The organism is Chryseobacterium sp. WLY505 (assembly GCF_030846215.1).
GTDB lineage: Bacteria > Bacteroidota > Bacteroidia > Flavobacteriales > Weeksellaceae > Chryseobacterium.
On the sequence record NZ_JAVCWI010000006.1, the window covers coordinates 1 to 56,761 of the forward strand.

Consider the following 56,761-nt stretch of genomic DNA (forward strand, 5'->3'; position numbering starts at 1 on the left):
AAGGAAACTGTCTGGATAATGCAGTAATAGAAAACTTCTTTGGAACTTTAAAATCTGAAATGTTCTATACTAAGAAATTTAAATCCATTGATGAGCTCAAAAAAGAAATAAAGAAGTATATCAATTATTACAATAACGACAGGATAAGACTTAATCTAAAAGGAAAGAGTCCGGTACAGTACCGAACTCTTTCATATAATAATATTGTTTAATTTTGTCTAAACTTTTGGGTGCAGTCTACATTGCTGAAAGGGATTTGTTATGTATAAAAACTGAGATTACATATAAGCTTCAATCGGCTCACAAGTACATACTAAGTTTCTGTCTCCGTACGCTTCATCTACTCTTGATACAGAAGCGAAGAATTTGTGGTCTCTTACCCATTCTAATGGATAAGCTGCCTTTTCTCTGCTGTATGGTTTATCCCATGAATCAGAGATTACCAATTGTTCTGTGTGAGGAGCATTTTTCAATACGTTGTTGGCAGCATCTGCTTCACCGTTGGCAATTTCATCTATTTCTTTTTTGATAGAGATCAATGCTTCAGCAAAACGATCAATTTCAGACTTGCTTTCAGATTCTGTAGGCTCAATCATTAGTGTACCTGCAACCGGGAAAGAAACGGTAGGAGCATGGAAACCATAATCCATTAATCTCTTTGCCACATCAGCCACTTCAATTCCTAAAGATTTGAACTGACGGAAATCTACGATACATTCGTGCGCTACTCTTCCGTTTTCGTTGGAATATAAAATCGGGAAATGCTCTGCTAAAATTTCTTTCAGGTAGTTAGCATTCATGATAGCATGTCCTGTAGCCTTTTTAAGACCTTCTGTTCCTAACATTTTGATGTAAGAATAAGAAATGTTAAGGATCAATCCTGAACCGTAAGGTGCAGCAGAAATACCTTCGATAGCTTCTTTAGAACCGATTCTGATGTTCGCGTTAGAAGGAAGGAAAGGTACCAGGTGTTTAGCAACACAGATCGGACCAACTCCAGGACCTCCACCTCCGTGAGGAATTGCGAAAGTTTTGTGAAGGTTAAGGTGGCAAACGTCAGCTCCGATGTTTCCAGGACTTGTAAATCCTACCTGAGCGTTCATGTTTGCACCATCCATATATACTTGTCCTCCGTGCTCGTGGATAAGGTTGGTAATTTCTTTAATGTTGGCATCAAAGAAACCGTAAGTAGAAGGGTAAGTGATCATTACAGCTGATAAGTTTGCTGAATGAAGTTCTGTTTTAGCTTTAAGATCTTCGAAGTCGATTTCCCCGTTTTCAAGGTTTTTCACCACTACGATTTTCATTCCTGCCATTGCAGCAGAAGCCGGGTTGGTTCCGTGTGCAGACTGAGGGATCAATACTACATTTCTGTGGTGGTCTCCTCTTGAAATGTGATATTCTCTGATCACCATTAATCCTGCATATTCTCCCTGAGCTCCTGAGTTTGGCTGAAGAGAAGTTCCTGCAAAACCTGTAATTTCTGCTAAGTCTTTCTCCAGTTCACGGATCATTTCCTGATATCCTTCCGCCTGGTTCACAGGTACGAATGGATGAACTGCTCCCCAGTTTTCCCATGAAAGTGGTAACATTTGAGTCGCTGCGTTCAGTTTCATGGTACAAGATCCTAAAGAAATCATTGAGTGAGTCAATGATAAGTCTTTTCTCTCAAGACGCTTGATGTAACGCATCAATTCTGTTTCCGTATGGTATTTGTTGAATACTGATTCTGTAAGAATTTCGTCTTTTCTTAAATTCTCTTCCGGAATGCTGTATCCTTCTTTGATTTCTAATTTGAAAGTCTGCTTGTCTTTAAACTGAGCGAAAGAAGCCATCAGGTAGTTTAATTTCTCTAATGTTGTGCTTTCGTTGATCGCAATGCTTACTACTCCTTCTGTGAAATAGTTTAAGTTTAATCTGTGATCAAGCATCAGTCTTACCAATCTTGCTTTCTCATCTTCAGCCATAGTAATTTTCACCGTATCGAAGATTGGCTCTTCTACTACCTGATATCCTAATGCCTTAAGACCGTTTTTCAAAGCATTTGCTTTAAAGTGAATCTGATCAGCGATATAGTTTAATCCTTTTGGTCCGTGGTAAACAGCATACATACCCGCCATTACTGCCAAAAGAACCTGAGCGGTACAGATGTTTGAAGTAGCTTTCTCTCTTTTGATGTGCTGCTCTCTTGTCTGTAATGCCATTCTTAAAGCACGTCTTCCGTACATATCCTGAGAAACCCCAATGATTCTTCCCGGAATATCTCTTTTATAATCTTCTCTACAAGCAAAGAAAGCTGCGTGAGGACCTCCATATCCTAATGGAATACCGAATCTCTGTGTAGTTCCTACCGCACAGTCAGCACCCATTTCTGCAGGAGACTTTAGCTTAACCAAAGCCATCGGGTCACAAGCAACCGCTACCTGAAGGTCAAGTTTTTTATATTCTACGATATCTTCTGTATAGTCTAAAACGATTCCGTTTTTACCAGGATACTGTAATAAAATACCGTAATAAGAAGCATCAAACTGGTGCGTTTTATGATCTCCTACTACGATTTCAATTTCTAATCCTTCAGCTTTTGTTTTTAATACAGAAACTGTTTGAGGAAGTACAAGGTCAGAAATGAAGAACTTATTAGCTCCTGCTTTTTTCTGGTCTTTAGATCTGTTGTTGAAGAACATGTGCATTGCTTCAGCAGCAGCAGTAGATTCATCCAATAAAGATGCGTTGGCTAATGCAAAACCAGTAAGATCACATACGACAGTCTGGAAATTAAGAAGAGCTTCAAGTCTTCCCTGTGCAATTTCTGCCTGATATGGAGTATATGCCGTATACCAGCTAGGGTTTTCAAAAATATTTCTCTGGATTGCTGAAGGTAAAAGTGTATTGTGGTATCCAAATCCGATATAACTTGTATAATCAGTATTTTTAGATGCCAATTCTTTTGAGTGGTTCAACATTTCGTATTCAGAAAGTGGTTCCGAGATCTCAAGATCTTTCTCTAAACGGATAGAAGAAGGGATGGTTTGAGAAATTAACTCTTCAATACTAGAAACGCCAAGTTTCTCCAACATCGCCTGTTTATCGGCTTCATTAAGGGAAATGTGACGGCTCACAAACTGTTCTGTATTCATTTTTATTTATTAGATTTTGTTTGTAAAAAGATGGGTAAAATTACAATTTTTTGGACGATTGTACAAGAGGGGATCCCATGCGATAATTCACAAAAATATTTGTGACTTTTCTCACAATTTGTTTTTCACAACCATCATATAAAGTTCAGATTAGTTTCAACAATAATATTCATTATTCTATACATAATACACAATAAAAACATCAATTATCTCACAATTAAACACTCTCTATTTTATCAAAGTGAAATAAATTATTCAACAACATCTGTTCTAGTGATTAAACTTATCTTGTAAAAAGTCTGTAAATTTTAATTTTATTCAAAAAACAAACTTTAGCTGCATTGATGGTGAATATAAGAAGTGATGAGAGCGCCAATCCAGCTCTTTTATTTCTTTATGTAAAGGACTTTTCCCGTTATACATCAGGTTTTAAGAATTTTATGAAATTTTATTAATTATATTTATTCTAAATTAATATATTTGCAGCATGAATATGATTGTCCCATTTAAAGTTCCGCCATTGGCTCCTTACTCATTCAATAACGAAGAGATGTTCTGTGAAAAGAAATCTTGTTGTAAAAAATTCAAAAAAGGGAAAAGATGTAAAAAATGCCCGGGAAGAAAGAAAATGGCATAAACTAGCTGAAATTTTTGATCAGTACATAAATAGCAATCGCTAAAATAATAACTCCCCAGATAAGCATCATAATTTTAGGCTGACCGGATTTGTTAATTCTTGTACTGGGCTGTGGCTTAAACATTTCTTCCACCGAGTTTTTGAACTTTTCAGAATCGTTCTCAAAAACTTCTGTAATGGTAATTCCCTGAACAACCGTTTTGTGCAAAAGAGAATTCGTCGCATGAAGCAAAAGCTGGAATTTCCCGTCTTTAAATTCTGTGATCTTAAAGATCCTTTCTCCATACGGCTTTTCCAATCCGAAAGGCAATACCTTTACTACATCAGCATTGCTCGTCTGCCAGTTGATGATAATCTCCTCTCCTTTTTTCGCATGAATTTTATTCGCTGTAAAAGTTTTGATGGCTGGCGGAATATTATATCTGAAACTTTTCTGATGATTTTCCAGATTCTGATCATAAGTACGTCTGAGTGCACGATCACTCAAGGTTTCATAAGCCTCCTGAATCTCACGGAAACGGTCTGCAAAAAAATCGTCATTGTCATTTTTATCGGGATGATATTTTAAAGACAGTTTTCGATAGGCTTTTTTGACGTCTTCTTCCGAAGCATCCTGTGATATACCGAGAAAATAGTAGTAATCTTTCATTGAGCAATACAAAAATAAGGATTTATTTTTCTTTGTGTTGGATGTTTACAGTAATTTTTTGTTGAAAGTATGGATCAGAAAGTCATTGCGAGCCGAAGGTGAAGCAATCTCAATACGCTTATTCTCTGATGATTGGAAAACGCAAAGACGCTAAGTCTTTTTACAGCAAGCTGTATATTTTTAAGACGCAAAGATTTTATCTCCGATAAAATTGCACTTCTCAACAAATACTGCGAATTGAATGAGTTCAGCAGTCCTTTTGTCATTCCGGACATAGCAAAGAATCTCTACTTCATATTAACAGTATTTCCCGCAGATCTCGCAGATTACGCAGATCATTGAGTAGTAACTTCAATCATAAGAACTAAACGGTAATAGCCCAACCAGTATTTATTTACGGGAAATCCAATCCTTAGTGGGAGCAATCCAATCGTTGAGGGCTTTAAACAGAAAACCGTGATGTAAACCTGTATTAAGTTCAATTTCCTTAAAATCTTTAATATCAGATCTGATCAACCTTTGTTCCTTCGATAACGGCACATGTCCGTCATCCGATTTCTCCGTAATGGAAAGTATTCTTCCATACAATCTGAAGTTTTTATCCTTTTCCAAAGAATCATCTTTGAAGCTGGCTCCAATGAAGACAAACTTCAATTGCGGTTTTTTTTCATAATAAGATACATATTGTGCAATATAACCTCCCTGAGAAGTTCCTACCACTGTTATTCTTCCAGCTGGAATTCCTTTTTTCAGGAGACTATCAATCTGCTTCTTTACCTTCTCAGCATACACCGATGGATCTGTACCCGCTTTTCTTTTCTCAGAAATAACAACTGTATTTTGACCTCTGAGTTTGTTGAGTATTGTTTCATATTCTGCAACACCATATTTCGGATGTTTTTCCTCAAAAGAATGGTCTTCCAAAAATTTATTATGTAAAAAGATAATATATTGTTTTTGTTGTGACTTTTGGCCAAACAATATGATCGAAAAAAATGAAAGTATGACAATAAAAACATTTCTAAACCTCATCATAACCTGAAATAGCTTTTAATTAGAACGAAACAAATATAGTATTAAAAACCCTTTACTGGGACTATTTTATATAAAAATTCCGGCGCGGGAAGCTTTGCTTCCCGCGCCGGAATGTAACAATTTCAATTTAGTCCTGTATGGATTATGCTTCACACATATTATCCTTTTTGCAGCATCTTGAATGGAATTCTTTTTTGAATTTCCCTTTCAGTTCCTGATAGTCTTCCTCATTCATTTCTCTGATCTTATCTGCAAGTCCGAAAGGTGACTTTTCTTTAATTCCATACTCATCAAAAATACCTTTGATAAATCTTTTTCTTTGTATTGCTTTTTTAGCGATTAAGGCTACACCTACAACGGCTAATGCTCCCAGAGCTCCTTTTAATGCTGAATTTTTCATTTTTCAAAATTTTAAATTTTACTACTTCTTGTTTTTTATAGAGACGAATGAATTTTAATTTTACTTTACTACTTCTTTAAAAATTTCAAATTATTCGTTGTTTCTGTTGAAGAATCCACCGGAGCATTTGTTTCTCCAGACTTCTTTAAATTTCTCTCTTTCCTCAGGAGATAAACCTGCCATTTTCTCTCTCATCTTTCTTTCCTTGAAATCTCTCATTCCTTTACCGAAATGGAAACCTCCGAAAAGAATTTTGCTTAGGATCAATATTCCCATGGCCTGCCAGAAAGTAATGGTTTTAGCTCCTAAAATCTCCGGAAGAAGACAGTTCCAAAGCATCATGACAATCCATGTAACGGCAGCTAAAATTAATGGCGGGCATAGCAATAAAAAAATCCAACCCTTTTTGTGTTTATGATTCATAATTTCTTTTTCTAACTTTTTAAATCTTCGTATAACTTTCTCAATCTGTTTCTCAAGTGCTTCACAGCATAGTTTTTTCTACTGATGATGGTTTTGATGTTTTCTCCCTGCTCATCGGCGATCTCCTGGAGGGTTTTGTCGTTCAGTTCATTTTCTACGTAGACCAGCCTTTGTTTTTCGGGAAGTTCATCAAGCGCTTCAAACAGTTTTTTCCAGATCTCATCCTGAAACATCTTCACTTCAGGACCGGCACTTTCATCCATCAAAAGAATATCCTTGATAGAAAAACTGCCGTCTTCATCTTCATATACGAAATCTTCAAGATTTTCTGTTTTCTTTTTCCGGTAACGGTCTGTAATTTTATTTGCCGTCACCCTGTACAGCCAGCCTCCAACGTTTACGATCTCAGAAAGATTCGTAAGGCTACTGAACTGATACCACACTTCCTGCAGAATATCTTCCGCATCCTCCGTGTTTTTCACTTTCGGACGAATATAGGACATCAGCTTCCCTCCGTAGTTGGAAACGGTCTGTGAGATGATGCTTTCTTTCTCCTTCTGTGGCATTGTTATTTTTTCGACAACCTCCATATGGTTATGACGGCTGAACTTTTGGTTTTACTTTAATAAATTTAAAATATTTTTCTTAGAATTCAGTTTTTCTTTTATCCATCGTGTTTTTATTTCATAAATTTTAAACAACTTAGGCATACATTATTTTTCAGAAGCTTTTTCCCGCTATCCGCTCATACTCCTCACGCCCCACTATCCCAAGCTATTTCCCTCCGGCTCTCCCATTCATGTTCCGGGGTAACCGCTGCTATCGGGGCTAGGGGTATCAATGATGAATGATGAATGATGAATGATGAATGATAAAATAATGTTCTTTTTTTGTTGGAAAGCGCAAAGGCTCAAGAATATTTCGGCTTCGTTCAATATATGATTTTCAGTAAGCGACCGATTACTATTTTTCTCGCAGATCATACAGATTACGCAGATTTTTTTCATAACCATCTGCTTCATTTGCAAAATCAGCGAGAGAATTTAAAATATACACTGACCAATTTTATCATAGATAAAATCCCTGCGCCTTAAAATGTACAGCTTGTTGTAAAAAACTTAGTGCCTTTGCGTTTTTCCAACCATCAAAGTATAAGCATATTGAGATTGCTTCGCTTTGCTCGCAATGACATTAGCCATAAAAAAACGGAAGACCTAAGCCCTCCGTTCAAATGCTATTTGATTAATAGTTTATTTATTAAAATTTTCTGCAAAGAATCCTAACATTGATTTATAAAGCTCAATTCTGTTCGGTTCTTTACCAAATCCATGTCCTTCATCATATTTTACCAGATAAGGTACTTCAAATCCTTTGGCACGCATCGCTTTTACAATCTGATCAGATTCATTGATGTTAACCCTTGGGTCGTTAGCTCCCTGTACTACAAATAATGGTTTTTTAATCTTATCAATCTGGAATACCGGGGAAACTTCTTTAGCAATTTTGGCTTCTTCAGGATTATCAAGATCATACCAGATTTGTTTTACCATTTCTTTGTAGGGCTTCCAGTATTCCGGGAAAGAATCAAAGAAAGTAAAGATGTTGGATACTCCTACATAGTCTACTCCACAAGCATATAAATCAGGAGTTTTGATCAGCCCCATCAATGTTGCATATCCACCATGACTTCCTCCGTAGATCGCAACTTTATCCTTGTCTACCCATCCTTGCTCAATGGCATATTTTACACCATCTTCCACATCATCCATTGCTTTTCTTCCGATCTGCTTGTAACCCGCTTTCTGGAATGATTTTCCATATCCACCGGAAATTCTGAAGTTCACCTGAAGCGTAGCATATCCACGGCTTGCAAACAGCTGTGTTTCCGGATTGAATCCCCAACTGTCTCGGATTCCCTGAGGTCCGCCGTGAGGGTTGACAATCAAAGGAACTTTTTTACCTTCCAATGCTGCTTTAGGCAGGGTAATATACCCATGGATTGTCAGCCCGTCTCTGCTTTTGAATTCAATAGGTCTCATTTCAGCCATATCTTCTTCCTTCAGCTGAGGCATCAGGTTGTAAAGAAGTTTGGTTTGTTTGGTTTTGGTATCGTATTCATAATAGGTTCCGTAGAGCTTATCGCTTCCTACCACAATCAGAAGTTTATCATTATTATCATCAGAAGAAGCAATTCCAAATTCCTTATCTCCAAACTGAGATTTTAATTGGTCATGTATTTCTTTATAAAATTTGCTTACCGGAACAGTTTCTCCTTTAGTTCCTTCATAACTGATATAGTCAAGCTCATAGTTTCTGTTTTTACCGGCAGTGCTTATTGAGCTTACATCATATACCGGATTGGAATAAATTTCTTTAATCACCGCATTCTTCTTCAGATCATACAGTACAATTCTCGCTTTATCACTATCCAGATTGGTTACTACATAGGCTTCGTCTTTATTTTTAGAATTTTCATTAAATTCTATAATACTGAAGGTATCAGACCAGTCTGCAGATTTGATAAGATTGAATTTTCCGGTCTGCAGATCTTTATAATAGGTTTTTGTGGTTAATCCGTTTTCAAGGACGCTATAACCTCTCAGATTTCCGTCTTTATCAAAAAGATAATCGTCGATAGGGCTGTTGACATCTTTATTTTCATACAGCTGGGTCATTTCCCCGGTAACGAAATTGATTTTAAAAGGTTCAAAGATCTGCTTGTTGTTTTTATTCATGGTAACCACAACGAAATCAGTATCTTTTATAGGTATAATTGCCTGTACTTTTACTCCGTCAAATGGGGTCAAATCCTTCTGATTTCCTCCATCAATGTCTGTCGCATACAAATGAATATTTTCATTTCCTCCTCTATCCTGAGTATAGAAAAGACGTTTTTTGTTCAGCCATCCATATGCTCTTACCAAATCATCTTTTTCTACAATAGCTCTGGTAATTTTTCCTGTACCAAGATCTTTTACATAGACATGATTTTTTTTCTCCTGGTCTTTCTCTTTATAAGAAAGATATTTTCCGTCAGGGGAGATTTTAAAGGTTGAGGCTTTTGGTCTTGCAAAATAATCTTCAACTTTGTATTTAAAGTTTCCTTTATCGTAAGAAATCAGCTTTTCAAGGTTAGCTTTGGAAGATGGTAAAGTAGGATCTCCCGGCAGTTTGGCAGTAGAGTTCTGTGCGTTGGTCATAATGGTGGATAGTACAATAAGCGCTGTACCGAAAATGTTGTGATTTAGGTTCATAACTTCTGTTTTAAAGGTTAAAGTTATAGAAAGCACTCATTTTTAAACAATAAAAAACAAATGCATTTTATACAATAAGACACAATACACCTGCAAAATGTTACAATTTCATATCATTTAATTAAAAAAATCTCAATTACATAAAAAAGACAGCCCTTACAGACTGTCTTTTTAGTGTAAATAAATTCCGAAATACCAGGTCCAGACGATCAGAATCATCTGCATGGGAATCCTTTGGGTGTAAAGGTATTTCATTCCCGGCCCTGTGTAATCGGCTTTAAAAATATTAATCTTTTTCCTGGAAGAATTGACATTGGCTATAAAAACCACTATATAGAAAATGATCAGTAAAATCGCTGTCATTTCACGAATTGAAGGAATCATCAATCCAATTCCTGCTGCAATTTCCAGAACTCCCGTAAAATATACCCAAAACATTCTGGCAGGGATAAAATCAGGAATCATCATCGCCATTCCCTTTTGAAATTTAAAATGGGAGAAACCTGTAAATATGATGAAAACAGCCATCCCTAAATTCCCTGAAAATATAAAATCCGGCTTTCCCTGAAACAAAAAAGTTCCCAGCAAAGCCAGAATAAAAGTTGCGAAAAGTATTACAAGTAATTTCATTTTTTAGATAGTAGATTTTAGGTGGCAGGTAGCAGGTATTAGTATTCAGGATAAAATAACAACTTTAAACTTTAAACCTTGAACCTTGAACTTTAAACGTTGAATTTCTTTACACTGAACCGAGGCTCACTCCTTCGGCAAGACTTTTCACAACCATCAGTCCTTTTGTAAAGCCTGTATTCATGTGATCCTGCCATTGTTTTTCTACCTGAACTTCGGCATGAAGTTTTGTTTTTCCTTCAAAGTCTATCAGAAAGTATTTCTCAAAACTCCCGTTCCATTCCATGACCTCTTTGCTCTGAGTGTCTTCATTTCCCTCTTTATCCACCATTCCCAGATGTTTAAATACAATCTGATTGGGCTCGTCCATACTGTCTATGGTTGAGACCATTCCTTCTCCCTGAGCATTCAGGAAATAGGTTTTCCCTCCTACTTTCCAGTCGGACTTCATAACAGATCCTGCACCGAAATACTTCGTCCATTCGCTGTACGTTGCAGGATTCCAAAGGATGTCCCATACTTTCTGCATCGGCGCATCAATTACTGTTTCGTATGATAAGGTTTCCATTTTTTATTTTTTTAGGGTGGTCATTGCGGGCAAAGCGAAGCCATCTCAGAGCTCGCAGATTTTTTTTAATTCTAACTCAATTATTTACAGCTGATTTTCGGAAAGATGCTTGACGAGTGACATCGCTTTTGGAAATTTCTCTTCAAAAAATTCTTTAAATTCTGCCGGAGTCTGAACTTCTGTTTTCAGTAAAGTTCCTTCTTCGTTCTCCTCAAGAAAGTAAGCCTCCGTAGCTTCTCCCCAATCCTGAGGGACTTCGATACCTTCATAGATTTCTCCAAGGTGCAAAAATTTTATTTCCTCATTGGGAATCACTTTTTCTACCCTGCTGTACATCCCGTTGTTTTTGGGATCAAGAAATTTAACGATATTATTTTCTTCAAGCGTTCCTTCATAAAAAGAACCTTCTGTAAATGCTGTTGTCCATTGCCTGTAGGTAATGTCTCCCCAAAGGACACTCCATACTTTTTCAGGTTCAGCATTGATCTCTATTTCGTATGATAATTTTTCCATATATTTTTTAAGGTATTAGGTGGTGGATAATAGGTTACAGGTGACTGTGTTGGTGAGTGAGTTTGAGAGTCAGAGAGTAAGAGTGTTATTTTGTGACAGCTTCTAGCTTCTAGCTTCTAGCTTCTAGCCTCTGGCTTCTAGCTTCTCATTCTATCCTCCGACAAAATCACCTCCGTTTATGTGAATGATTTCTCCGGTGATATAACTTGAATCTTTTGAAGCGAGAAAAACATAGGCAGGTGCTACTTCTGATGGCTGTCCCGCCCTTTTCAGCGGAGTATCTTTTCCAAATGTGGAGAGATCATCAAAAGCTTCTTTCACCAGTGGAGTCCATATAGGCCCCGGAGCAATTCCATTCACCAGAATTTTTTTTTCTGCGAGATTATCCGCCAAAGAACGGATAAAAGACAAAACAGCTCCTTTTGTCGCCGCATAATCTATTAAGTGATCGCTTCCACGGTATGCTGTGACGGAGGTTGTACAGATAATCCGGCCACCTTTGGGTATCATCGGAAGAAAATTTCTGGTGAATGAAATCATGGAAATGATATTGGTATCAAACGTTTCCTGAATCTGTTCATCAGAGATTTTTTCCAGATTATTTTTTGAGGTATGAATTCCAGCATTGTTAACCAGAATATCAAGGTTCTTCCACTCTGTTTTAATCTTGTCTGCACACTTGGTTCTGAATGCTTTCCGGGTAAGATCTCCTTTGATGAGAAGACACTTCTGCCCTTCTTTTTCCACCAGTTTTTTGGTTTCTTTAGCATCATCGTCACTTTCTTTATAAATAATGGCGACATCTGCTCCTTCTCTGGCAAAATGAACAGCTACAGCCTGTCCTATGCCGCTGTCTCCTCCGGAAATAACCGCTTTTTTACCCTGCAGTTTTCGACTTCCCTGATAATCGTTCCGGATAATTTCCGGAAACAGCCCTTCTTTAGGGACTTTTGACTTAGATTTTGATTTGTTCTGCGTTTTCATAAGCAAATCTTTTCTCTAAAGTACATCAAACAATACGCCGAAAAGTTTAAGAGTTGTATGCATCTTCCAGATCCCGGATGATAATTTTCTGCATTTTCATCATCGCCTGTACCACCTGATAAGCTTTCTCCTGATTAGAATCATTCATTAACTGGATAAGTCTTTTAGGAACAATCTGCCAGCTCAATCCGTATTTATCTTTCAGCCAGCCGCACATGCTTTCTCTGCCGCCATCAGCAGTGAGTGTATTCCAGTATTTGTCGGTTTGTCCCTGGTCGTCTGTCATTACCACCAATGATATTCCTTCATTGAAGTCAAACTGGTGGTCATAGGAATTATCCATACAGAATAAGCTGTAATTATCGATTGTAAAATGACCATGCTGAACATTTTCTGCCGGTTCCGGGTGGTCATGCCCTTCGCTCCCTGCTCCGTAGGTTAATATATTTCCTATGCTTGAATTGGGAAAAGTTTTCGTGTAAAGTTCCATTGCTTCTTTGGCTTTGCCGTTGTTCGCATGGATAAACATCAAAGTAGGAATTATTTTCTGATCAGTTGCTTTTTCTCCCAGAAACAATTGCCATGTTACACCATATTTATCCTGAACCCATCCGTATTTCGGACTCCATGAGTAAGATCCCAGTTCCATCAAAGCGATTCCTCCATCCAGTAACTGATCCCAGTATTTTTGAACTTCATCTTCTGTTTCACAGATGACCATGAAAGAGATAGAAGCATTTTTTTTGAATTGAGGGCCTCCATTCAGAAGCATGATTCTTTGTCCAAACAAATCAATATTCATTACAACAGGAGTATCTGCTGTGATTTCGCCTCCAAAAACTTTACAATAAAATTCTGCAGACTGCTTGGCGTCTCCATCATACCAGAGACATGGGAAAATATCGTTATTCATAATTTTAAATTTTAACAGGGGTACTATATTTTTTATTCTCTGTACAACAGCAAAAAGTTTTATGTCTTTGCATTTAAACAACATTCTTTCGTTTTTAACGCAATGACACTGCAAATTTTTCAGTCGTATATTTATTATGCTTCTTTAAAGCAGACCTGATTTTCTTTCATGTAATTCTTCAGTTTCATCATTGCATTTTTACCGAAACCATGCAGCTGCATGATTTCTTTTTCGGAATAATCTGAAAGTTTTTCCAAAGAATTTATTTTTTCTTTTTCTAAGGCTCTTCTTGCGGGTATTGCAATAACTCCGTGAAGGAATTGCTCTGCAGAGTCATAATTAAAAGCATACATAGAGCTTAAACTCTTTGACATGATAACTAGATTGATCATGGCTACAAAAAATATTGTTAATGATTCTCAACATATTTGTGGAAGTTGTTGAGAATAGCATACCAGCCATCCCGCTGCATTTCCACAGAATTTTGTTTTTCCGGATCGAAAACTTCAATCACTTTCGTTGTATTTTCATCTATTTTATCGAAAACAACTTCTACTTTTCGTCCGTCCTCCATGTGATATTTAATGACCTCATGAGGAATAATCTCATCATATACGCCTTCAAAATCAAATCCGAAGCTTTTGTCTTTTGCTTCCATTCTGTTTTTGAATTTGCCTCCTACTACAAGGTTATTTTCAGAACTAGGACAATGCCAGGTTTCATGGGCGAAATTCCATTTCGTAATGTGTTTGGGTTCATTGAAATAATTCCAAACCTTTTCCACTGGTGCTAAAATTGTAATATCGATTTTAATTGGATCCATAGTTCTATATTTTTAAAAGTTAAATAAAGAGCTGCCCAAAAATGAGCATCTCTTTATTATCATTAGTTAAATATAAGATTATTTTGCATATTCTTCATTATAGTTCACCATCCAATGAACACCGTACTTATCCTGGAAACATCCGAAATAGTCTCCCCAGAACTGATCTTCAATAGGCATTTCTACATTTCCGCCATCAGAAAGTTCCTTAAAAATTCTGTCTGCTTCACTTTTGGAGTCTGGGAAAATAGATACATAATTATTATTTCCTACGGTAAGAGTCTGCCCGAATGCCGGTACAATATCAGATGCCATTAAAAGGTCTCCTCCCACAGGTAAAGCAATGTGCATTACTCTGTTTTTTTCTTCTTCTGAAAGGTTTTCGGTACCGGGAGCATTACCCATTTTATGAATTCCACCAACGAATTCACCACCGAAAACAGTTTTGTAAAAATTGAACGCTTCTTCTGCTGTTCCATCAAAATTCAGGTATGGATTTAATTTAGCCATGATTTTAAATTTTAAAGTTATTATTATAAGATATAGTTTCTACTGTTGATCCATTAAGGATTAATTAATTTACTATGAATAAAAAATGCTTAATGGTTTAAAAATTTCTCTACTTCCCTGACGGTAAAGTCTATGAGATTAGTATCCATACTTCCGTCAAAGTCCGGCATCATATAAGTGCCATGAGTGGCAGGAAGGATCATTAATCGTGAACCTTTCACCAAACGCCACATTGCTGCTGTATGTTCCGGCTTCATCACATCCTGATCTCCACTGATGAATAAGGTGGGAGATTTTATAGACGCCAGCACCTCATCATCCCAGTCTTGAAATGTCTGCATCCTTGTACAGTCTTTCTCAAAAAGGTTTTCAAGCTTTGAAAAATCAGGATTGAGGCTTAAAAAATTAATTTTGAAAGGTTCCGGCATTGATTCAAAAGTGGCCTCTTGCATTCCTTCAAAAAAACCATCTATCATTCCGCTTCTTTTGTAGAAAGCTGAAGCAACAACCAGTTTTTCAACAATTTCCGGATGACGACGCCCAACCTGCATTACGGTACTTCCTCCGTTGCTGAATCCCCAGAATGAAGCTTTTCTGATAGTAAGTGCTGCTAAAAGTCCTGCAACATCGTCTGCATCCTGTTCAAAGGTTTCAGGAATATCGCGGTGCTCACTTCTGCCATGATTTTGCAAATCAATTCCTATCAATTGAAATTGATCACCCAGTCTTGCAATGACTTCTTTAAAATCATAGAGCATGGAAGAACCACCGCCATGGATCAATACCACAGGCTTTCCTGATCCGTAGATCTCGTAATACAACTTGATTCCGTTGACTTTTTTATAGCCTTTTTCTACTGGATTCATTGTTAGTACTTAAGATTTTCGTCCACATCGTATTTCATTCCCGGATAGTCTAAAATTCTGCGCATCAAACCTATCTGTCCGCTTAAATAGTCTTCACGGCCGATGCACATTCCGACAAAATTGAGTTTTGTTTCTTTAATGAAAGGGATGTTCATTCCTATTTCAAATATTTCATCCAGCTCTTCATCGGTTACTTCATAAAGCTTTTCATATACTTTAGCAGAAATTGAGTGAAAATTTTCTTTCAATTCGGCCAGCGTTGGATATTTAAAACTTTCATCCAGTGCTTTTCCCTGGAAAAATAAATCATTGTACGGATCTTCTCCCTGAAGTCCAAGTACTGAACCTAATCCGTAGCGCATGTTGACAAAATTTCCTGCCATCCATACAATGTGATTGGTTTTATTTTCAATTCTTTTCAAGGCGTCTTCTTCCGAAATGCCGGCCAAAACGTTCATAAAACTTTGGGAATGCATTCTGTAAGCCGGAATGACGAGCTCCATTTTTTTTGATTTTGGTGTGTTCATTTTTAATTAGAGATTAGAAGTTAGAAATTAGAGGTTTGAATTTTGGAGAAACGCTAAGGCGCTAAGGGTTTTACTTACCATACGTTTTTAAGGCGCGAGGATTTTATCTTCGATAAAATTGTACTATTCTAAAGTATGGAAAACTTAAATTTTTCATTTGTTATTGCGAGCAAAGCAAGGAATCTAAATTTAAGATGCTCTCGCAGATTTTGCAGATGATTGCAGGTATTTTTTTGCTTCATCTGTTTTTCTCATTTCTGACAAGGTTAGAAATCTAAAATTATTATTTTATTGCACCTGGTTTTCCTAAAATTCTGCGGAGATAGCCCAGCTGTCCGCTGTGATAGATTTCATGAAGGCTTAGGGTTGATATATCTTTAACCTTTTCAGCCTGAAAGCTTTCAAGAGTGCTTAGCTTTGCTTCCAGCTTATCCTGAGATTGTTTCAGATAAGATTTTAAATCTTCAAAATTGACCAATTCATCTTTTCGATCTAAAGGCATTTCTCCTCTGTTATAGAAGGAAAATTGTTCGCTGTCCCAGACAGATTCTTCTCCTAAAATATTCAGTAAAGGATTTCTGATGTAGATTAAATGTCCCAGAACCCAGTTCATACAATTGGCTTCACCATTAGGAAAAATCATGGATTCTTCGTGGGTAATACCATCAATATTCATCGTAATCACATAATAGTTACTGGTTACCTGATTTTTTATGATTTCTATATCGTTTGACTGCGTTTCCATTGGAGATATAATTTGGGGTATTATTAAATTATTCGGCAGGGATCTGAGAGACATCTCCATGCATTACTTCCCACTGATGGCCATTGATATCTGCAAAACTGCTTTGATACATCCATCCGTAATCTACAGGTTCACTGTATTTTGAACCTCCGTTTTCAATCGCTGTTTTTACCATTCCATCTACTTCTTCCCTGCTGTTGACTCCGATAGCAAGAAGTACCTGTGTGGTATCTCCTTTCGTAAAAGGTCTGTTGGTAAAAGTTTGGAAAAACTCTTCTTTAAGAAACATAGTGTAGATATGATTTTCTTTCATGACTACGCATATTGCTTTCTCATCTGAAAACTGTTCATTAATAGAAAAGCCAAGCTTCGTCCAGAATTCTCTGGTTTTTTGAACGTCTTTTACGGGTAAATTGACGTAAATATCGGTAATATTCATTTTGTAAATTTTAGTGGTGATTGTTATCCAAAATTACCAGGATAGGATAAGAATGTGCTTGCCATAGGACAAGATTTATTTTTTATTTGGATTTAAATTATTCGGTCGGCATTTGAGACATATCGGCAAAAGTGATATTCCAGCCGTGCCCATCCGGATCCCAGAAAGAATTCTGGTACATCCATCCGTAATCTTGAGGTTCTTCATGCTGCCATGCCCCGTTTTCTACAGCAGTATTCACTATTGTATCTACTTCTTCACGACTGTTTAATCCCACCGCCACAAGAACCTGACTGGTATTTTCTTTGGCAACAGGTTTATTGGTGAAGGTCATAAAATAATCTTCCTGCAAAAACATCACAGAGATGGTATCATTCAAAACAACACAGGTTGCTTTATCATCAGAGAATTGTTCATTGATAGAAAAACCTACCTTAGTCCAGAATTCTTTTGTTTTCTGTACATCTTTTACCGGAAGGTTCACATAAATTTGGTTGACTTTCATTTTTCGTAATTTTAGTGTTAAACTGTAATCCAAAATTACCGAGGTGCAATGAAAATCTACTTGTCATAGGGCAAGATTTAAATTTTCTTAGGATGGGAAACGATTTCCTTACGGATACGGCTCAGTGAAGTGTCTGTAACTCCCAGATAGGAAGCAATTTGTTTTAAGGGGGCAAATTGTATGACTTTAGATTTCTGTTCCAGCAGATTAAGATATCTTCTGGTGGCAGAAAGGGTAAACATCTCTACAGACCTTTGTTTGTAGGCAAAAAGCTCCTGAGACATCCATGATCTACCCCATTCCCTGAGGTTTGGGATTTTATGGAACAGCTCCTGGAAGGTATCATAATCTAATCTCCAGCATTCGCAGTCGGTAATACAAACAATATTTTCCTGAGATGGAACTCTCTGAAACATCGACAAAACCTCGATAATTACTTCATTTTCTACAAAAAAATGAGTGGTTACTTCATTTCCGTTGAAATCATTCACATAGGAACGCGCCAATCCGCTTTCAAGAATATAATATTCATTGGCTGTTTTTCCTTCTTCAAGAATGAAATCACCTTTCTGGAAAGACGTTTTTTCATGAGCCTGGAATATTTCAGCAAGCTCTTCAGGGAAAAAGAAGGGGAAATCATAGCAGGTTTCTAAAGCTTTATTGGTCATTTGGTGTCAATTTTTTAAGTCTTTAAAAGTAAAATTTTTAATTGAATTAAAGCAAGAAACATTAAACAAAGAATGTAACACCTTTATAAAAAGCCATGTATTACACTCTAATCAATACTATTTTAAAATCTATAATATTAAACAGTTATTTAAACCACCCCGTCAAAAATTCTTTGAATTTTTGCCACCCCTCCGGAGGATGGGAATGGTAAAACATTTATTTGACGGTAATAGAATTATAAGACTTTTGCTTTAAAATAAAGAAAGCTGGATTGCTTTTGGAGGGTTAGGTTTCTGGGCATCTCCAAATACGGTTTTTCCACCAAAACGCCAGGAATTATGTCTTTCTTCTTCAATGACCTGCTGAATATCAAAATCCGGTGTAAAGTCTTTTTCTGCTTCAGTGACAATCTGGTGAAGCTTGTTTAAGGAATTCAGCTTATCAGAGTTTCCCAGCCTGGATTTTTCAATTCCTTTTCTGAGAATGCTGATACTTTCATCATACGTATTGATCGGAACAGGGAAAGGATGTCCGTCCTTACCGCCATGAGCAAAGGAAAACCTTGCGGGATCTGCAAATCTTGACGGTGCTCCGTGAATCACTTCACTTACCAAAGCCAATGACTGCATGGTTCTTGGCCCTACGCCTTCCAGCATCAATAAGTCTTCAAAATTCTGAGGCTGCTGCTCTCTGGTAACATACAAAAGTGCTCCAAGCCGTTTCAGGTCAACATCAGAAGCCTGAACATCATGGTGGGCAGGAAGAATAAGTCTTGCAAAATCTTTCATCACCTCAGCGGAATCGGTATGGGAAATATCCAGAATTCCTTTTCTGTTTTCTGAAGCTTCGGTATCCGTAAGGTTAAGAATTCTTCCTCTTGAAATCCCATTGATTCCTGTGTGGGGCTTTTCTACAAACGAAGTGATATTTTCCGAGTGCCAGTGGTAACGTCTTGCTGTTCCATCGGATTCATGCATTCCCTGCTGAATAACGCTCCAGTTTCCGTTGTCTGAAAGGATGAAATTGTGCAGATACAGCTGATAACCATCCTGAATGGCTGTGTTATCTACTTTTGCAGAAAGTTTGCTGGCTCTTACCAGCTCGGTCCCGTTTAATCCGGTTTTATCTGCAATCTGGATCAGTTCTGATGGAGTTTCGCGGGAGAATTTCCCTTTTCCGCCACAGATATAAAGTCCGAGAGATTGCGAATTAGGATTAATAGAACGTTTTAAAGCGCCCATAACGGAAGTGGTAATTCCTGAAGAATGCCAGTCCATTCCCATCACCGCTCCAAAACTTTGAAACCAGAATGGATCTGCCAATCGGCGCAGCACTTCATCTTTACCGTAATCCATGAGAATGACTTCAATAATGGACAGCCCAAGAACAGACATACGCTCATACAGCCATGGCGGTACTTTGCCATAGTGAAGGGGTAAATCTGCTGTTCCTGAACGTTTCATTCTTTTTTTAAAATGTAAAGGTAAGTTTTATTCCCCTTATCTTTTAATGATCCGGATCATTAATTATTGGATAAAGCTTGTAAAGGAGAATTTGATATCCCGCATTTCCAGTTCGTTTTTGCTGGATTCAAGCTGTGCTTCTCGGGCATAAAGAAACATCTCTTTTTCGTAAGCGTTAATGGCTTCAGAAATGGTTAGGTATTTTCCTTCTGTCAGATTTTCTGATAAAATTAATGCATCTACTAATCCCGTATTCACGCCCTGTCCTGCAAAAGGTGGCATCAGATGGGCAGCATCACCAATCAATGTAACAGGTAACAAACGGTTATTTTTCCAGGGTTTTTCTAATGGAATCCTTCTCGTTGGCAACCCTACAAAAAAGGAAGTTGCGTTAAATAGCTGTTGATAAAGCTCACTCCATGCAGAGAACCTCTCGGAAAGAAACTGACGAACCTGTTCTGTATCTTTAAAGTTTAAGGTACAGCCATCTTCCCATTCTTCAGGTTTTTTGAATATAACCCCATACGTCAAAGTATCATTGTTATAAGGATTAGCGACCAATAAATTGCCTTCAAAAGCTGCCATTGGTCTTTTCCCTTCACACCAATTGAAAAATTCGGAACACGTTTTTTCAGGGTGTGGAACATCTCCCTGAATGATAAACGTTCCGGTTTCTTCTACTTCGGCATCTGTTACATATTTTCTTACTTTAGACATTCCACCATTGGCACCGATAACAAGATCAGCTGTCACATCAGGTTTGTCTTTAAAATGAAGCAGCCATTGTCCATCATTTTCTTCCATTCCGGTAAAATTCATATCCCAGATTACGGTATCGTCGGCCAGACTGCCAAGCAGCATTGCTCTCAAATGATTTCTGTTAATTTCAGGATTGTCATATTGATTTTCGGGGGTGATTTCTTTTGTAAACAGGATATTTCCCTGTTCATCGGCAATTTTGATTCCCATAGGTAAAGCTGTCGCGTAATATTGATCAAGCAGCCCGGCTTTTTTCATGGCTTTCTGCCCTGATTCTTTATGAAGATCCAATGTTCCGCCCCAGACTCTTGTCTGTGCATTAAGATCTCTTTCATAAACAATCACTTCAGCACCTTTTTGCTGTAACAGAACAGCCATTGTTAAACCAACGGGTCCGGCGCCAATAATAGCCACTTTTTTATGATTCAGTACCATAATTTCACTGTATTTATTAGGGTACAAAATTCCGGAATGCAGTTGTATTATGCTTGTACAAATGCGACAAAATCATTACTTAAAGCTTGTTTTCTCTTTTTGGATTCCCGTGCAAAAGCGGCAGGTGTTGTGCCACTATAACGTTTAAACTCTCTGCTTAAATGAGATTGATCTGTATATCCAAATTCCTGTGCCAGTTCAGCAATAGAAGCTTCAGGAGCATTCCACAGACGGTTTCTTATCTGCTCAAAACGCATAATTCCGGAGACATCTTTTACCGTGTGACCGGAAGATTGTTTAAACTTTCTTTCTAATGTTCTAACGGTCGTATGCGCTGAATCCGCAACCTGATTTACAGGAATGGCTCCTTTATTTTTTCTTATGGCGGCTCCGGCTTTAGAAAGGAGACTGTCTGATTTGATATTTTGATGTAATTTCAGAAAATAGTATTCTACCTGGGCAATAGCATCTTCTATTTTTCCTTGAGTAACAAGATCACTTAATACCGTTTGAAGTTGTGCAACAGGATGTTCAAATGTATGAACTCCGTTTTCTGTTTTTTCTGATGAAAGTTCCAGCAAATCAAAAACAGCCCATGGAAAACATCTGATCCCAATAATTTCCAACTGGTTCTGAGCATGAAAAATAGCAGGCTGATTGAGCAGTCCCATAATAAACGGAGAAGGTAAAGCCTGTAAAATTCCCTGGTGAGCAATACTGCATCCGCTTCCAAAATGAAAAATGATTTCTGCATAACCATCCGGAAGGACTGTAAATTCTGACAGTTCTTCTCCATAATCCCTTCGGTTATACCAAAAGCATTTGATGGTATCCTTTACTTCTTCCGGGACTTCAAATTCCTGGTGTATATTGGAAAGCATAGTTTTATCAATCGTGGGAGTATAGTTTCAGATCTTTATGTTTTACTTCATCATATTCTTCTTCGAAAGTAATTTTATTTCCAAAAGGATCAATTACAGTAAAGGATATGGCTCCGTAAAACGTTTTTTCAAGTCCGGGACGGTTGTATTTGTATTTTTTGCCGATCAGTTCTTTGTGATATTCAGGAACGCCTTCTCCCCAGACGGAAACTCTTGTCCCGGGTGTTCCGTCTCCGTGGTGTTCGCTTAAATGGAAAATGATATTTTCTTTTTTCACCTCCATATAAACAGGGGTATTTTCTTCAAAATAATGTTCCCACACGATCTCAAATCCCAGCCAGTCTACATAAAATTCTTTTGTTTTATGATAATCGAAGATTCTTAATACAGGAATAATTCTATCCGCTTTCATTGTAATTGTATTTATTGGTGAGACAGTATATTGATCAGTTTCTTAAACGGATCTTTAACAAAAAACCTGCGGACACCCCAGTCTTCATTGGTAAGTTCGTAAGTGATTTCAAAACCGGCATGTTTAATTTTGTTGTAAACTTCATCCACATTATCTACTTCAATGGAAAGATCGGGAACTTCCGTATCGTTTCCTCCCTGTTCGGCAAAGCTGATCTGAATTTTTGCTGCTTCTTCGTTACCCAGCGTTTTAATCCAGCCATGATCCATCAAAACATCCAGTTCTAAAATATCCTGATAAAACTGACTGGCTCTGGAAAGATCATTGGTTTTAATATTGGCTACGATTCTTTTTACCATTTTGTACTGTTATTTTCATTAAAAAAGCCTTGTGAAATTACGTAAAATTTCACAAGGCTTACTCAATTCTTGTTTTGTATTTTATATTTAAACAGCAGCCGCTGCTTCTAAGATCAGCTGAGTAACTTCTTCAGGATGTGAAGCCAATGAAGCGTGTCCTGCATCTAAAGAGATTATTTTCTTTGGTTCAATACGTTCTGCCATTTCTCTTTCCGTTTCTGCAGGAATCATGCGGTCCTGCAAAGAGATCTGATACCAACTTGGAAGTGTTTTCCATGCCGGTTCACCTGCTACGTCTCCGAAACACTGTCCGTGAATAGGTTTCTGTGATAATGACATTACCAGTGCTTTTTCATCATCTAAATCCTGACAGAAAGCAGATTTGAATTCATCATATTTAATCCATAAAAAGCCTTTGTTATCCGGATAAATGCTTGCTCCACCCGGCGATTCTCTTCTTCCTAGCAGAGATCCCAGACTGTCTCCTGCATCAGGTGCAAAAGCCGCAATATAAACGAGTCCAGCCACCTTATCATGATGTCCGGCTCCTGAAATAACGGCACCACCATAAGAATGCCCTACTAAAAGTACTTTGCCATCCTGAGCATCAATAAGGTCTTTGGTCTTATTAATGTCGTCCTGCAGAGAAGTTAGCGGGTTCTGAACACTTCTTACTTTATATCCCGCTTTTGTCAGTGAAGGGATAATATACTGCCAGTGTGATCCGTCTCCCCATGCTCCGTGTACCAGAATAATGGTTAAATCTTTTTGTTCCATAATGATTGTGTTAAAATTTGATGATGATAAAGCTACGGTTTAAAACATGAGCGGACGTTAACTTAAGTTAATTAACAATGCGGCTTCTGATACGGCTCAGTGACTGTTCTGTTACACCAAGGTAACTGGCAATATGTTTCTGGGCAATTTTCTGAAAAAGTGCTGGCTGTTTTTTGACAAGATTAAGGTATCTGTTTTCGGGAGAAAAGCACAAAAGATCATCGATTCGTTTTTTGGCATCCAGATAAATCTTTTCACTCATTACTCTTCCGAATTGCTGCCAATAGGCTTCTTTTTTATATAAATCCTGTAAATGTTCTTTACTCAGCAGTAGAATTTCACAGTTTTCAAGGGCTTGAATATTCATATTGGATACAGTATCGCAAAGAATACTTTCGTAGTCAGTAAAAAATTCATTTTCGAAATAGAATCCAAAATTGATTTCGCGTCCCTGATCGTTGATGTAGAAAGATCTGATGGTTCCTTTTTTAATAAAACCCAGATATTTGCATTTTTCTCCCTGTTTGAGAAAAAAATCAGATTTTAAAAGCTTTGTGTCTTGAAGCAGTGCATAGAATTCTTCAAAATGATCCTGATCTACCTGAAAAAGTTCTCCATATTTCTTATAATTATTTGACATCATTTGGTGTGATTGGATGAGGTGTTATATTCAAAAAAAGCCTTGTAAAAATGATATTCACAAGGCTTTTCTACAAAAATTATTTTATTATTTCAATGCAGCAAGAGCAGCATCGTAATTAGGCTCATTGGCAATTTCCGGAACCTGCTCGGTATAAACTACTTTGTTGTTTTCGTCAGTAACAATTACTGCACGGCTTAATAATCCTTTCATAGGAGAATCTGCGATGGTCACTTCATAATCATCTCCGAAGCTGCTTCTGAAGTCTGAAAGTGTTTCCACATTATTCAATCCTTCAGCGGCGCAGAATCTTCCTAATGCAAATGGAAGGTCTTTAGAAACATTGATGATCACTGTATTATCAAGTTTTGAAGCCTCTTCATTGAATTTTCTTGAAGAAGCAGCACAAGTAGGTGTATCAATGCTTGGGAAAATATTGAATACCTTTTTCTTTCCTGCAAAAGTGTCAAGAGTTTTTACTGCTAATCCTGAATCTACCAGTGCAAAATCTTTTACAGTGGTTCCTACTGATGGCAATGTTCCTATTGTGTGTACTTCGTTTCCTTTTAAAGTGATGGTCGTCGACATAATATTTATTTTTAAAGTTTTTCAAATGTAATCAAAAAAGAAAATTTTATCCGTTTTATTATGATTAAATTAATCTTAAAGTTAAAAAAAATTCATCCATTTGATAATCAAGTTTCCAAACAAAAAATTCACTATTTCTATAGTCTGGAAAAAGAAGATTTTATAAACAGAAAGTTCAGTTTCTGAAAATTATAAAATTGTTTTTAAAATAATTATGAAAGGAAGTGAAGCACAAATTATACAGATATCAAATTAAAGAGTCAAAACCCTCTTTTTTTTATGGAAATATCTTCAATAAAACAATGATATTTACTAAATTTGTGGGACTTAAAATTTCAAATAAAAAATAACAGTATAATGTCAGAAAAATCAAAAATCTATTACACACTTACTGATGAAGCTCCAATGCTGGCTACTCACTCGTTTTTACCGATCGTAAAAGCTTTCACAAAATCAGCAGATATCGAAATTGCAGTTCCGGATATTTCTCTGGCAGGAAGAATTTTAGCTAACTTCCCTGAGTTTTTAAAAGACGATCAGAAAATTGGTGATGCTTTGGCAGAACTGGGAGAATTGGCAACACAACCTGATGCGAACATCATTAAGTTACCTAACATTTCTGCTTCTGTACCTCAATTGGATGCAGCGATTGCTGAACTGCAAGGTAAAGGTTTCGCAGTTCCAAACTATCCTGCAGAGCCTAAAAATGACGAAGAAAAAGCAATCAAAGCTAAATATGCTAAAGTACTAGGAAGTGCTGTAAACCCTGTATTAAGAGAAGGAAACTCTGACAGACGTGCTCCAAAAGCTGTTAAAAACTATGCAAAAGCAAACCCTCACAGAATGGGTAACTGGGCATCTGACAGCAAAACTGATGTAGCTCACATGAACAATGGTGATTTCTACGGTACAGAAACTTCTACAACTTTAGAAAATGCTACCAAATACAGAATCGTATTCAAAGGTAATGATGGTTCTGAATCTGTATTAAAAGACTTCGCAGGTCTTCAGGCTGGTGAAGTGATAGATTCTTCTGTAATGAACTTAAATGCACTAAGAGCATTCGTTCAGGAAGCTATCGAGGAAGCTAAGAAAAGAAATGTACTTCTTTCTGCCCACCTTAAAGCAACAATGATGAAAATCTCTGACCCAATTATTTTCGGGGCTATCGTTGAGACTTTCTTCAAAGAAGTATTCACTAAATATGCTGAGACTTTCAAGTCTTTAGACATCAATCCAAATAACGGTCTTGCAGATCTTTTTGAAAAAATCAAAGGAAATGCTCAGGAAGCTGATATCAAAGCTGATATTGAAAAAGCTCTTGCTGAAGGACCTAGAGTGGCCATGGTAAATTCTGACAAAGGAATTACTAACTTCCACGTACCTTCTGACATCATCGTTGATGCGTCTATGGCTGCTCTTGTAAGAGGCGGAGGTAAGATGTGGAACAAGGACGGAAACGAAGAAGATACTGTTTGTATCATCCCAGACCGTTCTTACGCAGGTTTCTATCAGTCTGTGATTGATGATATGAAAGCGCACGGAAAATTAGATCCTACCACAATGGGATCTGTTCCAAACGTAGGTTTAATGGCTCAGAAAGCTGAAGAATATGGTTCTCATGATAAAACTTTCCAGGTAGCTGCTGACGGAACTGTAGAAGTTCAGGATGAGGCTGGAAAAGTTCTTCTTTCTCAGAAAGTAGAAAAAGATGATATCTTCAGAATGTGTCAGACTAAAGATGCTCCTATCCAGGACTGGGTAAAACTAGCGGTTAACAGATCAAGATTATCTGATACTCCAGCAATCTTCTGGTTAGACAAAGGAAGAGCTCACGACAGAGAAATCATCAAAAAAGTAGAAAAATATCTTGCTGATCACGATACAACAGGTCTTGACATCAGAATCCTTGATGTAAAAGATGCTATGACTGAAACGTTGAAGAGAGCAAGAGAAGGTAAAGATACCATCTCTGTTTCCGGAAACGTATTGAGAGATTATTTAACAGACCTTTTCCCAATCCTTGAGCTTGGTACTTCTGCAAAAATGCTTTCTATCGTTCCATTGATGAACGGTGGTGGTTTATTTGAAACTGGTGCCGGAGGTTCTGCTCCAAAACACGTTGAGCAGTTCCTGGAAGAAGGATATTTAAGATGGGATTCTCTAGGTGAATTCCTGGCACTTCAGGCTTCTTTAGAGCACCTGGCACAAACTCAGGGGAATACAAAATCTCAAGTTTTAGCTGATGCATTGGATGAAGCAAATGCAAAATTCTTAGCAACAGACAAATCTCCAGCAAGAAAAGTAGGCCAGATTGACAACAGAGGTTCGCACTTCTATTTAGCAATGTACTGGGCTGAGGCGTTAGCTAACCAGACTGCAGATGCTGAATTGGCAGCTCAATTTGCTCCTGTTGCTCAGGCAATGCAGGAAAATGAAGAAGTAATCAATGCTGAATTAATTGGTGCTCAGGGTAAACCTCAGAACATTGAAGGATACTACAAAACGGATACCTATAAAACGTATGCAGCCATGAGACCTAGCACTGTGTTAAATGAAATCATTGACAGTATCTAAAAATTTTATGAAAAAAACTATAATCGTATTATTTGCTTATTTATCAATATTTTCATGCAGCAGTTCAAACGATGATATTACGGAGGTGGTCACAGTAACACCTCCTGTTATTGAAAATAAGATCAATTTAACTTCAAATTACAGTGATACCACTGAAACGGTAAGCTTAAAATGGACGCTTAGTGGAGATGCCACTTATAATCATTATAAAATTGTAAGAAGTGATTCTCAAAATGGGATACAATCCGAAATTGGTACCAGCTATCCGAATCTGTTTACATTTACTTCAGCCGTACCATTTAACCCTTATGTAGAATATCAGGTTATTGGTATTAAGGCCAATGGTGAAGAGGTTAAAAGTAATATCATAAAAATTGAAAGACCTGAGATTAAATTGGTTAATCTTAAAACTTTTGATGCCCAATTTGATAAAAACTCCGGAAAGCTATACTTATTGGATACGGATGGGAAAATTGCTATTTATGATGTAAATACAAATTCTGTTACCCATCAGATCAGCACAAATGCAACTTTAGGCTACTCTGATATTGGAACCTATAATGGGAGTGTAGAACTATATGTTCCCAGAAATGATGGCTGGGTAGATATTTATGATGGAAATGACCTGACATTGAAAGCTCAGGTAAGTTTCGGAATGCCGCTTATCAGTACTGTTTATCATAATGGTATACTTTACGGTTCTTCAAATAGTAATAGCAGTTCCAGTGTGATTAAATCAGCAAGCAGGGCTACAAAAGCTATCATTTCTCAATCACCTCAGCTTTATTATAATAGCGGGAGGATGAGAAAAGCTGTAGGAAGTTCTGTGCAATTATATACCATAACACAGAATATTACACCTGTAGATATGGATCTTTATAATTTTGATCTTAATGGGAATTACATAAGTCATCAGGATGATACCTATCACGGAGATCATCCTCTGAATCACAGGATATTTGAAGCATTTCCTGATGGAAGAATCATTACGGCAAGTTCAGGTTCTGTATACAATTCGCAAATGATTTATCAGAATGATCTGCCTTCCGGAAACTCCAAGCTATCAAGTTTTGATTTTGATAGTAACAGTATTATTGCAGGAACTACAAGTAAGACCATTGAGCTTTATAACATCAATTCTTACACAAAAACCAAGACAATCAATACAAAAAGGTATCCTTATAAAGTGTTCAGCTACAACAATAAGGTAGTCTGTGTAAGTTCAGTTACTCAACTTAACGTCCAGTCTTATGATTATTCGGGAATAATTCCTGACAATATAATGATCGAAATTTTTGACAAATAGTTATAAACCTCTCCTTCGTGAGAGGTTTTTTATTGGTATTATTTTCTATCTTCCACAATTACTCTCCTATGCTCTCTGCCCCAGTTGATCATTTCCTGGATAATATTTCCAAAGGTCCGGCAATATTCTGTGGGTTCATATTCTATTAAAACAGGAGTTTCGGGATAAACGGTGCGTTTTAGCAGTTTATTCAGTTCCATATCTTTCAGTTCTTTGGAAAGCATTCTGGTAGTAATTCCGGGAATACTCCTTTCAATTTCTCTGAAACGTCTGTTCCCGTTACACAATGAATTGATGACAGGAATCCGCCATTTTCCTCCGATAAAATAAAGGGTATCCTGTAATGCTCTGAGTTCTTCGTTCTGATCTCTTTCCATAATTGCAAAGTTAAGTGATATCACGAATGATACTGGTATACTCTGTGATACTGATTACAAAAGTATACCATTTTGAAATAACTTTGTCAAAAAATTTTACAATGAAAAAATTAACCCATAAACTGGCTATCGTAACAGGAGGAAACAGCGGGATCGGATTCGCTGCTGCCAAGGAACTTCTCTCAGAAGGCGCAACCGTAATCATTACCGGAAGACGAAAAGAAGCTGTAGAAAAAGCAGCTGAGGAGCTTGGAGCAATCCCGTTTATTGCAGATCAGGCGGATCTTGAGGATATTGATCTGTTGAAGAAAGAAGTAGAGAAAAAGTTCGGTAAAGCAGATATTCTGTTTATCAATGCCGGTATTACCGGAACTCTGACACCTATAGAAAATATGGATATCAAAAATTTTGATCAGGTGATGAATATTAATTTCAGGGGAGCTTATTTTACTTTAAGCAAATTCATTCCACTACTAAATGATGGTGCTTCTGTCATCTTTTTATCTTCTATTGTTGCGTCTACCTATAAACCCAACAGTTCGGCTTATCAGGCAAGCAAAGCTGCGTTGAATTCTATTGCCAAAACGGCAGCAGCAGAATTAGCTCCAAGAAAAATCAGAGTGAATATGATAAGTCCGGGGCCTATAAAAACAGAAATAATGAATAAGGCTGGTCTGGATGAAGAAACGTTGAAAAATATTAAAAATCATCTTATAGACCAGATTCCGTTGAAGAAAATGGGAACTGCTGAGGAAGTTGCGAAACTGGTTACTTATTTAGCCGACAACGATTCTTCCGGGTATGTCACCGGAACCGAAATTATTATAGATGGCGGTATTACTTTATAAATAATCAATCCAGCAAATCCCGGTAGTCCAACTATCGGGATTATTCTTTTGTATTTTCACGGTTAAAAATTCCGGATTCGCCTTTTGATTTGTCCGGATTGGCCTGTTTTCCGTTTCACAGCATGCGCTGCCCAACTACTTTTGAATCAGAAAATAAAAACAATACATTATGGATACCGTAAAGAAAAAAAGAAATCCCATTGCCATTGTATTTCTGGCCATACTAGGTGTTTTCGGAGGGTTGCAGCTATTCAGCACACCATTGGAAGGGAAACCTGTTACAGGAAAAATTGAAGCCCCTAAGGAAGTGATCAGTATTCTTGAAAATTCATGTTTCAACTGTCATTCCAATCAGCAGCATTTAAGCTGGTACGATAAACTTGCTCCTGTTTCCTGGGCTGTGAATAAAGATATTAAAAGAGCCAGAGAAGTCCTGAATTTCTCAGAATGGGAAAAGCTCTCTCCTGCTGAGCATCAGGGAAAAATGTACGGTATTCTGAACATGATGCAAAGCGGAAAAATGCCTCTTCATGAGTACACGCTGCTGCATCCTTCAGCTAAGATTACCGCAAAAGATATTGAAACGATTAAAAAATATACCCTTTCATTATCTTCAGTTAACCCTTCTGTACCAAATAAAACTGAGCCCAGTTCATCTTCTCCAGCTAAAACTCATCTAACACCAGCTCAATTTCCGGTTTCTCCCAATGGAGTTCAATATACTCCTGATTTTAAAAACTGGAAAGTCATCAGTATGAGTACATTGTTTGACAATTCTATCCGTGTAATTTATGGAAATGATATTGCCGTAAAAGCTATAGAAACAGAAAATTTTCATCCGTGGCCAGACGGAAGTATGGTTGTAAAATCTGTATGGAAACAACAGGAGCTACCCGATGGAGAAATCAGACCCGGAAAATTTATCAATGCGCAGTTTATGGTTAAAGATTCCAAGCAATATCAAGATACTGAAGGTTGGGGATTTGCAAAATTCTCAGGAGATGATCTCCATCCAACAGGAAAAACGGCTTCCTTCGCCAAAGAATCCTGTATCGCCTGCCACAGACAACTCGCTGAAAAAACAGGATATCTGTTTGATGTCCCGATGAAAGTCAATACCCAAAGATTAATTCAAAATTTACAGAAAAAATGAAAAATACAATCCTGATCTTATTGGTAAATCATATTTCACTTACCTCTTGCAGCAAGCAAAATAACAACACGAACAATGGACTTTCAAGGGTTGTTTTTGACCCGGGAAATCTCAAATTCATCTCCAATTCTTTAAACCCTAAGAAGAAAACGATGTCTGCATTGTATGGAAATGAAAAAGCGCTGGAATCTTTATCCAAAGAAAATCAGATGCCGGAAGCTGGTTCTGTGATGAAACTGGTAACCTGGAAATATCATGACAATCCTCAATACATAGGCGGAACCATCACAGGAGAATTGGTAAGCATTGAAACTCTTCAAGCCGATCATCCCGGAAAAGTTTCATATGATATAAAAAATAGTCTGCCACAAAGCAGCTTTCCCAATAAAGAAGAAAGAGTACAGTATTTTATGAGTTACCGCCCGGCAAGCAGACCTTAATAAAAAACTACCGTCTCACTATTTATCATAATATTTTCAATAAAAAGCATTAATTTAACCCTTTCAAATCAGCAGATTTCATGCAACAGCAAAAAATAAAAATCTCACAGGCCATTATCTGGATAAGCTCGATTTTCCTGGGCATTTTATCTTCTGTTCCGCAGCTGGCTTCTCATGCATTCAACTGGAAAGAAGCTGTGGTCAACTCAGCTATTACGGCAGCTTTTTCTGTGATCATGTGGTATATCAATATTTATATGCTGAACCGTACCGCAAAACGAAGACAGCATATTTCCTATTCCAGATTGATGGTGGTACTGGCTTTCGGGATGGTCATTATGTTTGGCCTGGCGTGGATTCAGCAGCTGATTCTTTCCCATATTAATTTTGGTCCTGTGATGCTGATGGTGGAAGTACGGGGAATTTTAATCAATCTGGTATGTTATATGTTTCTTACGCTGCTTCAGAATAATTATACAGGACAGCAGATACAGCTTGAACTGGAAAAGGTAAAGAGTGATAATCTGGGTGCTCAGTACGAATTATTAAAGCAGCAGATTAATCCGCATTTCCTTTTCAACAGCTTGAATACATTAAAATTAATGGCAGAAACGCATGATGAAGAAACCGTTGATTTCATTGTAAAACTTTCCGATTTTTACCGTTTTACGCTGGAAAGCAGAAAATTGGATCTGATCAACGTTCAGGAAGAAATGAAAATCGTAGATTCTTATCTTTTTCTTCAGAAAGCGCGTTTTGGAGAAGGAATCAGGTTTACCAATGAACTTGGAAAAGAAACCGCTCAAACCCTTATTCCGCCTTTTACGCTTCAGCTTTTGGTGGAGAACTGTATCAAACATAATATTGTTTCGCAAAGTAAACCTTTACACATCAAAATCTATGATGCAGATGGCAAAATTGTCATTGAAAATCCTATACAGCGAAAAGTAAACCCAGAAGATTCTTTGGGAGTTGGACTGGACAATATTAAAATGCGTTATAAACATTTATTGGAAAAAGACATTATTATTCATTCAGACGAAAAAACGTTTCAGATAAAACTACCATTAATTCATGAATATAATCATTATTGAAGATGAATTCCGGGCAGCAAAATCCCTGCAGAATTTAATCTCAGACTTAAAACCGGACTCAAAGATCCTGGGTGTTTACGACAGTATTGAAACAAGTGTTGAAGGTTTAAAGGAGAACAAACCGGATCTTATTTTTATGGATATCCATCTTTCGGACGGACTTTCCTTTGAAATTTTTAAATCGGTGGAAATCACCTGCCCTGTGGTTTTCTGTACTGCTTTTGATCAGTATATGCTGGATGCTTTTAAAAGTAAGGGGGTTGACTATGTTTTGAAACCATTTTCAAAAGAAGATATTGCCGAAGCCCTGAGAAAGGTTGATGAACTGAAAAAATTCTTCCAGAAGAACGAACTTCCGGATCTGGAATCCATCATACAGAAAATCAGCCAGCCTGCTGCCTCAGGTAAGAGCAGTTTTCTGGTTTTTAAAAATCAAAAGTATACAACGATCGCTACTGAAGACATTGCTTATTTTTACATTCATAATGAAATCACCCATCTGGTAACGTTCACAAAGGAACAGTTTCCTCTTACCCAGCCTTTAGGACAAGTGGCGGAACAGGTTTCCGATAAACAATTCTTCAGAGTCAACAGGCAATATCTCGTTAATTTTAAAGCGATTAAAGAAATGGAACATTATTTCCAGCGTAAAATATTGGTAAAGCTTACCATTGAAACTCCCGAAAAACTTTTAATTAATAAAGAAAAAACCCATAGTTTTTTTACTTGGCTGGAAGATAGATAAGGTAGTAAGGAAGCCGGAGGTTGGGTACTGGAAGTACTTGAAGGCATTATAATCTATAAAAGTCTTATTTAAATAAATTATAACCCTGATTGATATGATCAGGGTTTTCTTTTGCTTTAATTTTTTAATCTTCCTGGCTTATAATAAAAATAAACCTCTATTCCTCCCTCTCCTTGCCCTAAAATACTTCCCCCTACAATTTCCGGATTCACCTCTTAATTTGTCCGGTTTACCCTTTTTTGCATTTTTTTGCCCTTGCAGAGTATCTACTTTTGAATCAAATTAAAAGACATGATACTAAAAAACTTAATCACAGTAAGCGCTTTTACCGCAGTATTATTTGCTACTTCAGCATTTATTCATCAAAATAAAGATCAAAAGACAGCACAGCACCCAACATCTGAAAACAGTGGTTTCGCCGTTCTTGAACTGTTCACTTCAGAAGGCTGCTCCAGCTGCCCTCCTGCAGATGAACTGATGGGAAAAATTGAAAAGGAATATCAAAATGAACCTGTTTATCTTCTCTCCTACCATGTGGATTACTGGAACCGCCTTGGATGGAAAGACCGTTTCAGTACTGCAGAAAACTCACAAAGACAACAGCAGTACAGCCGAATATTGAATTCACAGGTGTATACTCCACAGCTGGTTGTGAACGGAAAAACAGAATTTGTAGGCTCTGATGAAAACAATATCAGAAATGCCATTCAGAAAGCTTTGTTTGCTTCTAAAAAAACAAGTTTAGAATTATCTGCAACCGTTTCTCAGAACACAATTAATGCTCATTACAAAGCAACCTCCACAGATTCTCAGAATATACTTCTCGTTAATCTGGTTGAAAAACATTCTTCCACTCAGGTAGGAAAAGGGGAAAATGAAGGACGTCATCTGCATCACTGGCAGATTGTTCACAAACAAAACCCAATCACTTTGACTAAGCAGCAGGAAGGAACAACAACATTTCAACTTCCGGAAGGTTTTTCTCCTGAAAACTGGGAAGTCATCGCTTTTATTCAGAATATGAAAACCGGAGAAATTTCAGGATCAGCAAAAACGGCTTTTAAATAAAATACTATACAGTTTAATTATCACTAAAAAATTTACAACAATGAAAACAAAAACAACAAAAATCATCTATTGGGCAGGCGCAATTTTTATGTCATTATGGTTTGGAGCCAGCGGTTTCTTTGAACTGACAAAAAATCCTGTGGTGTGGGACATTACTCAACAACTTGGCTATCCGCCTCATTTCATTTATATATTGGGAGTTTTTAAAATCTCAGGAGTTCTGGTTCTTCTCCTTCCCAATAGATTATTAAGATTGAAAGAATGGGTATTTGCAGGAATGTTTTTTGACATCCTTTTCGCTTTCTTTTCGAAAATTGCTGTGCTTGGTTTTCCGTCAACGGTAGATGCAATAATTGCTTTTTCTGTGCTAACAGTAACTTACATCATGTTCAGAAAGCTGTATTCTCCTGAATTGGTATTTGGAGAGGCTTAATATTAATACAACTCTAGTTTTTTCTTATGTTTGAAACAGATCCTTCCGTTGCCTGGGAGGATCTGTTATTTTATAAGTCTGGGCTAAAGCTCTATGAATGAGTATTGTTTGTAAGAGCGGACTAAAGTCCGCTGCTATGGATGGTTTTATGTGTAGGATCGATGATTCTGTATAGTTAACCACCCCGTCAAAAATTCTTTGAATTTTTGCCACCCCTCCGGAGGAGGGGAATGTTGAGCACCTATTTATTAATCAAGGTCACTGTATTCCTTATCCCTAATCCTCTTAACCTCTCACCTGCTATCTGCTACCTACTATCTGCTACCTGCTACCTGCTACCTAATTCATAAAACTTTCCGGAAACCATTCAAATGCTGTTGCTTTTTTCTTTGTGTATCCCAAACCTGGCCATGGTAAATGATAAGCAAATGCTCTGATTCTGGTATCTGCCAGTTGCTGAAGGAGTTTTTTTCTTGATGCCGTTGCGATATCCAGATCGGTGTCACCAAAATAGCCCCATTCAGGATGTGGGAAAAGAACTACATCGGAATGAATCAAATCTGCGATATAGATCAGCTTTTCATTTCCTGAAGAGATGGTTGTAACCGTTAAACCGGGTGTATGACCAGGTGCTAACTGAAAACTAAAATACTCATATAGTGGATGATCAAGGTCGTAGAATTTCAATTTGGGCTGAATGGTTTTCAGAATATTCTGAACTGCCGGAATAACCTGATTAAGAAATTCAGGTTGTGTTTTTAAAGCACTGTTACTAAAATCTTTGATTGTAGCTTTCAGCCAGAAATCATGTTCTGTTTTAGAAATAAAAATATTGGCATTGGGGAAAATAAGCTGGTTCTGTTTATCTACAACTCCCCCGATATGATCCGGGTGTGCATGGGAAATAAAAACATCGGTAATATCTTTCGCAGAAAACCCTGCTTTTTGGAGACTTTTTAATAGAAATCCGGTTCTTTCATCAGCAAAAATCCCCATTCCGGTATCGAATAAGATGAGTTTATTTTTTGTTTTAACCAACAGAATATTCATCGCCATATCGATATAATTTTCCGGTCTGAAATTGTTTTTAAGGATTGATTTCAATTCTGTAACAGTTCCTCTGGGAGCGAATGAGTTCAGGTTTTCTTCATGAATATATCCGTCTGTGAGGACAAAAAGTTCCAGTTCTCCGAGCTTTAATTTTTTAAAACCGGAAAGGTCATCACCAGTTGTTTCAACAGTTGTTTTAGACTGTGCCATTAAGCCGGAGAAAGGAATCATGCTCAATGTTCCTGCCAATAATCCGTTCTTTAATAATTCTCTTCTGTTCATAGCTGAATGCTTTTCATTTTAACATTTAAAACAAAAAAACTGAGTTCCTTCATTATCAGGAACTCAGTTTTTATATGAATCGTTTTTAGTTGTTTACCAGTTTCATGGAACCTTCTGTATATCTTTCCCCTACGTTAGGATATTTTTTCAGGATCGCATCAATAGTATCCAGATCTGATTGGGAAAGTTCAATATTGACAGCTGCAATATTTTCTTCAAGATATTTTATCCTTTTTGTTCCAGGAATCGGGATAATATCGTCTCCCTGATTCAATACCCATGCTAATGCCAACTGAGTTCCTTTTACTCCTTTGGAAGCTGCTAACTCGTTAATCTCGTTAGCCAGTTTGGTGTTATTTTCAAGATACTCTTGCTGGTAACGCGGTAGTGATTTTCTGAAATCATCATCTCCAAGATTCTGCACCTCATAAATATTGGTAAAAAGACCTCTAGCTAATGGTGAATAAGGCACCAATGAAATTCCAAGCTCTCTGATAGTTGGTAAAATCTCTTTTTCAACATCTTTGGTAAGGATGGAATATTCTGACTGTAATGCTGCAATCGGGTGAATTTTGTTCGCTTTTCTGATAGATTCTGCAGAAGCTTCAGATAATCCGATATATTTCACTTTTCCGGCTTTCACAAGGTCTGCCATAGCTCCTACTGTTTCTTCTACAGGAACATTCGGATCTACTCTGTGGGCATAATACAAATCAATGGTATCTATTTTTAACCTTTGAAGACTTAGATCTACGGCCTGTCTGATCCATTCCGGGGAACCGTCAAAATATGTTCCGGGAGCCCCACTGTGACTTGCTTTACCGTCTTTAAACCTGAACCCGAATTTTGTTGCTATAAAAATCTTATCTCTGTTCGGCACTAAAACCTTGGAGATCAGTTTTTCATTTTCTCCATTGGCATACATATCTGCTGTATCCCAAAAGTTGACACCTAAATCCAGCGCTCTGTGCAAAGTATTGATACTTTCCTGCTCGTCTGTAGGACCATAAGCAAAGCTCATTCCCATACATCCTAAACCGATTGCTGATAACTGTTCTTCTGTGTTTCCTAATTTTTTAAATTTCATGATAGGTATGATTTAAATTTATATGACAAAATTAGAATATCCGGAACCCAGCCACGATATAGAATTCAAACTAAGAATTATAAAATTCAAACAACATCCATTCTTAAGGCATTGGGACTAATTCCGGTTTGTTTTTTAAAGTAATTGGTAAAATAGGCAGGTTCTTCAAAGCCCAATCCATAAGCAATCTCAGAGATATTCCAGTCTGTATGTTTCAACAAGGCATTGGCTTCCTGAATAATTCTTCCGGTAATCTGTTGGCTGGTTGTTTTTCCTGTAATCTCTTTTACCGAACGGTTTAAAGAATTCACATGAATGGAAAGACTTTGAGCATAATCATTCGGGGTTTTTAATTTCAAAAAGGCCTCAGGGCTGTCGATAGGAAATTGTCTTTCCAATAGTTCCATAAATAAGGACGCTACTCTTTGTGAAGCATTCTGATAAGGTTCAAAGCTTTCCGCCGGCTGCATTCTCATCGTTTCATGGATCATCAGATGGAGGTAGGCTCTCAGCATATCATATTTGTGAATATAATCCGACTGAATTTCCGTCATCATTTTGGTATAGATCTCAGAAAGTATCTTCTGTTGTTCTTCATCAACAAAGAAAACCGGAGTTCCTCCAATCTTGAAAAGTGGAGAATCCTGAAGGTTTCCCATACGGCTTCCATTGTGCAGAAACTGATCGGTAAAAAGGCAGAACCAGCCTTTCTGATCCTCATCATCCGCTTCCCAGGAATAAGGAATAATGGGATTGGAAAACAATAACGCGGGACGGTCTACTTTGATCCATTTATCAGCATAGTGAAGTTTTCCTTTTCCAATGATGAGTGAAATCTTATAATAATCTCTCCTGCTGTAAGGAGTATGTGGAGAGCAATATTCCCGTGAAAAGACATTGAAGTGCCCCATTTTATTCACCCCAATACATTGAGATGCCAGATTGGGAGCATTCCTTTCATAAAAACCTTTGAGTGATTCGTGTGATTCCATAGATCAAAGTTATAAAAATCAAACCAAATACATCATAACAATTATGGGACTAAAAAATTAAATGGCTGACAATCCTGCCAGCCATTTAAAAGTGAATATTGAGTTGATTATAATCTAATCTCAGTCATCATGTCCGTGACCATGATGTTTATTTTGTTTTTTGTAGTATTTCTCCTGATTTTTATAATACTTCTCCTGTTGTTTACGGTATTTTTTATAATCGTTTTTGTTTCTTCCGTAAACAATTACAGGGTTTTGTCCTCTGTAGTATTTCTTTTTAAAGATGATATACTTTTCTCTGCCCAGAATTCTTTCCAACTCAGAATAACGGTCGTTTCTCCATCTTCCCGGCTCTACAACATACACTCTGTTCCAGGTATCATAATCACGATATCTGTCATTTAACACATAAATCTGATTAGCCTGTGTTGTTGAAAGCACAAGATCCGTAATTACTCTTTGCCAGTTGATATCTGAGATACTCCTTCTGTAATCATTATAATAATCTGATTGGGCATAACTCAAACTGAAGGTCCCAACCAATAATGCTGTTAATATTAACTTTTTCATTTCATTCCACTTTAAAAATAATTATCAAGTGATAGTCAATTAAAGTGCCAATTCTTAATTACAAATACTAATATTTGTTAAAAAAAATCACAAACAACTGATTATCTTTGAAATATTTTCTTTTCTTTCATCAAATTATTGAATGTTGATGAGTTTAAAATAGAATTAAAAAGTGATGACTTTTATTAGAAAATGAAAGTAAAAAAAACATTAATAATCAACGGATTGAATATTTAAATTTGGAGGTCTAAAATTTAAATTTTTAAGTTTTGGCTAAAGCCAATGGATCGATATTTTATTGTCAGGCGAGTTAAAACCCACCTCTATTGAATTTTAACAACAACATCTTTTATCTTTTATCTTTTATCTTTTATCTTTTACCTTTTACCTTTCACCATTTATGTTATAAAATTCGTTAAGATTCCCGAAAATTATTATTTCATATGATTTAATTTTGTAATTTTAATGGAGAGAATGTATTTACGGAGACGTTCTCAAATTATTTTAATCAACCAAATCTTACATTGTTATGGAAAATATAAAGTTTCAGGTATCTCAATATCAGGATGAATTGCAGCTACTTATCGATGGGAAAAAGGCAGGTTATATGTCCATAGAGGTTGACGGAAGACTGCTAATTGTATTTTATACGAAACTTGACGAAGAGCGTGAGGGAAAGGGATACGCCAAACTATTGCTGGATGAACTGGTACGCTATGCAGAAGAAAAAGATTTGCTTGTAGACCCGGAATGTGATTTTGTAAGACAACAGTTTGAAAATCACCCCGCAAGATATAAAGAAATCTGGCATGCCTGATCAGCTTTCCCACCAGGCTGTAAATTTCTGTTCTGAATAATTCAGATCTACTACCTCGCCGATCATCGGAGTGAGGATATTCAGTTTTTTTTCTTTCCCAAGAGCTGTTATCTTTTGTAAAGGCTCATTCCATGGATGAAGCGCCAATGCAAATTTAGCAGCATGAACCGGGATTATATGATCTGCTTTCAGATCAATAGCAGCCTGAACAACATCTTCAGGCAATGTATGGATATACCTCCATGCCTCTCCATATTGTCCATTTTCAAGAACAGCATAATCGAAAGGTCCATATTGCTCACCTATTGTTTTGAAATGGGAATCATATCCACTGTCTCCGCCCAGGAAAATTTTCTTAGTGGGTGTTATCAGAACGTAAGAACTCCAAAGGGTATCATTCTGCCTTACTCTTCTGCCGGAAAAATGCCTGGCAGGAGTAAAAATAATTTTTATATCATTTTTCAGAGCAGCTTCGGTTCCCCATTCTTCTTCAATAAGTTTACTCTCCGCATACCCCCATCTTTCCAGGTGCGCTCCTACTCCCAAAGGAATTATAGCCATTCCTGTTCTTTCTTCGATTGATTTCACAGTTGGGTAATCCAGGTGGTCAAAATGATCATGCGTTATCACAAGATAATCAATATTCGGAATATCTTCCGGTTTAAAAATATCTGATCCTTTGAAAGCTTTATTAAAGTATTTAAAAGGTGATCCATAAAGACTTAGGACAGGATCTATTAAAAAGGAAACCCCATCGGTCTGCAGATAATAAGATGAATGTCCCAGCCAGATGAATACATCCTCGTTTTTATCAATATTTTTCAGATTGGTATGAAGGGATGGAATGGCTTTTAAAGGTTTCAACAATGGATCTTTTTTTCCTAAAAAGAAATCGTAGGTTACTTTCCACATCTTGTAGCCCTCTGTAATGGAAGGAGTATGGCTGATATTCCGGAACTGTTTCTTTTTATAAAGTTTCGACTGTCTGATACGCTTCAGTCTCTTCCCTTTTGGCACTCCTCCAAATGCCTTCATATTGATCACTATAAAAAAAGTTACCGTCAAAACAGCTATACACGTAATAATCCAGTAAATCATCTGTACAAAATAAATATCAAATGTATTGACTTTTGCTTTTAAATGAAAGTTTATTCCATTTTCCTCCATTTTTTAACTAAATTTATCATGTATTTTTAAAAATTTATTACCCGTTTAGCTCGGGATTAATTTTAAACTTTCTATTTTAGCACCCTAAAAAACTCAGATATTGAAAAATTATTCGGTAATATTTCTTCTCGTTATTTTTTCGTCTTGTGCCTCTATCAAAAAACACAACGAACAACGGGCCTCATGTATTCCACCGGAGCAACTTAAAGAAGATGTGGATTTTGCGTATTCAAAATTACAGCAAATGCACCCTCAATTATACTGGTATATTACCAAGAAGGACCTGGAACGCAAATTTGACAGTCTTAAACAGACCCTCACCGAGCCACTTACTCCTCTTCAGTTTTATTTCAAGCTTCAACCTGTCATTGCAGGAATTCGCGAAGGACATCTTTCATTGAGAATTCCCAGAAAGAAATTTACCAAAAGCGAAATAAAAAAACTGGAACATCAGAAAGGGATGTTCAGTCGTTTTGAATATTATATTTCAGGGGATCGGATGTATATTATTCAGAATAAAGATTCTATTGAACATATACAACCGGGAACTGAAATTTTATCCATTAACAATGTTCCTGTTTCAGATTATATCAAGAAGTACAAAAGCCTGATCAGCAGTGATGGTGACAATACCACTTTCCATCCTTATTTTTTGAAGGACCTGTTCTTTAATTTTTATACCGCAGAAAATGGATTTGACAGCAAAGCTACTCTTGAAACCCTATACCAGGGAGAAAAAAAGACGTATACCTTAACCAGAGAAACAAAATCTGATTCTGATCTTGAAAAGGATAAGGAAATGCAGAAAAAGACCCCGGAAAAGAAACTGAACGATTATGTAGCTTCCAGTGATTCTTATAACAGAAGCTTCAAGTTTCTGGACAAAGACAGTACTATTGCTTATATTAAGGTGAAAAGCTTTTCAAGAGATTATTCGGATGAGTTTTATAAAAAGACTTTTGCCAAGATCAACGATGCAAAGTCTCCCTATCTTATCATCGATGTCCGGAATAACTATGGCGGTTCACTGTATGAAATCAATAATCTGTATTCGTATTTAGCAGATGCTCCGTTTACGCTGATCAAACCATCCCAGTTAACTTCAAGGGATGCTCCTTTACGCACCAATTATTTCAGAAAAAGCACTCCTTTGGAATATGCTCTTAAAAGTATTGCCTATCCGAGCTATTTTTTTGCCCAGACTTTCAGTACCTATAAAAAGGATGGAAAGGTGTTCTACAAAATGAAGGCTGACAAACCTACAAAGCCTAAAAAGGATGCCTTCCACGGAAAAGTTTTTGTACTGATTAACGGAGGAAGTTTCTCGGCATCTTCTATTATTACCGCTAAACTTAAAAATGATAAAAGAGCAACGCTTGTGGGAGAAGAAACAGGTGGTGCCAATGATGGAACCGTTGCCGGTTTTTATTCCTACCAAAAGCTTCCCAATTCTGAAATCAGGTTTCCCATAGGATTACTTTTGGTACAGCCTAATATCAGTTTTTCAGATTCACGGAAAGGCGTTGTTCCGGATGTGACTGTTACTGAAAACATGCAGGATATTATCGACAAAAAAGATCCACAGCTGGATTGGATAAAAAACGAAATTGCCAAAGAAAAAGAAAATAAGGGACAGTAATGCATATAGGTTCGGCGGGCTTTCAGCCCGCCCAACTCTTTGTTATCCTTTTAATTCTTCTAAAAGATCTTCAATATATTGGATATATCTTCCATAGTAGCGTTGATACCAGAATCTTCCAACAAAATAAAGCAAAAATAATCCTACGGTTACTGTACTAATTAAAACTACCGCAATCTTCAATTCACTCAGAGGTTTTGGCCACGGGATAAACTCCAGGACAATAAGGATCTCACATACAAGAAACGGGGCAAAACTGATGTAGTATGAGAGGTAATACTGTTTATTAAGATTGAGCTGCATCACCAGATCTTTCAGAGAATCATAAGTCTTGGGTGCGGGATTGCTGATTTCATTATACAGTTTAAAGAACTTACTGAAAAAGAAAACAGTGACAATAAGCATGGAGGCAATTAATACGGTTATGTACAATTGAAGTTTAAAGGGTCTGCACACAGCGCACACCAGAAAGGCGAAGACAAAGATTCCTATCATCCACCAGAATTCCACGCGCATATTCTTGCGTATTTTTTCAAGGGGAAGATTCAGTTTATTGCTCTGTTCTATGCTTATTTCGGGAGTTTCCTCCACAATATCTTCGTTCCAGGTATTTTTCAATTCATCGATATTCATTGGATTACTGATTTTAATGTTGGTTGGTTTTTATTTTGCTTAAGATATCTTTAAGTTTGTTTTTGGCCCGGTTCATTTTCACTCTTGCATTGCCTTCAGAAATTCCCATCTGTTCGGCAATCTGCTTTCCCGAAAAATCTTCCAGATAATAGAAGATAAAGGCCTTGTCAATAGAATTAAGCTGATGGATAGCTTTATACATTTCAGTCAGGCGTTCTTCTTTACGCTCATCATAATCTTCCTGAACAATGATTTGATTAGAAAAATCTTCATGGGTAATAAAACTTCTTCTCTTTTCTGTTTTAAGGAAAATAATAGCGGTATTCAAAGCAATTCTGTACAGCCATGTAGAAAATTCACTTTCGCCTCTGAAACCGGGAAATGCTTTCCAGAGCTGATAGGTAGTCTCCTGAAAAAGATCATCACGGTCATCTTTTTCAGTCATGTACATCTTAGCAATCTTAAACAGGATTCCTTTATGCTGTTCAATTTTACTGATAAACTCTTGTTCTAATGAGGTCATAGCTTGTTACTCTATAGAGTTAGTTTTCGTTTAAAAAAATTGTTACAGATTTTTACAAAAGAAATAAAAAAAACCTGGCAGAAAATACAGCCAGGCCTCATTGTGTTTTTTAAGCTTATTACTATTTCCTCAGAATAGTATGAGTCGAAATAATTTTTTCTGACCTAATGAGTTAGTAGAAAAAAAGTAAAAATGTTACATAAAAAAAAGCAATAAGCTGATATTTTTTATATCAGCTTATTTATTTTAAGTATTTAATTCTTTTATTATTTAAAATCTAAGAAATCATCTTTTTCAAGATAATGGTTCAGGGCAGTGATAAGCTGAGAAGAGCTAATATCAGCACGCTGTCTGAAAGCAAGATCCACCACATCCTGAATATTTTCATCAGAACACATATAATGAAGCTTGTTATGAAAAACGAAATCAGGTAAGATTTCATTATCATGCTCACCGATATCCAAAGGATCTCCGATAAAAACTTTCATTTCGGGTTTAAATTCATCTGTTGATGAATAGACTGCATAATTATATTCCGGATCAAAGGATGCTTTCCTATCCTGTTTGCTCTTTACCAGTTCCAGAAATTCCTCTATAGAATACACCTGATTTTTAAAATCATCCATGTGATATTTTTTTACAACTCAATTTTCTAAAGATAGAAATTTTACAGAAGATAGCGTAATTTCTAATTCAGTTTATTTAAAGCCCTCTGCAATGATCCGATATCCAGAAAATCAAGTTTTGCTCCCACTATAATAATGATCAAAAGAACAATTGTCAGAAATAAAATGATAAAAAAGTACATGGATACAAACCATATCACGGTATTCAGAATATTTCCTTTAATCCCCATTTTATTCATAAAAAATTTCTGTGAGCGTTCAAACCATGTCATTTTCTTTTCACGTTTTGGGCTTACTTCAATTCCATTGAGTTCATCCACCAGACGCACCACGTCATCAATATATCTTCCGTACATATAATAGATCCAGTATTTGATGATAAAAGCGATCAACAAAAGGGTAATCAGAAGACTGATCCCGAAAATAGCCAGATTATATTCCCTGTCAAAATGAAAATTGATCTGAATCAGAGATAAAAGAAACCCAAGAGGAATATAGGCAATATAATAGGAGATATAAATCTCTTTCGAGATGAGAAGCTGCGTTTTGAGAGTAAACAGATCATAATTTGTATTGGTACTGTTTTTTCTAAGTAGCTTATACAATTTCAGGAAGCGGGAATAAAAATAAACAATAATAGCAAGGGTCAGAATGGTGACAAATACTGAAATCGTTTTAATATTAGAGTCCTTAGAGGCGAAAGGAAAACCTGTTAACAGCAAAGGCAGTGTTACAATCATCAGCCAGAATTCAGTTTCCATATTCACTTTCAGCATCTGCAGCGGAGAGTGTATTTCCTTCTGTTTTTCCAGAGAAATTTCAGGGGATCCCTTCCCTGTATCTTTATTCCAAAGTTCTTTAAAGTTTTCTAATTCCATAGTGTTATTTTTAATAGGAACCTGCACCCTGTCTTGTAATGATCTCTTTCAGCTTTTCCTTTGCCCTTTTCAGTTTTACACGTGTATTTACTTCGGTAATTCCCAGCTGCACAGCAATCTCCTTTCCGGAAAAACCCTCTAAATAGAAGAATATAAGGGCTTTATCTATGGGGCTCAACTGATGGATGGCTTCATACATCCGCTTCATATTCATATCATCCGTATCATTATAAGGTTCCTGCCGGGCACTCAGCCCATCGACATTCTGATTCTGTATAAAACTACGTTTTTTTTCACTTCGCAAAAAAACAATTGCTGTGTTAAGCGCAGTTCTGTACAGCCATGTGGAGAAATCGCTCCTCTTTTGAAAATCACCGTATGATTTCCAGGCCTGGTAAATGATCTCCTGATAGAGGTCATTCTGATCGTCTTTATTATCCATATACATTTTAGAGATCTTGAAAATAACACCTTTGTGTTTTTCAATTTTCTCTAAAAATTCTTTTTCGGGTGAAGACATGATTTACACACTGATCCTTAGATAATATTTCTAAAAAATACCATCTTATTATAACACAAAACTCTAATTCCGGCATTAAGTTAAAAAAATCCTCAACAAACCAAGGTGTTTATTGAGGATTTTTATTTTATGTTAAATACAATATCAGTCAGAATCAGAAAATATAATCTGTACTTAAAAAGTTAGAATCATGTTCCCTTACAATAGTATTCAGCAGCTCCTTATTGGAATCTGTCAGTTTCGCAGCTACCAGAGACCGGATGGAGAATGAGCGGAGCGCATCAAAAACGGAAAGTGTTCCTTCTGCACTGTCTTTTCTCCCTGTAAATGGAAAAACATCGGGACCTCTTTGTGCCTGGCAGTTGATATTAACACGGCTTACAAGGTTCACAAACGGGTCAATGAGTCTCGCTACTTCATGAGGATCTTCACTGAAAATACTTACCTGCATCCCATGAGAAGCATTCACCTGATATTCTATAGGTTCTTCTATATCTTCGAACGGAACAACAGGAATCACAGGGCCAAACTGTTCCTCATGATAAAGCTTCATATCGCTGTTTACAGGATATACAACTGCCGGGAAAACAAAAGATTCATCTGTATAGCCTCCATCTTTATTCAGTACTGCAGCTCCTTTTTGTAGAGCATCATCAATACATTCCTTCAGATAAGCCGGTTTATTGACCTCCGGAAGTGGAGTTACTTTCACATCTTTTTCCCATGGCAGCCCGGCCTTCAAAGCAGAGACAGCAGCACTTAATTTCTCTGTAAACTCCAATGCCACTTCTTTCTGAACGAATATCAGTTTCAATGCTGTACAACGCTGCCCGTTGAAAGAAAGTGCTCCCAAAATACACTCACTCACTGCTACATCCAGGTTTGCATTTTTGGTAACGATGGCTGCATTTTTAGCATCCAGACTTAGGATAGCTCTTAAGCGATTCACTTTCGGGTGTAGTTTTTTCAATCCGTTGGCCACTTTACTGGATCCGATAAAAGCCAGAACATTCACTTTTCCGCTTTCCATAATGGGAGTGATAATTTCTGAGCCTTTTCCATATAAAGTATTCACCGTTCCTTTCGGGAAGGCTTCCTTGAAAGCATTTAATAAAGGATAATGAGCAAGGACACCATGTTTCGGTAGTTTAAAAAGGATGGTATTTCCCATGATCAATGCCGGGATCAGGGTGGTGAAAATTTCATTCAGAGGATAATTGAAAGGTCCCATACTTAACACTACACCAAGCGGTGCTCTTCTGATCTGTGCTATAGTTCCTTCTGCCTGTTGAAAGCGGGAAGATTCTCTGTCAAGATCTTTCAATGCATCAATAGTCTGATTGATATAATCTACAGTACGGTCAAATTCTTTAGTAGAATCAGCCAGTGTTTTTCCGATTTCCCACATCAGTAGTTTGATAACCAGATCTCTCTGCTGGATCATCAGGTACACGAATTTCTGCATACATTTGATTCGTCCTTCCACAGACATTGTCGGCCACTCACCCAGCCCATTATCATAGGCATTTACGCAAGCTTCGAGAACTTCCATAGCCTCGTTCGGACCAATATTCGGGATGCTTCCCAGAAGTTTTCTTTCCAATCCGTTTTCTGTGGGGATGCATACCGGGGAATAAATTTCCGTGACATCTCCTTTCCATTCTACCAGTTCGCCATTCAGAAGATAGGTTCTCTGATGGATCACCGGAACTTTATACTCTTCCGGAATTTCGTTTTCTCCTTTAAAAATGTGATGGAATGATGCTGTATTTTCTGAACTCATAAATCTTTCTATTTTTTTATGTGATAAGACTGAGATTGTCTCAAAATTTAAATTATTTGACTTTTGTCATTCTGAAAGGAAGGATCTTTATTGATTTCTATATGAGATTCTTCATTACATTTTATTTCATTCAGAATGACACCTTTGAAACTACTACATTTTATAATATAAAGGTAGAGGTAAAATGTGTTGAAAAAAATAATCTGACAATAGATTCGATCTATTTGAATTAAAATTAATCTTAGCTCCTGAAAAAAGAATAATTTAGCTTAAAAATAAATTTCATGTTTTCAAAATTAGTTTGCGGCACACTGCTATTCTTCTCTGCAGTAGGCTTTGCACAAAAATCTAAAGCAATCAATACTGTTTTAATGGGAGGAAAGGAAGTTCATACCTATGCCAAATTGCCTGCATTGAATAAGCCGGCTCCTAAATTTACCCTTACCGATGTGAATATGAATGACCAGACCCTGGATTCCTTCAAAGGAAGATATGTTATTCTGAATATCTTCCCGAGCGTAGACACTGGTGTTTGTTCTGCTTCTGTACATCATTTCAATGAAGAGGCTGGAAATCTTCCCAATACGGTAGTACTTTGTATTTCCAAAGATCTGCCTTTTGCACAGAAAAGATTTTGTGGAGCGGAAGGAATTAAAAATGTAGTAATGCTTTCAGATTTCCGTTCGGACTTCGGATGGAACTATGGGGTGGAACTGGTAGATTCTGCCATGAAAGGGCTTCTGAGCAGAGCGGTTGTGGTGATAGATCCTTCAGGTAATATTATTTATGAAGAACAAGTGCCTGATATTTCCCAGGAACCGAATTATGACGCGGCTATTGCGGCTGTGAAATAATAAATAACTTAAAAAATAAAACTCAGCGAATTGCTGAGTTTTTTTTACCGTAGTTGAAAACGCAAAGATCAAATTAAAGAAATACGATACTCAAGCGGGCAAAGAAGAATCAATCAAGATTGATTTTATGAAGCGCCGTTTTACATCCCGCTTCATCAGTGGCGCAGCCACATCCCTTTGCTTCCTTATTTTAAAAAGAATAATAATTAAAAGCTTTGCGTCAAAAAAAGTATTTTGTTGGTAAACGCAGAGGCGCAAAATGATATTCAAAAAAACTGCTTTAAGGCGCAAAGATTTTATCTCCGATAAAATTTCAACGGCATCTTTGTCATTCCGGGCAAAGCAAGGAATCTAAACGCGATTAGGCGGATTAAGCAGATATTTGGGCATAGATCTGCGAATCTGTGGGAAAATAATCACGTATTACCTGCTGAAAATCTTACATTGAGCGAAGTCGAAATGTTCTTGCGCTAAAAAATACTTAAGCTTAAAAACTTGCGTCTTCGCGATTCTCCAACAAAAAATCCAAAACTTATTTCTGTGGAGTTTCACCACTCTCTTTCTTCTCTGATGTAGAGTTCTTTGCAGCCTTCACCAACTCATTGGTATCACTGTACAGCAATTCCCAGCCTGATACCTCTTTCATCACCGTGAGCAGATTAAGATAAGATTTCAATGTTTTCTCCAGATCTTTACGGATAGCACTCGCACTCGTCATTTGACGAAGATCGGCATTAGCTCCTGCCTGCTCTGCAAACACGATCTCAAAAGCATCCTGCTTAGCTTTCATCTCTGCAAAGGCTGCATCCAGAGAAAGAGCTGTGATCTTCTGTTTGTTTTCTGTCGTTTCTAATGCTTCTATAAGCTTCTTCATCTGAGCGGTTTGTGAAGAATAACTCAGCCTGTCCAGGTTCAGCCCAAAAGTTTTGAATACTCCGTAGAGATCCTCTGCCAGCTGATAGTTGGCTGCAGAAGGCAGCTTACGATACCCGTTCAGGAAAGATTTCAGATTGGCATACGCGGTATCTCTTTCGTGATCGGCAGTGGCTACGTCCTTCCCTTTTCCGCTGTAGACCTGCTTTGTATAGACCTTGTCGTATTCCGTATAGGAAGATGCCAAAGCGCCTACAAGAGGATGATTGTTAATAACAGGGTATTTTCCGGATTGGGCATTAGAAAGAATTCTCTGAGCTAAAGTCGCAAGATCTTTAGTGCTCAGCTGTGTGAGGGCAATTTTCATTTTTTTGTGTTTTTTGGGATTAATAAATTAACACTCAAATATAGAAAAATTTGTTTTGTTACAAACATACTTGCAACAAACCTCCCAAGGTCTTGGGAGCTTCCCCCCAACTTTCAGGAGACTATCCGACATCTCGGGAAGTCACAAATAGACTTGTTTTTAACAAAACAAGTACTCTGGAAACTTTTTTCGCTATTGTTTTAGACTATCGGAGGTGCCGGGTGTTTATAACGGGGTTATTGAGAGATTGGGAATTCTTTGGTTACGGAAAACCGTAAGGTTAACTAACTTAAGTTTCATAAATTTAAAAGTATTATATTCTAACCTAAAAATCAATGAATAATCTTGAAAAACTTAATAATTTAATTATTAATGAGAACGCTTATTTTTATCATAATAGTGATAATATTTATATTTCCGATTATCGTATCAAGAATTTATTCGCCTTAGTTTCTTCAGTAAAATCAGGACATTACCTTTTAAATGAACGAAAAAAGAAAATACAATCTGAAGAAATTCATTATTCAATTTGTGTATTTAAATATATAACTAAACCAACCTTTATTGAGGAACATATTAAAAATTGGTTTGAAGAAAAACTTGCATACCTTTTAATTGTTGAAATTGAAGACTTTATAGTTATTAGTAGAAAAAACATTAGCAAAATTCAAGATTTTACAAAATTGTTACATCCTTTAGATTACGAAGTTCTTTCAACCTTATTTATAGAAGATAATACAAGTTTTGAAAAGTTTTCTTTAAAAAACCTCAATGTTTCAGATAAGGCATTGAGAGAAAAAACAGTTGAAGCAATTGATTTAAAAGAAAATTTCTCTTCTCTGGGTGCTAATAATTATTTACTAAGTTCATTAAGAATAAGTAATAACAATGAAAAAACTACATTAATGCTTAATTCTTCAAGAATCAATAAATTTGGGAAAAAGAATAGTATTGAAAACTTCTGTAAATGGTCCAAAGAACAAGTTAGTAAAATAAAAGACCACTCTGTTACATCTACATTTTTATCAATTTTTGCAGAGCCTCAAAATTATGAGGAACAAAGAGAGTCTTTAACTCCAATCTCAATTTTATTTAATTTTAGTAGTATTTACAATGAGGTTGAACAGGGACTTATTTCTAAATTTATTCTTATAAAAAAATTAGAAAATGGTGAAGAAATAGAAACAGAGATTAAATTAACTTCTTTTTTAAATAGATTTGAAAGGTTATGTAAAGTTCAAGAAACAAATGATGATAATACCTATAAAATTTTAAATCCAATCTCGTCAGATTTAGAATTAAAATTAAATGAAAAGTCAATAACAGTTAGATCCTTAAAATTTAAAAATATTAGAATAATTTATTCAAATGGAAATAATGTATCAATAGTTGACTACATTAATAATAAAAATTCATTTATTATTAATTTTGACAATATTGATTTAGCATATTCAAATAGAAAATTATTTAGAGACAACAAGTTATTAGGAAATGTTGAAAATTTCTTAAAAATCTTCAAACCAAATCAACAATTAATAAATGTTACTTCTGAAAAAGGTAAGCCAGCTACAACAGCAAGATTTTTTGAAGAAGAATCAATTTTTAGGTTTGTTGAAGATACTTTTTTTGATAATTATAATTATGCCATTTGTGATGATTTAGGAAGGGAGTGGGCAGACCATATATGTGTTTCTGATGATAAAATAGCATTTATACATTCAAAATTTAACACTAGCCTTGCTTCGGCAAGTGCATTTCAAGACATAGTAGGTCAAGCACAAAAAAACTTAGGTAATATAACACCACAAGATTTTCAATTGGATACAAAGAAAAATCTATGGATAAATAACTATTCTTCAACAAATATAAGTAGATTAAGAAAAGGTAATAGTGTTGATGAATTTATCCAAGCAATTAAGAATACTTCAACTAATCCATACTTAAAAAAGGAAGTTATTTTGGTTATTAATTTTATTTCTAAAAACAGTTTAGAAATATTTTTAAATAACTTAATTTCCGAAAATAGATTTACAGAAAGAAGTGAAGCAATTCAAATTCTATGGCTTATATCTTCTTTAATATCTAGTTGCCAAGAATTAAATACAGAAGTAACAATATATTGCAGACCTTAATTGTGTATAAAAATTAAAATCTATTCATTTATAAAACCAAATAAAATTTGAATATAAAATAAAGCTTGCAGACGAAAGAACTTCTGAAATTTAGGATTTGTTGGAAAGTTCTGCTCTTTTTGAGAAAAAATATCAATATACTTATTAGCTGTTTTGGGATTTCACACTTTTAATCTCTGTTGAGATTCCTGCCTTTAGATTTGTCTATGAAATAAATGAGTAGATTTATAAAAGAGCAAAGCATTTAGTTACACTATAGATTCCTTAGAATATGATTCACATTCCGATAAAGAACTAAATGCTTTTTCATCAAAAGACTTAAATAGAAATTCGGGATTTAAAGCCCATTATCAAGGTGTTAAGAATCAGATGAATTGCTCTTCCATTTATAAATTAAACCAAAAGTATGGAAAAAATTGTAATAGGTATTGATATTAGTGCCAAGACACTGGATATCTGTATTAAAAAATGTGGTTCTTATTCTTTTTATGTTATTGCCAATGAAGCCAAAGCTATCAAAGCGTTCTTCAAAATTTTTCAAAAACCGAAATCTGAGATTATAGTTTCCATGGAAAATACAGGAAGATATAATTGGGAATTATATCAGGTTCTGGAGTATTTTAATTTTAAAGTTTTTGTACTTAACCCTTTACACTTAAAGAAAAGCATAGGCTTGATAAGGGGTAAAAATGATAAAATTGATGCTAAAAGGATCTGTGAGTTCACAGAGAAACATGAAAAAGAGCTCATAGAATTGAAACCATGCTCTGATAACATAAAGAAAATTAAAGTGCTGTTTTCTGAGCGAAATTCTAAGATAAAGCTAAGAGCTTCTTTATTAAAACAAAGACATCTGTATTCACAACTTGAAAGTATAGGATATGATTCTAAATTTTTAAGAATGAATAAAAAGGAGATTGAAGTTTTAGAAAAGCATATAGATTTTTTAGAAAATGAAATAGAACAACTCATTGATAATGACTCAGATTTATACTCCAAGAAGCGATGTATACAAAGTATTCCAGGAGTAGGAAAAGTATTAAGCTGGATGATTATTGCCAAAACAGAAGGGTTTACAAAGATTAATAGCCCCAGAAAATTAGCTTGTTATGCAGGTGTGGTCCCCTTTGGCTATCAATCCGGAACATCAATAAAATTTAAACCTAAACTTTCTTATTATGCGGATAAATCATTGAAAACAGTACTCCATATGGCTGCAATGAGAGCTGTGAGACTAGAAAATGATTTAAAAATATATTATCACAGAAAAATAAGTGATGGTAAAAACAAAATGGCAGTTTTAAACGCTGTAAGAAACAAAATTATTCATAGAATTTTTGCAATGATCAGAACAGGGAAACTATATGAAAAAAACTATAATAATTCTTTGTTTTTGTCATAGAAATCGGAATGACACAATTGGAATGATGATCTATCCACACAGTTTGTTATTCCATAGGAACCCAGCCTTTGCTATAAGGAATACAACAACCCTGTCCAATACACCAACTGAAGACGTGAAAATTCCCCTCCCTCGGAGGGGTGGCAAAAATTCAAAGAATTTTTGACGGGGTGGTTTTCAGCGTTCATCAAAAAGATCCATTAACAAAAAAAAGAGACCGTACATCCTCATGACAGTCTCTTTTCAATAATTTCAAATTTAAACTACTTTTACGTTTAAGCCGTAATCTGCTTTTTTTCGTTCTCTTTCTCTTCTTGTTTTTTATCTATCTTCTCAGATATTTTTTTTACGATATACTCTATCGCCAGCGGTGCTATAATTGCAATTAATGCTTTAAATATTCTTGATTTCATAATTAATTTGGTATTGTTAAGTTAATAATACAATTTCCAAGCCAAGATAAAATATGAAAATAAACGATCTTTAACAAAGCCTTATGAATAGTGCATGTAAAACAAGTTAGTTTTCCTCAGGAACAACCAGACTCTGATAATTTTTGCATCCTGCATTGAACTTTTCCTCCATTTTCAGCCGTAGTTTTTTGGGCTTATGTACAATCAGAGAGTCTCCGAATCCAAGCAAGAGTCTTTCCAGCTCATAATTGATCTGAACACATATTTTAAACAGCGTTCCGTCACGGTCTTCCTTTAAAATTTCCTGACTTTTATGCAGCGGTTTAGTTTTCACATAAGGAGCATTTCCCGAATCTACCCAAAAGATCACATTTCTGGGATCCATTGACTCTGCAACAGTTACTCCTACAATATCTTTAAAATATTCATCTCCATCCAATTCCTTATCAATATAGGGAAGGCTGTCATCTGTTTCAATACTTTCCATTCTGTCCAGTGCCAGATTGTACATTTTCTGTTTGTAAAGACAGATCAGAAACCAGCGGTTATTGAACTCCTTCAGCAGCTGCGGGTGTACCGTAAAAATATTGGATTCTCTTGCTGTAAAGCTTTTGTAAAGAATCTTCAGCACTTTTTTATTGGCAATACTTTCATACAGAATATCAATATGTTCCAACCCTTTCAGCTGTTCATTTTTATCCAGATGGATAATGGACTTCTGGCTGGTTGCATGAATAGAATCTTCCAGTTTCTGAATAACCCCATTCATCTCCTTGAACATGGAAAAGTCTTTGAACTGTTTTAAAATCTGAACTGCATTATTCATCGCTTTCAGATCACTTTCATTCACAGAAATATTATGAATACTGTATTCCGGATCACTGTAACGGTAGTATTTTCTTTCGTAGACTTCAATAGGAGCTTCATATCCGAATTTTTCACTCCGCATATTCTGAAGATCAAGCTGAACAGTCCTCTTACTCACATAAGATTCTTTTCCCTCAAATTCAAACAATGCTTCTGAACATTCATCAATGAGATCTTCCAGCGTGTATTTCCTGTATTTATTTTTAAGGCACTTATCTAGTGTTTTATACCGGATGAGGGCATTTTTATTGGATGACATTCCTTAGTGTTTAATGATTTGGTGTTTTTATAAGCAATTCTGCTTTTTAGATTATTTTTCTTTCAAAGCATTTTCGTCAAAAGTAATCCCTTCCCAGCCGAATTTCATAAAATTCCGGATATTCTGATGATCAGTTCCTTCAGGATTTTTCAAAACATCTTCTCTGTAGAACTCACCAAAAAGCCAAAGTGTCTGTTCTTTTGTCAGATCCTGAATGCTTGCAAAGCTGAAAACCTTACACGAACCATTGTTCTGTCCGGCCTGATTGGTTGTATCTCCGTTTTGAAAAGCAGTAGGAGTAAATTCATAATGTTCATCAATATGAGCGATCACATCATTAAACTGGATCGTTTCCGGGAAATGTTTTAATTGTTCTAATAATACCATGAACCTTGTTTTTTTAATTTTATACTATGTTTACGAGTCTGCCAATGTGCTTTTTCGTCTTTTTAATTAATTTTTGTAAAAATAATTAAAATTTCTTTATCTACGCAAAACTATTGCGCAATAATGATATTACTTTGCATCATCAAAATGAAACAAAATGGAATTTAATGGAAATCATTTAATCGAATTAGGATATAGACCAGCAAAATGGTTTAAAGATGCCATTAGCTATATCAACGAGAATCATCTGGATGAACATCAGGTCGCAGAATATCTGGTACAGTTCAAACAGCCTGATCTTATGCGGCTTCATGAAACAGCTAAAGATTTTATAATCAACATACGTGCAGAACACGAAAGTGAAAATGATAATGTGGACAAAGTAATCAAAACCATGAAAGTTCTGATGAAAACTCCTACCCTTATTGGCGGAGCTTTAATGCCGGATGCCTGCCCTACAGGTCCTGAAGGTCAGATTCCGGTAGGAGGTGTGGTTGTGGCAAAAAATGCCATTCACCCTGGATTCCATAGTGCTGATATCTGTTGTTCTGTAATGTTGACAGATTTTGGAAAAACAAATCCTAAAGATGTTTTGGATGCAGCACATTCTGTCACTCATTTCGGATACGGAGGAAGACCAAGAGGAGAACAGATGCCGATGTCTCAGGAACTGATGGATGCCTTCAGAGAAAATGAATTCTTACAGGATGAAAAGCTGATCAGCATTGCCCGTTCTCATATGGGAACTCAGGGAGACGGAAACCACTTCCTCTTTGTCGGAATTTCCAAAAATACTGGAAATACCATGATGGTAACCCATCACGGATCAAGAGCTCCGGGTGCCGCTTTATATGATAAAGGAATGAAGATTGCCAACCGTTTCAGACAGGAAATCTCTCCTGAAACATTAAGAGAAAATGCCTGGATTCCTTATGATACCGATGAAGGTAAATCGTATTGGGAAGCCCTGCAACTGATAAGACAATGGACCAAAGAAAATCATACTTCCCTTCATGATGCCGTGCTGAATAAGCTGGAAATGGAGAAGGAAAACAGATATTGGAACGAACATAACTTCGTTTTCAAAGATGGAGATCTGTTCTATCACGCAAAAGGAGCTACTCCACTGGATGACAAGTTCATGCCTGATATTACAGGACCAAGACTGATTCCGTTGAATATGGCAGAACCGGTATTGATTGTTCAGGGAAAAACAAATGAAAGAAACCTTGGTTTTGCACCGCACGGAGCAGGAAGAAATTTCAGCAGAAGCCAGCATAAAAGATCATTGGCTCATAAAACCACTGAGGAAATTTTCAATGAAGAAACAGCAGGATTGGATATCCGTTTTTACTCCAATGAGATTGATATCTCCGAGCTTCCAAGCGCTTATAAAAGTGCGAAGAACGTAAGAGCACAGATAGAAGAGTACGGACTTTGTGAAGTTCTGGATGAAGTGATGCCTTACGGATGTGTTATGGCCGGAGATGTTCAGAAGAATGCGCCATGGAAGAAAAAGAAGAAATTCAGAAAAGCATAATGTTAATAGTATGTTCAAAGCTAACATTTAAACCTAACGGGTTTTAGAAACCCGTTAGGTTTGAATAAAAACAATAACCAACATTTCACAGCACTAAAAAGTTATTTAAAAAAATTCAAGGCAAAGAAAGTTCCTATATTTCCAGATTTACTTTCCGCCTTTTTACAAATTATAAGGCAAAGGGAGTTCCTATATTTTCGGAAAATTACTCCCCGCTTTTTATAAATTATAGGTAAAAGGAGTTCCTATACCCTTTAATGAATCTACTCCTCACTTATTTTTTAAACTTAAAACAATGAAAACACTACAATTATTCAATGCTGTACTGGCCAGAAAATCTGATGAAAAGCCATTTATTTCTAATGATGGATTCATCATTGAACCGGATGCTTTATGGGCAAAAAATGAAATCATCTCTTTTTATGCAAAGGAAAAACTGAATGGTAATGACTTGAATAAAACCTTTCATAAATCCTGGGAGAAAATAAAAAAAACTTCCAGAATTGATTTATTGATTG

General features: G+C 36.4%; 63 protein-coding genes (1 of these 63 cut by a window edge). 18 read left to right on the plus strand and 45 right to left on the minus strand.

What is annotated here, in order from left to right:
- Nucleotides 1-212 (plus strand): IS3 family transposase (locus RAH34_RS13540; protein WP_306596480.1); only part of this gene is annotated, 212 nt, incomplete at its 5' end.
- Between the two features lie 66 nt (nt 213-278).
- Here the strand turns inward: RAH34_RS13540 and gcvP are convergent.
- Nucleotides 279-3,137, minus strand: a complete 2,859-nt coding sequence (gcvP, locus tag RAH34_RS13545; RefSeq protein WP_306596481.1) for an aminomethyl-transferring glycine dehydrogenase — start codon at nt 3,135-3,137, stop codon at nt 279-281.
- A gap of 487 nt (nt 3,138-3,624) precedes the next feature.
- Between gcvP and RAH34_RS13550 the strand changes: the two genes are divergently transcribed.
- Nucleotides 3,625-3,774, plus strand: a complete 150-nt coding sequence (locus RAH34_RS13550; RefSeq protein WP_164723264.1) for a hypothetical protein — start codon at nt 3,625-3,627, stop codon at nt 3,772-3,774.
- A gap of 1 nt (nt 3,775) precedes the next feature.
- On the opposite strand, the gene RAH34_RS13555 is transcribed toward RAH34_RS13550, so the two are convergent.
- From RAH34_RS13555 to tpx (RAH34_RS13690), 28 genes are all read right to left on the minus strand, one after another.
- Nucleotides 3,776-4,423 (minus strand): J domain-containing protein, encoded by a 648-nt coding sequence (locus tag RAH34_RS13555; RefSeq protein ID WP_306596482.1) that lies wholly within the window; start codon nt 4,421-4,423, stop codon nt 3,776-3,778.
- Nucleotides 4,424-4,813: 390 nt separating this feature from the next.
- Nucleotides 4,814-5,347 (minus strand): alpha/beta hydrolase, encoded by a 534-nt coding sequence (locus RAH34_RS13560; RefSeq protein ID WP_306596483.1) that lies wholly within the window; start codon nt 5,345-5,347, stop codon nt 4,814-4,816.
- Nucleotides 5,348-5,600: 253 nt separating this feature from the next.
- Entirely contained in the window at nt 5,601-5,858 is a 258-nt protein-coding gene (locus tag RAH34_RS13565) for a hypothetical protein (protein WP_034697056.1), read from the minus strand.
- Between the two features lie 90 nt (nt 5,859-5,948).
- Nucleotides 5,949-6,281, minus strand: a complete 333-nt coding sequence (locus RAH34_RS13570; protein WP_114821053.1) for a hypothetical protein — start codon at nt 6,279-6,281, stop codon at nt 5,949-5,951.
- Between the two features lie 11 nt (nt 6,282-6,292).
- A complete protein-coding gene (locus RAH34_RS13575; RefSeq protein ID WP_228406519.1) occupies nt 6,293-6,847 on the minus strand; it encodes an RNA polymerase sigma factor in 555 nt (184 codons plus the stop codon).
- A gap of 684 nt (nt 6,848-7,531) precedes the next feature.
- The gene (locus RAH34_RS13580; protein WP_306596484.1) at nt 7,532-9,535 is read right to left on the minus strand and encodes a S9 family peptidase; all 2,004 of its coding nucleotides are present in this window, start codon (nt 9,533-9,535) and stop codon (nt 7,532-7,534) included.
- A gap of 171 nt (nt 9,536-9,706) precedes the next feature.
- The gene (locus RAH34_RS13585) at nt 9,707-10,165 is read right to left on the minus strand and encodes a DoxX family protein (RefSeq protein ID WP_306596485.1); all 459 of its coding nucleotides are present in this window, start codon (nt 10,163-10,165) and stop codon (nt 9,707-9,709) included.
- Between the two features lie 109 nt (nt 10,166-10,274).
- Nucleotides 10,275-10,733, minus strand: coding sequence for an SRPBCC domain-containing protein (locus RAH34_RS13590; protein ID WP_114821051.1), 459 nt, complete (start codon nt 10,731-10,733; stop codon nt 10,275-10,277).
- Nucleotides 10,734-10,817: 84 nt separating this feature from the next.
- The gene (locus RAH34_RS13595; RefSeq protein WP_114821050.1) at nt 10,818-11,246 is read right to left on the minus strand and encodes an SRPBCC domain-containing protein; all 429 of its coding nucleotides are present in this window, start codon (nt 11,244-11,246) and stop codon (nt 10,818-10,820) included.
- Between the two features lie 150 nt (nt 11,247-11,396).
- Complete coding sequence (locus RAH34_RS13600) at nt 11,397-12,230, minus strand: SDR family oxidoreductase (RefSeq protein WP_306596486.1); 834 nt, start codon at nt 12,228-12,230, stop codon at nt 11,397-11,399.
- 46 nt (nt 12,231-12,276) lie between these two features.
- Nucleotides 12,277-13,143 (minus strand): VOC family protein, encoded by an 867-nt coding sequence (locus RAH34_RS13605; protein WP_306596487.1) that lies wholly within the window; start codon nt 13,141-13,143, stop codon nt 12,277-12,279.
- A gap of 134 nt (nt 13,144-13,277) precedes the next feature.
- Nucleotides 13,278-13,517: a hypothetical protein gene (locus RAH34_RS13610; RefSeq protein WP_306596488.1), complete on the minus strand. Its 240-nt coding sequence runs from the start codon at nt 13,515-13,517 to the stop codon at nt 13,278-13,280.
- Between the two features lie 35 nt (nt 13,518-13,552).
- Complete coding sequence (locus tag RAH34_RS13615) at nt 13,553-13,966, minus strand: SRPBCC family protein (protein ID WP_114821047.1); 414 nt, start codon at nt 13,964-13,966, stop codon at nt 13,553-13,555.
- A gap of 78 nt (nt 13,967-14,044) precedes the next feature.
- Nucleotides 14,045-14,476 (minus strand): VOC family protein, encoded by a 432-nt coding sequence (locus RAH34_RS13620; RefSeq protein WP_114821046.1) that lies wholly within the window; start codon nt 14,474-14,476, stop codon nt 14,045-14,047.
- Between the two features lie 89 nt (nt 14,477-14,565).
- On the minus strand, nt 14,566-15,342 hold the full coding sequence (locus RAH34_RS13625) for an alpha/beta fold hydrolase (RefSeq protein ID WP_306596489.1): 777 nt from the start codon (nt 15,340-15,342) through the stop codon (nt 14,566-14,568).
- 2 nt (nt 15,343-15,344) lie between these two features.
- Nucleotides 15,345-15,869 (minus strand): DinB family protein, encoded by a 525-nt coding sequence (locus tag RAH34_RS13630; RefSeq protein ID WP_306596490.1) that lies wholly within the window; start codon nt 15,867-15,869, stop codon nt 15,345-15,347.
- Between the two features lie 283 nt (nt 15,870-16,152).
- Nucleotides 16,153-16,614 carry a hypothetical protein gene (locus tag RAH34_RS13635; RefSeq protein ID WP_306596491.1) on the minus strand — a complete coding sequence of 154 codons (462 nt, stop codon included), beginning with the start codon at nt 16,612-16,614 and terminating at the stop codon, nt 16,153-16,155.
- A gap of 28 nt (nt 16,615-16,642) precedes the next feature.
- On the minus strand, nt 16,643-17,053 hold the full coding sequence (locus RAH34_RS13640; protein WP_306596492.1) for a VOC family protein: 411 nt from the start codon (nt 17,051-17,053) through the stop codon (nt 16,643-16,645).
- A 97-nt stretch (nt 17,054-17,150) separates the two neighbouring features.
- Nucleotides 17,151-17,558, minus strand: coding sequence for a VOC family protein (locus RAH34_RS13645; protein ID WP_306596493.1), 408 nt, complete (start codon nt 17,556-17,558; stop codon nt 17,151-17,153).
- 77 nt (nt 17,559-17,635) lie between these two features.
- Entirely contained in the window at nt 17,636-18,226 is a 591-nt protein-coding gene (locus RAH34_RS13650; RefSeq protein WP_079242156.1) for a Crp/Fnr family transcriptional regulator, read from the minus strand.
- Nucleotides 18,227-18,478: 252 nt separating this feature from the next.
- Nucleotides 18,479-19,690, minus strand: coding sequence for a DUF763 domain-containing protein (locus RAH34_RS13655; RefSeq protein WP_306596494.1), 1,212 nt, complete (start codon nt 19,688-19,690; stop codon nt 18,479-18,481).
- Between the two features lie 63 nt (nt 19,691-19,753).
- Nucleotides 19,754-20,884: an NAD(P)/FAD-dependent oxidoreductase gene (locus RAH34_RS13660; RefSeq protein WP_306596495.1), complete on the minus strand. Its 1,131-nt coding sequence runs from the start codon at nt 20,882-20,884 to the stop codon at nt 19,754-19,756.
- A gap of 47 nt (nt 20,885-20,931) precedes the next feature.
- A complete protein-coding gene (locus RAH34_RS13665; RefSeq protein WP_306596496.1) occupies nt 20,932-21,765 on the minus strand; it encodes an AraC family transcriptional regulator in 834 nt (277 codons plus the stop codon).
- Between the two features lie 7 nt (nt 21,766-21,772).
- Nucleotides 21,773-22,177, minus strand: a complete 405-nt coding sequence (locus RAH34_RS13670) for a glyoxalase superfamily protein (RefSeq protein WP_306596497.1) — start codon at nt 22,175-22,177, stop codon at nt 21,773-21,775.
- 11 nt (nt 22,178-22,188) lie between these two features.
- On the minus strand, nt 22,189-22,536 hold the full coding sequence (locus RAH34_RS13675) for a VOC family protein (RefSeq protein ID WP_306596498.1): 348 nt from the start codon (nt 22,534-22,536) through the stop codon (nt 22,189-22,191).
- Between the two features lie 87 nt (nt 22,537-22,623).
- The gene (locus RAH34_RS13680; RefSeq protein ID WP_306596499.1) at nt 22,624-23,313 is read right to left on the minus strand and encodes an alpha/beta hydrolase; all 690 of its coding nucleotides are present in this window, start codon (nt 23,311-23,313) and stop codon (nt 22,624-22,626) included.
- Between the two features lie 67 nt (nt 23,314-23,380).
- Nucleotides 23,381-23,956 (minus strand): Crp/Fnr family transcriptional regulator, encoded by a 576-nt coding sequence (locus RAH34_RS13685; RefSeq protein ID WP_114821034.1) that lies wholly within the window; start codon nt 23,954-23,956, stop codon nt 23,381-23,383.
- A gap of 84 nt (nt 23,957-24,040) precedes the next feature.
- The gene (tpx, locus tag RAH34_RS13690) at nt 24,041-24,541 is read right to left on the minus strand and encodes a thiol peroxidase (protein ID WP_114821033.1); all 501 of its coding nucleotides are present in this window, start codon (nt 24,539-24,541) and stop codon (nt 24,041-24,043) included.
- A gap of 357 nt (nt 24,542-24,898) precedes the next feature.
- Between tpx (RAH34_RS13690) and RAH34_RS13695 the strand changes: the two genes are divergently transcribed.
- Entirely contained in the window at nt 24,899-27,118 is a 2,220-nt protein-coding gene (locus tag RAH34_RS13695) for an NADP-dependent isocitrate dehydrogenase (RefSeq protein ID WP_306596500.1), read from the plus strand.
- Between the two features lie 7 nt (nt 27,119-27,125).
- A complete protein-coding gene (locus RAH34_RS13700; protein WP_306596501.1) occupies nt 27,126-28,424 on the plus strand; it encodes a hypothetical protein in 1,299 nt (432 codons plus the stop codon).
- 38 nt (nt 28,425-28,462) lie between these two features.
- Here the strand turns inward: RAH34_RS13700 and RAH34_RS13705 are convergent, their stop codons facing one another.
- The gene (locus RAH34_RS13705; protein ID WP_114821030.1) at nt 28,463-28,801 is read right to left on the minus strand and encodes a helix-turn-helix domain-containing protein; all 339 of its coding nucleotides are present in this window, start codon (nt 28,799-28,801) and stop codon (nt 28,463-28,465) included.
- 101 nt (nt 28,802-28,902) lie between these two features.
- On the opposite strand from RAH34_RS13705, the gene RAH34_RS13710 reads away from it, so the two are divergent.
- The 7 genes from RAH34_RS13710 to RAH34_RS13740 all read left to right on the plus strand — a co-directional run bounded on the left by RAH34_RS13710 (nt 28,903) and on the right by RAH34_RS13740 (nt 34,582).
- Nucleotides 28,903-29,649, plus strand: coding sequence for an SDR family oxidoreductase (locus tag RAH34_RS13710; RefSeq protein WP_306596502.1), 747 nt, complete (start codon nt 28,903-28,905; stop codon nt 29,647-29,649).
- Nucleotides 29,650-29,818: 169 nt separating this feature from the next.
- A complete protein-coding gene (locus RAH34_RS13715) occupies nt 29,819-30,802 on the plus strand; it encodes a heme-binding domain-containing protein (protein ID WP_306596503.1) in 984 nt (327 codons plus the stop codon).
- Nucleotides 30,799-31,242: a hypothetical protein gene (locus RAH34_RS13720; protein WP_306596504.1), complete on the plus strand. Its 444-nt coding sequence runs from the start codon at nt 30,799-30,801 to the stop codon at nt 31,240-31,242. The genes RAH34_RS13715 and RAH34_RS13720 overlap by 4 nt, the downstream gene beginning before the upstream one ends.
- An 80-nt stretch (nt 31,243-31,322) precedes the next feature.
- On the plus strand, nt 31,323-32,336 hold the full coding sequence (locus tag RAH34_RS13725; protein ID WP_306596505.1) for a sensor histidine kinase: 1,014 nt from the start codon (nt 31,323-31,325) through the stop codon (nt 32,334-32,336).
- On the plus strand, nt 32,317-33,081 hold the full coding sequence (locus RAH34_RS13730) for a LytTR family DNA-binding domain-containing protein (RefSeq protein WP_306596506.1): 765 nt from the start codon (nt 32,317-32,319) through the stop codon (nt 33,079-33,081). Before RAH34_RS13725 ends, RAH34_RS13730 begins: the two co-directional genes overlap by 20 nt.
- Nucleotides 33,082-33,372: 291 nt before the next feature.
- Complete coding sequence (locus RAH34_RS13735) at nt 33,373-34,149, plus strand: thioredoxin family protein (protein WP_114821025.1); 777 nt, start codon at nt 33,373-33,375, stop codon at nt 34,147-34,149.
- 40 nt (nt 34,150-34,189) lie between these two features.
- On the plus strand, nt 34,190-34,582 hold the full coding sequence (locus RAH34_RS13740) for a DoxX family protein (protein ID WP_306596507.1): 393 nt from the start codon (nt 34,190-34,192) through the stop codon (nt 34,580-34,582).
- A gap of 339 nt (nt 34,583-34,921) precedes the next feature.
- On the opposite strand, the gene RAH34_RS13745 is transcribed toward RAH34_RS13740, so the two are convergent.
- The 4 genes from RAH34_RS13745 to RAH34_RS13760 all read right to left on the minus strand — a co-directional run bounded on the left by RAH34_RS13745 (nt 34,922) and on the right by RAH34_RS13760 (nt 38,563).
- A complete protein-coding gene (locus RAH34_RS13745; protein ID WP_306596508.1) occupies nt 34,922-35,914 on the minus strand; it encodes an MBL fold metallo-hydrolase in 993 nt (330 codons plus the stop codon).
- 85 nt (nt 35,915-35,999) lie between these two features.
- Nucleotides 36,000-37,001 (minus strand): aldo/keto reductase, encoded by a 1,002-nt coding sequence (locus RAH34_RS13750; RefSeq protein ID WP_306596509.1) that lies wholly within the window; start codon nt 36,999-37,001, stop codon nt 36,000-36,002.
- Nucleotides 37,002-37,087: 86 nt separating this feature from the next.
- Nucleotides 37,088-37,993, minus strand: a complete 906-nt coding sequence (locus RAH34_RS13755) for an AraC family transcriptional regulator (RefSeq protein ID WP_306596510.1) — start codon at nt 37,991-37,993, stop codon at nt 37,088-37,090.
- Nucleotides 37,994-38,113: 120 nt separating this feature from the next.
- The gene (locus RAH34_RS13760) at nt 38,114-38,563 is read right to left on the minus strand and encodes a hypothetical protein (RefSeq protein ID WP_114821020.1); all 450 of its coding nucleotides are present in this window, start codon (nt 38,561-38,563) and stop codon (nt 38,114-38,116) included.
- Nucleotides 38,564-39,092: 529 nt separating this feature from the next.
- Between RAH34_RS13760 and RAH34_RS13765 the strand changes: the two genes are divergently transcribed.
- Complete coding sequence (locus tag RAH34_RS13765; protein ID WP_047433564.1) at nt 39,093-39,380, plus strand: GNAT family N-acetyltransferase; 288 nt, start codon at nt 39,093-39,095, stop codon at nt 39,378-39,380.
- Here RAH34_RS13765 and RAH34_RS13770 read toward each other — a convergent pair whose 3' ends face one another.
- Complete coding sequence (locus tag RAH34_RS13770) at nt 39,381-40,547, minus strand: MBL fold metallo-hydrolase (protein ID WP_306596511.1); 1,167 nt, start codon at nt 40,545-40,547, stop codon at nt 39,381-39,383.
- Nucleotides 40,548-40,791: 244 nt separating this feature from the next.
- Here RAH34_RS13770 and RAH34_RS13775 point away from each other — a divergent pair, with 244 nt between their 5' ends.
- Nucleotides 40,792-42,186: a S41 family peptidase gene (locus tag RAH34_RS13775; protein WP_306596512.1), complete on the plus strand. Its 1,395-nt coding sequence runs from the start codon at nt 40,792-40,794 to the stop codon at nt 42,184-42,186.
- A gap of 42 nt (nt 42,187-42,228) precedes the next feature.
- Here RAH34_RS13775 and RAH34_RS13780 read toward each other — a convergent pair whose 3' ends face one another.
- The 6 genes from RAH34_RS13780 to RAH34_RS13805 all read right to left on the minus strand — a co-directional run bounded on the left by RAH34_RS13780 (nt 42,229) and on the right by RAH34_RS13805 (nt 47,149).
- Nucleotides 42,229-42,819, minus strand: a complete 591-nt coding sequence (locus RAH34_RS13780) for a hypothetical protein (protein ID WP_306596513.1) — start codon at nt 42,817-42,819, stop codon at nt 42,229-42,231.
- Nucleotides 42,820-42,832: 13 nt separating this feature from the next.
- Nucleotides 42,833-43,342 (minus strand): RNA polymerase sigma factor, encoded by a 510-nt coding sequence (locus tag RAH34_RS13785; protein WP_306596514.1) that lies wholly within the window; start codon nt 43,340-43,342, stop codon nt 42,833-42,835.
- 266 nt (nt 43,343-43,608) lie between these two features.
- Nucleotides 43,609-43,968 carry a hypothetical protein gene (locus tag RAH34_RS13790; RefSeq protein ID WP_306596515.1) on the minus strand — a complete coding sequence of 120 codons (360 nt, stop codon included), beginning with the start codon at nt 43,966-43,968 and terminating at the stop codon, nt 43,609-43,611.
- 62 nt (nt 43,969-44,030) lie between these two features.
- Nucleotides 44,031-44,846: a hypothetical protein gene (locus tag RAH34_RS13795; protein ID WP_306596516.1), complete on the minus strand. Its 816-nt coding sequence runs from the start codon at nt 44,844-44,846 to the stop codon at nt 44,031-44,033.
- 10 nt (nt 44,847-44,856) lie between these two features.
- On the minus strand, nt 44,857-45,366 hold the full coding sequence (locus RAH34_RS13800) for an RNA polymerase sigma factor (RefSeq protein WP_306596517.1): 510 nt from the start codon (nt 45,364-45,366) through the stop codon (nt 44,857-44,859).
- Between the two features lie 154 nt (nt 45,367-45,520).
- Nucleotides 45,521-47,149: an NADP-dependent glyceraldehyde-3-phosphate dehydrogenase gene (locus RAH34_RS13805; protein ID WP_306596518.1), complete on the minus strand. Its 1,629-nt coding sequence runs from the start codon at nt 47,147-47,149 to the stop codon at nt 45,521-45,523.
- A 284-nt stretch (nt 47,150-47,433) separates the two neighbouring features.
- Between RAH34_RS13805 and tpx (RAH34_RS13810) the strand changes: the two genes are divergently transcribed.
- Nucleotides 47,434-48,003 (plus strand): thiol peroxidase, encoded by a 570-nt coding sequence (gene tpx, locus RAH34_RS13810; RefSeq protein ID WP_306596519.1) that lies wholly within the window; start codon nt 47,434-47,436, stop codon nt 48,001-48,003.
- 532 nt (nt 48,004-48,535) lie between these two features.
- Here tpx (RAH34_RS13810) and RAH34_RS13815 read toward each other — a convergent pair.
- Nucleotides 48,536-49,243, minus strand: a complete 708-nt coding sequence (locus RAH34_RS13815) for a DUF6261 family protein (protein ID WP_306596520.1) — start codon at nt 49,241-49,243, stop codon at nt 48,536-48,538.
- Between the two features lie 335 nt (nt 49,244-49,578).
- Here RAH34_RS13815 and RAH34_RS13820 point away from each other — a divergent pair, with 335 nt between their 5' ends.
- Nucleotides 49,579-51,375, plus strand: coding sequence for a hypothetical protein (locus RAH34_RS13820; RefSeq protein ID WP_306596521.1), 1,797 nt, complete (start codon nt 49,579-49,581; stop codon nt 51,373-51,375).
- A 406-nt stretch (nt 51,376-51,781) separates the two neighbouring features.
- Complete coding sequence (locus RAH34_RS13825; RefSeq protein ID WP_306596522.1) at nt 51,782-52,777, plus strand: IS110 family transposase; 996 nt, start codon at nt 51,782-51,784, stop codon at nt 52,775-52,777.
- Nucleotides 52,778-53,052: 275 nt separating this feature from the next.
- On the opposite strand, the gene RAH34_RS13830 is transcribed toward RAH34_RS13825, so the two are convergent.
- The 3 genes from RAH34_RS13830 to RAH34_RS13840 form a co-directional block, all read right to left on the minus strand.
- Nucleotides 53,053-53,190 (minus strand): hypothetical protein, encoded by a 138-nt coding sequence (locus tag RAH34_RS13830; protein WP_167348772.1) that lies wholly within the window; start codon nt 53,188-53,190, stop codon nt 53,053-53,055.
- Between the two features lie 106 nt (nt 53,191-53,296).
- The gene (locus tag RAH34_RS13835; protein WP_306596523.1) at nt 53,297-54,316 is read right to left on the minus strand and encodes a YafY family protein; all 1,020 of its coding nucleotides are present in this window, start codon (nt 54,314-54,316) and stop codon (nt 53,297-53,299) included.
- A gap of 51 nt (nt 54,317-54,367) precedes the next feature.
- Nucleotides 54,368-54,703 (minus strand): HopJ type III effector protein, encoded by a 336-nt coding sequence (locus RAH34_RS13840; protein WP_114821242.1) that lies wholly within the window; start codon nt 54,701-54,703, stop codon nt 54,368-54,370.
- A gap of 739 nt (nt 54,704-55,442) precedes the next feature.
- Between RAH34_RS13840 and RAH34_RS22795 the strand changes: the two genes are divergently transcribed.
- Both RAH34_RS22795 and RAH34_RS13850 read left to right on the plus strand, forming a co-directional pair.
- Nucleotides 55,443-56,243 (plus strand): RtcB family protein, encoded by an 801-nt coding sequence (locus tag RAH34_RS22795; RefSeq protein WP_373427986.1) that lies wholly within the window; start codon nt 55,443-55,445, stop codon nt 56,241-56,243.
- 295 nt (nt 56,244-56,538) lie between these two features.
- On the plus strand, nt 56,539-56,761 hold the 5' portion of the coding sequence (locus RAH34_RS13850; RefSeq protein ID WP_306596525.1) for a hypothetical protein. The gene runs 1,532 nt beyond the window's last position; only the first 223 of its 1,755 coding nucleotides appear in the window; its start codon is at nt 56,539-56,541; its stop codon lies off the right edge, out of view.

What these genes read in the sequence shown, in the direction of transcription:
- gcvP (WP_306596481.1), bottom strand. Translation starts at nt 3,137, where the DNA reads ATGAATACAGAACAGTTTGTGAGCCGTCACATTTCCCTTAATGAAGCC.
- RAH34_RS13550 (WP_164723264.1), top strand. Translation starts at nt 3,625, where the DNA reads ATGAATATGATTGTCCCATTTAAAGTTCCGCCATTGGCTCCTTACTCA.
- RAH34_RS13555 (WP_306596482.1), bottom strand. Translation starts at nt 4,423, where the DNA reads ATGAAAGATTACTACTATTTTCTCGGTATATCACAGGATGCTTCGGAA.
- RAH34_RS13565 (WP_034697056.1), bottom strand. Translation starts at nt 5,858, where the DNA reads ATGAAAAATTCAGCATTAAAAGGAGCTCTGGGAGCATTAGCCGTTGTA.
- RAH34_RS13570 (WP_114821053.1), bottom strand. Translation starts at nt 6,281, where the DNA reads ATGAATCATAAACACAAAAAGGGTTGGATTTTTTTATTGCTATGCCCG.
- RAH34_RS13575 (WP_228406519.1), bottom strand. Translation starts at nt 6,847, where the DNA reads ATGCCACAGAAGGAGAAAGAAAGCATCATCTCACAGACCGTTTCCAAC.
- RAH34_RS13580 (WP_306596484.1), bottom strand. Translation starts at nt 9,535, where the DNA reads ATGAACCTAAATCACAACATTTTCGGTACAGCGCTTATTGTACTATCC.
- RAH34_RS13585 (WP_306596485.1), bottom strand. Translation starts at nt 10,165, where the DNA reads ATGAAATTACTTGTAATACTTTTCGCAACTTTTATTCTGGCTTTGCTG.
- RAH34_RS13590 (WP_114821051.1), bottom strand. Translation starts at nt 10,733, where the DNA reads ATGGAAACCTTATCATACGAAACAGTAATTGATGCGCCGATGCAGAAA.
- RAH34_RS13595 (WP_114821050.1), bottom strand. Translation starts at nt 11,246, where the DNA reads ATGGAAAAATTATCATACGAAATAGAGATCAATGCTGAACCTGAAAAA.
- RAH34_RS13600 (WP_306596486.1), bottom strand. Translation starts at nt 12,230, where the DNA reads ATGAAAACGCAGAACAAATCAAAATCTAAGTCAAAAGTCCCTAAAGAA.
- RAH34_RS13605 (WP_306596487.1), bottom strand. Translation starts at nt 13,143, where the DNA reads ATGAATAACGATATTTTCCCATGTCTCTGGTATGATGGAGACGCCAAG.
- RAH34_RS13610 (WP_306596488.1), bottom strand. Translation starts at nt 13,517, where the DNA reads ATGTCAAAGAGTTTAAGCTCTATGTATGCTTTTAATTATGACTCTGCA.
- RAH34_RS13615 (WP_114821047.1), bottom strand. Translation starts at nt 13,966, where the DNA reads ATGGATCCAATTAAAATCGATATTACAATTTTAGCACCAGTGGAAAAG.
- RAH34_RS13620 (WP_114821046.1), bottom strand. Translation starts at nt 14,476, where the DNA reads ATGGCTAAATTAAATCCATACCTGAATTTTGATGGAACAGCAGAAGAA.
- RAH34_RS13625 (WP_306596489.1), bottom strand. Translation starts at nt 15,342, where the DNA reads ATGAATCCAGTAGAAAAAGGCTATAAAAAAGTCAACGGAATCAAGTTG.
- RAH34_RS13630 (WP_306596490.1), bottom strand. Translation starts at nt 15,869, where the DNA reads ATGAACACACCAAAATCAAAAAAAATGGAGCTCGTCATTCCGGCTTAC.
- RAH34_RS13635 (WP_306596491.1), bottom strand. Translation starts at nt 16,614, where the DNA reads ATGGAAACGCAGTCAAACGATATAGAAATCATAAAAAATCAGGTAACC.
- RAH34_RS13640 (WP_306596492.1), bottom strand. Translation starts at nt 17,053, where the DNA reads ATGAATATTACCGATATTTACGTCAATTTACCCGTAAAAGACGTTCAA.
- RAH34_RS13645 (WP_306596493.1), bottom strand. Translation starts at nt 17,558, where the DNA reads ATGAAAGTCAACCAAATTTATGTGAACCTTCCGGTAAAAGATGTACAG.
- RAH34_RS13650 (WP_079242156.1), bottom strand. Translation starts at nt 18,226, where the DNA reads ATGACCAATAAAGCTTTAGAAACCTGCTATGATTTCCCCTTCTTTTTC.
- RAH34_RS13655 (WP_306596494.1), bottom strand. Translation starts at nt 19,690, where the DNA reads ATGAAACGTTCAGGAACAGCAGATTTACCCCTTCACTATGGCAAAGTA.
- RAH34_RS13660 (WP_306596495.1), bottom strand. Translation starts at nt 20,884, where the DNA reads ATGGTACTGAATCATAAAAAAGTGGCTATTATTGGCGCCGGACCCGTT.
- RAH34_RS13665 (WP_306596496.1), bottom strand. Translation starts at nt 21,765, where the DNA reads ATGCTTTCCAATATACACCAGGAATTTGAAGTCCCGGAAGAAGTAAAG.
- RAH34_RS13670 (WP_306596497.1), bottom strand. Translation starts at nt 22,177, where the DNA reads ATGAAAGCGGATAGAATTATTCCTGTATTAAGAATCTTCGATTATCAT.
- RAH34_RS13675 (WP_306596498.1), bottom strand. Translation starts at nt 22,536, where the DNA reads ATGGTAAAAAGAATCGTAGCCAATATTAAAACCAATGATCTTTCCAGA.
- RAH34_RS13680 (WP_306596499.1), bottom strand. Translation starts at nt 23,313, where the DNA reads ATGGAACAAAAAGATTTAACCATTATTCTGGTACACGGAGCATGGGGA.
- RAH34_RS13685 (WP_114821034.1), bottom strand. Translation starts at nt 23,956, where the DNA reads ATGATGTCAAATAATTATAAGAAATATGGAGAACTTTTTCAGGTAGAT.
- tpx (WP_114821033.1), bottom strand. Translation starts at nt 24,541, where the DNA reads ATGTCGACGACCATCACTTTAAAAGGAAACGAAGTACACACAATAGGA.
- RAH34_RS13695 (WP_306596500.1), top strand. Translation starts at nt 24,899, where the DNA reads ATGTCAGAAAAATCAAAAATCTATTACACACTTACTGATGAAGCTCCA.
- RAH34_RS13700 (WP_306596501.1), top strand. Translation starts at nt 27,126, where the DNA reads ATGAAAAAAACTATAATCGTATTATTTGCTTATTTATCAATATTTTCA.
- RAH34_RS13705 (WP_114821030.1), bottom strand. Translation starts at nt 28,801, where the DNA reads ATGGAAAGAGATCAGAACGAAGAACTCAGAGCATTACAGGATACCCTT.
- RAH34_RS13710 (WP_306596502.1), top strand. Translation starts at nt 28,903, where the DNA reads ATGAAAAAATTAACCCATAAACTGGCTATCGTAACAGGAGGAAACAGC.
- RAH34_RS13715 (WP_306596503.1), top strand. Translation starts at nt 29,819, where the DNA reads ATGGATACCGTAAAGAAAAAAAGAAATCCCATTGCCATTGTATTTCTG.
- RAH34_RS13720 (WP_306596504.1), top strand. Translation starts at nt 30,799, where the DNA reads ATGAAAAATACAATCCTGATCTTATTGGTAAATCATATTTCACTTACC.
- RAH34_RS13725 (WP_306596505.1), top strand. Translation starts at nt 31,323, where the DNA reads ATGCAACAGCAAAAAATAAAAATCTCACAGGCCATTATCTGGATAAGC.
- RAH34_RS13730 (WP_306596506.1), top strand. Translation starts at nt 32,317, where the DNA reads ATGAATATAATCATTATTGAAGATGAATTCCGGGCAGCAAAATCCCTG.
- RAH34_RS13735 (WP_114821025.1), top strand. Translation starts at nt 33,373, where the DNA reads ATGATACTAAAAAACTTAATCACAGTAAGCGCTTTTACCGCAGTATTA.
- RAH34_RS13740 (WP_306596507.1), top strand. Translation starts at nt 34,190, where the DNA reads ATGAAAACAAAAACAACAAAAATCATCTATTGGGCAGGCGCAATTTTT.
- RAH34_RS13745 (WP_306596508.1), bottom strand. Translation starts at nt 35,914, where the DNA reads ATGAACAGAAGAGAATTATTAAAGAACGGATTATTGGCAGGAACATTG.
- RAH34_RS13750 (WP_306596509.1), bottom strand. Translation starts at nt 37,001, where the DNA reads ATGAAATTTAAAAAATTAGGAAACACAGAAGAACAGTTATCAGCAATC.
- RAH34_RS13755 (WP_306596510.1), bottom strand. Translation starts at nt 37,993, where the DNA reads ATGGAATCACACGAATCACTCAAAGGTTTTTATGAAAGGAATGCTCCC.
- RAH34_RS13760 (WP_114821020.1), bottom strand. Translation starts at nt 38,563, where the DNA reads ATGAAAAAGTTAATATTAACAGCATTATTGGTTGGGACCTTCAGTTTG.
- RAH34_RS13765 (WP_047433564.1), top strand. Translation starts at nt 39,093, where the DNA reads ATGGAAAATATAAAGTTTCAGGTATCTCAATATCAGGATGAATTGCAG.
- RAH34_RS13770 (WP_306596511.1), bottom strand. Translation starts at nt 40,547, where the DNA reads ATGGAGGAAAATGGAATAAACTTTCATTTAAAAGCAAAAGTCAATACA.
- RAH34_RS13775 (WP_306596512.1), top strand. Translation starts at nt 40,792, where the DNA reads ATGCACCCTCAATTATACTGGTATATTACCAAGAAGGACCTGGAACGC.
- RAH34_RS13780 (WP_306596513.1), bottom strand. Translation starts at nt 42,819, where the DNA reads ATGAATATCGATGAATTGAAAAATACCTGGAACGAAGATATTGTGGAG.
- RAH34_RS13785 (WP_306596514.1), bottom strand. Translation starts at nt 43,342, where the DNA reads ATGACCTCATTAGAACAAGAGTTTATCAGTAAAATTGAACAGCATAAA.
- RAH34_RS13790 (WP_306596515.1), bottom strand. Translation starts at nt 43,968, where the DNA reads ATGGATGATTTTAAAAATCAGGTGTATTCTATAGAGGAATTTCTGGAA.
- RAH34_RS13795 (WP_306596516.1), bottom strand. Translation starts at nt 44,846, where the DNA reads ATGGAATTAGAAAACTTTAAAGAACTTTGGAATAAAGATACAGGGAAG.
- RAH34_RS13800 (WP_306596517.1), bottom strand. Translation starts at nt 45,366, where the DNA reads ATGTCTTCACCCGAAAAAGAATTTTTAGAGAAAATTGAAAAACACAAA.
- RAH34_RS13805 (WP_306596518.1), bottom strand. Translation starts at nt 47,149, where the DNA reads ATGAGTTCAGAAAATACAGCATCATTCCATCACATTTTTAAAGGAGAA.
- tpx (WP_306596519.1), top strand. Translation starts at nt 47,434, where the DNA reads ATGTTTTCAAAATTAGTTTGCGGCACACTGCTATTCTTCTCTGCAGTA.
- RAH34_RS13815 (WP_306596520.1), bottom strand. Translation starts at nt 49,243, where the DNA reads ATGAAAATTGCCCTCACACAGCTGAGCACTAAAGATCTTGCGACTTTA.
- RAH34_RS13820 (WP_306596521.1), top strand. Translation starts at nt 49,579, where the DNA reads ATGAATAATCTTGAAAAACTTAATAATTTAATTATTAATGAGAACGCT.
- RAH34_RS13825 (WP_306596522.1), top strand. Translation starts at nt 51,782, where the DNA reads ATGGAAAAAATTGTAATAGGTATTGATATTAGTGCCAAGACACTGGAT.
- RAH34_RS13830 (WP_167348772.1), bottom strand. Translation starts at nt 53,190, where the DNA reads ATGAAATCAAGAATATTTAAAGCATTAATTGCAATTATAGCACCGCTG.
- RAH34_RS13835 (WP_306596523.1), bottom strand. Translation starts at nt 54,316, where the DNA reads ATGTCATCCAATAAAAATGCCCTCATCCGGTATAAAACACTAGATAAG.
- RAH34_RS13840 (WP_114821242.1), bottom strand. Translation starts at nt 54,703, where the DNA reads ATGGTATTATTAGAACAATTAAAACATTTCCCGGAAACGATCCAGTTT.
- RAH34_RS22795 (WP_373427986.1), top strand. Translation starts at nt 55,443, where the DNA reads ATGGGAACTCAGGGAGACGGAAACCACTTCCTCTTTGTCGGAATTTCC.